The sequence below is a fragment of the Thalassococcus lentus genome (genome assembly GCF_028023555.1).
Classification (GTDB): Bacteria; Pseudomonadota; Alphaproteobacteria; order Rhodobacterales; family Rhodobacteraceae; genus Thalassococcus_A; species Thalassococcus_A lentus.
Window position 1 is genome coordinate 57,010 of sequence record NZ_JAQIOY010000006.1, and the last position, 56,042, is coordinate 113,051.

A 56,042-nucleotide genomic window follows, 5' to 3' on the forward strand; every position below is an offset into this window, starting at 1 on the left:
TTGACGCGGGGGTCGTTGAGTATGCTGAACCCGTTCAAAAGAAGGGTTTCCGTTGGCATGTGCCTATCGGACCTACTGCTGCCTCTGTGACGGGTCTGAGCGCCCGTTTTTATTCACACTTTAAAAAATTGTAGCCAGATTTCGAAAATTGAAAAGCTGCAATGCAATAAGGCAATACAATCCGTGGGTGTGGGTTACAAAACTGTAACGGGAAAACCGATGGCCCAATGGCGATGCGGCAAAAGGTATTTTGCCATTCTCCTGCCGAACCGTTAACGCTGACGCATCAGCGCGAAAGGAGCATACCATGGCCGCATTGCTTGAAACCATTGATCCCGATGGCATGGAAGAATTTTCGGTCGTCTTTACCGATCGTTCCCTGAACCACATGTCCGCAGCGTTCCAGCAGGTGATGCGGGACATTTCGGATATGCTCAAGGAAGTCTATGCGGCCGACGCCGTCGCGCTGGTGCCCGGTGGCGGAACCTATGGAATGGAAGCTGTTGCACGGCAGTTTGGCAGAGGCGCCGATGTTCTGGTGGTGCGCAACGGTTGGTTTTCTTACCGCTGGAGCCAGATTTTCGAGGCAGGCGGCTTCGCCGGATCAACTACAGTTCTGAAAGCGCGCCGCACCGGCAATGCAGCGCAGGCACCTTTCGCGCCAGCATCTATCGAAGAGGTTGAGGCGCAGATCGCTGAAACCAAACCCGATGTTGTCTTTGCCCCGCATGTGGAAACCAGTGCCGGGATCATTCTGCCGGACGACTACATTACGCGCATGGCTGCTGCGGCCCATCAGGTCGGCGCGATCATGGTGCTGGATTGTATCGCGTCTGGCTGTGCATGGGTCGATATGAAAGCGACAGGTGTCGACGTGTTGATTTCGGCCCCACAAAAGGGCTGGTCCGCGACACCCTGTGCTGGCTTGGTCATGCTGTCCGAACGTGCATTGGCGCGTATGGAAGAAACCACGTCGGACAGCTTTGCGGTTGATCTGAAGAAATGGCACGCGATCATGCAGGCCTATGAAAACGGCGGGCATGCCTATCATGCAACCATGCCAACAGACGGTCTGCGGGCGTTCCGCGATACAATGTTGGAAACACGCGAATTCGGTTTTGAAAAACTGAAGGAAGCGCAGTGGGAACTGGGCAATGGCGTGCGCGCCATGTTTGCCGAAAAGGGCATAACCTCGGTCGCGGCTGATGGGTTTGGTGCCCCGGGCGTTGTCGTCAGCTACACCTCGGATCCAGAGATCCAGTCCGGGCGGGCCTTTGCCGCGCAGGGGATGCAGATTGCTGCCGGTGTGCCATTGCAGTGCGATGAGCCACCGGAATTCGCGACTTTCCGCATCGGTTTGTTCGGTTTGGACAAGCTCTATGATGTGGCCGGTACGCTCGAGCGTTTGCGCCGGGTTGCTGATCAGGTTCTGTGAGAAACGGCTGTCAGCCGCGGGCGCCCAGACCCAGCTGCATCAGCGTCTTGCGCAGGGGTTTGACGCTGTAAAGGGCGTCCAACCCCTTGGCGCGTAGATCCCGCAGAGTGGGTGTGCTGACCATGGAGATGCGGTTCAGGGCAGTTATTCCGGCGACACGTGCGCGGATATCTGTGCGCCGGGCGCGGGCATACTGATCCAGCATGGATTGTGATCCCAGATCCTCGGGACGGGCCGTGGCCAGATCCAGAAGCGTCGAGATATCCTTGAGCGACATGTTCAAGCCCTGCGCGCCAATGGGCGGCACCACATGCGCGGCTTCTGCCACCAGCGCCAGACGTTGACCTGTCAGGTTTTCCGCTTCTTGCGAAATGATTGGCCAAAGTGTGCGGCGGGATGCCAGCGACAAAGGCCCGAACAGATGGCAAGACCGTTCTGACATTGCCGCTTCAAAGGCTTCCGGCTCCAGCGCCATGAGTGCATCGGCCTTTGGTCCTTCTTCCATCCAGACAATGGCAGAGGACGGACGGCCCTCAAAGTCGGGTAGGGGGACCAGAGTGAAGGGCCCGCCGGTACGGTGAATTTCGGTTGAAACATTGCCATGAGGAATTGGATGGGTCACGGCAAAGGCCATTGCCTTTTGTCCGAACCGCGTGGTGGCTACGTCGATGCCAGCGGCAGTGCGCATAGGCGAATTGCGCCCATCCGCGGCAATCACCAGTCGGGTTTTCACACGGGTTCCATCACTCAGACCGACGCGGGCCTCGGCCTCACGCGTGAACAGGCTGGTGGTGCCGGTGCCCGGTCGAAAGGTGACATTCGGCAAGGTGTCCAGGTGGGCCGACAGCTCGCGCCGCAGCAGCCAGTTTGGTAGGTTCCAGCCAAACGGCAGTTCCGAGATGTCGGAAGCATTGAAATCATGCGTGACACGGGGTTCAGGCTCGGCGCCGCCGGCATCCACGATCCGCATGACCTGCAACGGCATAGCGTGCTCTGCCAGACGAGCCCACAAACCGGTGTCTTCCAGAAACCTTTGAGCGGGCTGCAAGAAGGCAGTTGACCGAAGATCTGCATTTTGCGCGTCCCGGGACGTCACCGGGGGCGCGGGATCGAGGCAAAGCACGTCAAAGCCCGCATTGGCAAAGGCGGTCGCCGCAGTCAGCCCGGCAATGCCACCACCGGAAATTACAATGTCATGATCCATTGGTCTGCTTCCCAGCTCGTCGTTTCAAACGGTAACCTAGTGTGCACCTTGACGGCGGACCATGCCCGGTTCTGCGGCAAAAGGACATGCTTGGCCCCAGACCAATCAAGTGAGCCGCGAAAGAAAACCGCTCAGGTCATCGGTGTGATGATGGATGTGGCCGGCCGGTGCGGGTTCTGGCGCAACATGAACCGTCCGCATGCCCATGGCATGGGGGGCTGCCAGATTGCGCGCTTCGTCTTCGAACATCGCCGACTGCTGAGGGGCCAGCTGATCGCGGGCAAACACCCGTTCAAAGGCCCGTCTTTCGGGCTTGGGCACGAAATCCGCGTGTTCGACACCGTAAATCGCGTCAAAAGCGGCTTCGAGCCCGCGGGCCTTGAGCACTTGCGCCGCATAGGGTGCGCTGCCGTTGGTATAGACAATGCGACGTCCGGGCAGATCGCCGATCAGCGCCGCCAGATGTGGATCAGGCTCTAGCGCGCTGAAGTCGATGTCATGTACTTCGTCCAGAAACGCCTGCGCATCGATGTCATGGTTGTGCATCAACCCGGCCAGCGTCGTTCCGTATTCGGCCCAATAGTCGCTGCGCAATGTGCAGGCGCGATCCCGTGGCAGTCCGGTGACCCGCATGACGACATCTGTCATGCGCTGTTCGATTTGATCGAACAGGCGTACCCGGGGATGATAGAGCGTGTTGTCCAGGTCAAAGACCCATGTCCGCACATGAGAAAAAGCGTCGCGTGGCATAGCGAAGACTTAGGCCACAGGCGCAAAGAAGACAATTGGGCGCGCTTGCTATGACAGGGTAGGCGAGGCTAGTGTTGCGCAACGCAGCAAGGAAGAGCGCACAATGAACCAGTCAAGAGCGTCCCAGAAAGACGCCTATACACTGATCCTGGAGGCAATCGACACGGGCCTCTATAGACCCGGGGACCGACTGGTCGAAAGCGAGCTGGCAGACCGGTTCGGTGTCTCGCGCACACCGATCCGAGAAGCGCTGCAACGCCTTGAAACGCAATCGCTTTTGGCACGTGATGGGCGGTCTTTGATCGTCGCTTCGCTGGACCACAACCAGATGGCGGAACTCTATGCCGTCCGGACGGAACTGGAAGGTTTGGCCGCGCGTCTTGCGGCGCGTCATGCGACCGAAGAAGAGGTTCAGGTGTTGCGGGACATGGTCGAGGAAGACCGCGCGCTTCTGGATGATCCATCGGCGCTGTCACGGGCAAACCGCCGGTTTCACAAGATGATTCATCTCGCCTCTCACAATCGCTATCTCGTGCAGCAGCTGGATTTGGTTCACCGGTCCATGGCGCTGATGGCGACCACCTCGCTGGCCGCCGAAGGGCGCGGAGAGATTGCGCTGTCAGAGCATCAGGCCATCGTCGACGCGATCGCACGCCGAGACGAAGACGCCGCCTTTCAAGCGTTGAGAGACCACATTTCGGTTGCTTTCGTCACCCGTCTGAAGCTGGATTCCGCCCGGCAGTTGGAACTCTAGGTCTAGAGCGTTTTCACCACGGTCGGCCGCTGTTCGGATGTATGTCGGGACTGTCGGGCTGGGACGTTCCGTGTGTTGTCTTGTCCCAATAGAAAGCGCGATTGGTGAGCATCTCGAACAGTCCCTTGTAGATTGCGAAGGTGCCAAGAGGGAAATAGGCGAACAGGGTTGGCACCCATGGGATCAGCCGTTCGTGCGGGCTTCGGGAAACAGCGGCTATACCGATCAGGATTGCGACAGCCTCGGCCCCTAAAAACAACGCGGTCAGAACTGCGATTGACGTAGGGCCAAGGTAGGCGTCCAGCGGGTGCGGCAGGCCGAACAGGACCAACCAAAAAGACCACAAGAGCGGTGCCAAAGTGAACTGAACGATCGTTGTGACAAACAGCACCTGCATGCCCAGGAATTTCTTGGGGCCCAGATCACGCCAGAGCGCCAAGGGACGACGGCTATGCACCCACCATGTGATCGCATACCCCTTGAGCCAGCGGGATCGTTGCTTGATCCAGGGCCAGAACCGATTGTTCGCCTCTTCCCGTGTGACGGATGCGATCAGCTCCGTGCGGTATCCGCGCCGGGCCAGGAGTATCCCGAGATCCGCATCTTCGGTGACGTTGTGGGCATCCCAGCCGTGCAGATCGACCAGCGCTTGGCGACGAAAGAAAAGCGTCGTTCCGCCCAACGGGACCGCAAGCCCAAGCCGGGACAGGCCCGGCAGCACAACACGAAACCAACTGGCGTATTCGATGGCAAAACAACGCGATAGCCAATTGGCCATTGGGTTATAGAAGTCCAGAATACCCTGAAGACAGGCCACGTCGGGCGGCGCGCGGCTGAAATGATCCACCACCCGGCCAATCTGATCGGGTGCAGGCGCATCTTCGGCGTCATACACTCCGATGATGTCCCCTTTGGTGAAATGAAGCGCATAATTCAGCGCACGGGGTTTGGTCATGATCGGACCGTCCGGCACTTCGATGACGCGGAACCATGGCGGCAATGCCGTTTTAGCGATCACTTCCTTGGTTTGAGCATCGCCAGCCTCGAGCACCAAGACCACGTCCAGCAGACTGCGGGGGTAATCCAGCCGAGACAGTCTTTGCACGAGGGTGGACGCGATTTCCGATTCCCGAAACAGCGGAACCAAAACGGAAACGGTGGGCGGATGCTCTGGCAGCGCAGGTGGGCCGGAAAGTGGCGCTTGTTTGCGGGATGCCAAAAAGGCCACGACCTTGAGGCCCTGCGCAGCAACCAAAGAAATCAGGGCCAGCCCCAATGCCGCTGCGAATAAAACAGCGGGGTATAGCCAGAGCAGGGCAAACACCAAAAGCAGCGCACCAACACCCAAAGATTTGGTTCGCGTTGTGGACTGATTGATATCGCGGCAGCTGTCGCTTGGCGGCCGCCATGTTTCGGCCGCTCGCGCAAGGGCCGCTCCGTGGCTTTGTGAGATCGCGGCGTGAATATCCTCTTCGAGAGTCACGGCCATCATCACTGGCCCGAGTGTGTCGGGCGCTTGCTCCATGACATCATCAAAATCATCCGGGCGCGCAGTGGCCAAAACCAGCGTGTCGCCGATGCGCATCCACGGCAGAACCGCATGTTTGAGACAAAAGCTGGCAGGCAAAAGGGCTTGAACGGCAGGATCGGGTGGTCTCTCTTTGCACAGCACGGGCATTGCGCCGTGGCGTTCGGCCTGCGCAGCCAAGATATCGTGCCGTTGGGCGATCCCTTCGGCTGCGATGACATTGGCTACGGGCTGTTTGATACGCGCGGATTCGGCCAAGGCGCCCAGCATCACTCGCGGCGCAACGGTGCCGTGATCCAAAAGGATCTGGCTAACAGGTTTTCCCCGACCGGCGCCCTGTTGCGCCAACCGGTTTTCTGCGAGCCTCAGACGTTGCTTGCTCATGATCCATTTCCATCCCAGTACCGGAAGGAAAGTGAAGCAAGTCTGTTAAGGCTTGGTTAATTCTGAGTTTTTGGTTAACGCAGCGGGCTTTAGGCTGCGGCCATCGATGCGGCGAAGCGTTCGAACAGGTAAAAGCTGTCCTGCGGGCCGGGGCTGGCTTCGGGGTGGTGCTGCACCGAAAACACGGGCCGATCCGCCATGCGAATTCCGCAGTTCGATCCGTCAAACAGGCTGACGTGGGTTTCCAGAACGCCGTCCGGCAGGGTCTGGGCGTCTACTGCGAAACCATGGTTCATCGATGTGATCTCGACCTTGCCGGTTTCGACCTCTTTGACCGGATGGTTCGCACCATGGTGGCCGTGGTTCATCTTGATGGTGCGCGCTCCCAGAGCCAGCGCCAGCATCTGATGTCCCAGACAGATCCCGAAAACCGGGATGTCAGTATTGTCCAGAAGTGAGCGGATCATTGGCACGGCATATTCGCCGGTTGCTGCCGGATCGCCGGGGCCGTTGGACAGGAAAACACCGTCGGGCTGATGGGCCATGACCTCATCGTAGCTGGCTGAGGCTGGCAGAACCGTCACATCACATCCGGCGGAGGCGAGGCAGCGCAGGATGTTGCGTTTGGCGCCGTAGTCGACTGCGACCACTTTGTGCTTTGGATTGGTCTGAGGCTTGTAGCCCTCGGGCCATGCCCACCGCATCTCATCCCAGCGGTAGCTCTGCGAGCAGGTTACACCCTTGGCCAGATCCAGCCCTTCAAGGCCGGAGAACGCACGCGCCTTGGCGACCAAGGCTTCGACGTCGAACACCCCGTCAGGATTGTGCGCCATCGCAACATGCGGCGCGCCCTGTTGGCGAATGGCCCGGGTCAGACGCCGTGTGTCGATACCGCCAACAGCAATACGGCCGCGGGCCGCGAGCCAGTCAGACAACTCCTGAACGGCGCGCCAATTCGAACTCTGGGTTGGCATCCATTTGACCACCATACCCTCGGCCACCGGATCGGCGGTTTCATCGTCATCCGGATTGACCCCGACATTGCCGATATGCGGGAAAGTAAAGGTCACGATCTGCCCGGCATAGGACGGGTCGGTCATGATTTCCTGATAGCCGGACATGGCGGTGTTGAAGCAAAGCTCGGCTTCGGTTTCGCCAGTGGCGCCGAACCCTTGTCCGTAGAAAACGGTGCCATCAGCAAGTGCGAGGCAGGCGGTTGGTTTGGTCTGGGATGCGGTCATGACAGAAGCGACTCCGAATGCTGGGCAGGGGGCAGGGGCGCAAATTGCGCGGAACCTAATGCGCGGCGGGGGCCGGGTCAAGGGGCATGCTGATTTTGAAAATTGTTCAAAATCAATAACTTAATATGGCTCGCGCGCGGTTGCACCAGAATTGTCTTTTGGGTAGTGTCGCGTTTCGAGCATTGGACAGGGGATGAATGTTCATGGAACTGCGAGAACGAGTGAATACGGCTGTTAAACAGGCCATGAAAGACAAGGCAGCGGATCGTTTATCGACGCTGCGTCTGATCAATGCAGCGATCAAGGATCGTGACATTGCCCTGCGCGGCACGGGTGAAGAAGGCGGCGTGGACGACGGCCAAGTGCTTGCGATCCTTGACAAGATGGTCAAGCAGCGCCGCGAAAGCGCGAAAACCTACGAAGAGGGTGGTCGTCTGGATCTGGCTGAACGCGAGATTTCGGAAATCGGCGTGATCGAGGAATTCCTGCCCAAGGCTTTGTCCGAAGATGAGATTGCCAGCGCGGTCGATGCGGCCGTGACCGAAGTCGGCGCAGATTCGATCCGCGATATGGGCCGGGTCATGGGCGCGCTCAAGGCTCAGTACACCGGCCAGATGGATTTTGGCGCTGTGGGCCCGATGGTCAAAGAACGGCTCGCCGGCAACTGATCGGACCGATTTGGCGCATGCTCCCTGCGTTCAAGGCGCAGGGAATTGCGATGCGATGATATCCAGCGTCTTGGCGTCGGTGATTTTAAATCGCTGAACAAAGCGGGTCTTGAAACCGACCCGACCCCGGCGTGCGCCAAAATTCTCGCCATGGTTCAACACATAGAGCACCGAGGGCTGGGAAAGCGGCGTTAGCGGTTGTCCCGACAGGCGGGCCAGATACGGGAACATCCTGTGTTCGTGCTGGGTCATGGCGCGCAGGAATTCGGCGCTGAGTGGCTCAGCCGGATCGTGTCTGAGCGCAGCGCAGGAGCCGCAGAGTTTCCAGAACGGTTTTTGTAATGGTTGGACCAGAGTGCGACGATCGGCTCGCGCCACGTCGCCTGTTGCGTGGTCCATTACAAAACCGGACTCCACCAGATAGCCGCCGCGGGCTTGCCGCGTCAGCATTTCCGAAACGGTGCCCTGCCGCAGGATATCGTCGGCATCAAAGGTCATGACATATCCATGGGGCAGGGCCAGTGATGGCAGATGCGCGCAAAGCGCCGACAGCTTGCGCCATTTGTCATTGCCCGGCGTCGGATCGTCAAAGGGCAGATAGGAAAGCCGGTCATCCTTTGGCATCGGCGGGCGCTGTTGGCAGCACACCACAGCGCGCCAATTGGGGTTGTCCTGATCAATCAGGCTTTGCAGCGTTGCCTGTAGTCGCGCGGTGACGGCTTGCCAGTCGTCGACAGGCTCCGGCCCGACAAGCGGGATCAGAAAGGTTACGGCTTCCGCCTGCGTCGTCAGATCTGGTTTGCTGGCACGCAGGGCGAGTGCGGCGCGTTCGCTTGGCACCATTGTGTGCCCGGCGGCCCGTTCCGGCCCGAGCAGACGGGCCAATGCACGCATGCGCAGACGCCTTGTTTTTGGCGTAGCCGGTTCCTGTGCCATCTTGGTCTGCTCCGCTGCGCTGTCAGCTGCGCGAGATGTCACGCACCATGTCGCTGAGTTCATTGAACAAGGCCTTGCGTTCCTCTTCGCTCAGAAACGCGCCAATCTCAACCTCGCGGTTGTCTGATCCGTCCCCTTTGAGGGTGACGTAGTAGGGAACAGGCCCGCCTTTGTCGTGCATTGTGACCTTGACCCAATAGGTGTTGGACTCCCAATGCTGGACATCGCCTTTTGGATTTGTGCGGCTCAGATGTGTGCGCTCGGGTGAAAGGGTCAGCACCTCCAGGATCTGCCGGTCGCGGCCATTGCGGCGCAGGGCATAGTAAATGCCTGCAGTCGAGGCCAGCATGAAGGGCAGCAGGCCCCACATCAGTTTGGTGCCGAGCAAGCCGTAGAGAGGCAGGGAGGCGAATAGGAAGAAGCCTAGGATCAGCGCGGCGAAACCCTCAGCCGGCAGCGAGTTATGCGGCCACAGATGCAGCTCTTGCGGCTCTTGGCGTGGCGGGGTTGTCCAGGAATAAGGCATGCAACGGCTTCGGTCTTGTGGCTCTGTATGAGATGCAAGGTAACGCAGGTCACGAATGTGAAAAGGCCCCGCACAATGGCGGGGCCTTTTATTTTGTCTAGGGTCAGCCCCGGATCAGTGGGCGTGGCCCTTGTCCCAGTCTTCCTGCTTGGGCAGGATCTCGAACGTGTGCTCGGGCGGCGGGGATGGCAGTGTCCATTCCAGCGTGTCCGCATACTCGTTCCAAGGGTTGTTCTCGGTCACGCGGGCACCTTTCAGCACCGACCAGATCACTACGCCAAAGAAGAACACGAAGGACGCGAAGGACAGGAATGCACCCCAGCTGGAAACATAGTTCCACAGAGCGAACTGCTCGGGGTAGTCGATGTAGCGACGTGGCATGCCCTGACGGCCCAGGAAGTGCTGTGGGAAGAATGTCACGTTTGCGCCGATGAACATCGCCCAGAAGTGCAGCTTGCCTGCCCATTCAGGGTACATGCGACCGGTCATCTTGGGGAAGTAGAAGTATACCCCTGCAAAGATCGCAAACACGGCGCCCAGCGACATCACGTAGTGGAAGTGTGCAACCACATAGTAGGTGTCATGGTAGGCGCGGTCGACGCCTGCCTGGCTCAGCACGATGCCTGTTACACCACCAACGGTGAACAGGAACAGGAAGCCAAAGGCCCAGAGCATTGGTGTCTTGAACTCGATCGAACCGCCCCACATGGTGGCAATCCACGAGAACACCTTAACGCCGGTCGGCACCGCGATGACCATGGTCGCCAGCATGAAGTAGGACTGCTGGGTCAGCGACATGCCAACGGTGTACATGTGGTGCGCCCAGACGACAAAGCCCAGTGCACCAATCGCGATAATCGCCCAGACCATCGGCAGGTAGCCAAAGACAGGCTTGCGCGCGAAGGTCGCAATCACATGGCTGATGATACCAAAGCCGGGCAGGATGATGATGTACACTTCCGGATGGCCAAAGAACCACAGGATATGCTGGTACAGGATCGGGTCGCCACCGCCGGCAGGATCAAAGAAGGTCGTGCCGAAGTTACGGTCTGTCAGCAGCATGGTGATGGCGCCGGCCAGAACTGGCAGCGACAGCAGGATCAGCCAGGATGTGACAAAGATCGACCACGAGAACAGCGGAACCTTGAACAGGGTCATGCCCGGGGCACGCATGTTCAGGAAGGTGGTGATCATGTTGATCGCGCCGAGGATCGAGCTTGCGCCCGAAACGTGCACGGCAAAGATCGCCAAATCCATTGAGTAGCCGCCTTCGTTGGTGCTGAGCGGCGGGTAAAGAACCCAACCCACACCCGAACCAAGCTGGCCATTACCCCCCGGTGCCAGCACCGAGCAGACTGCCAGTGTGGTACCAGCCACATAGAGCCAGAACGAAAGGTTGTTCATGCGGGGGAACGCCATGTCCGGCGCGCCGATCTGCAAAGGCATGAAATAGTTGCCAAACCCACCGAACAACGCGGGGATCACGACAAAGAACATCATCAGGATGCCGTGCGCCGTGATCATCACGTTCCAAAGGTGGCCGTTCGGCGTACATTCGCTGGGCATCGAGGCCGCAAGCGAGCTGATAAAGCCCGAGAAGAAGCCTTTGTCCAGATGCTCCATACACATGTACTGAACACCGGGGTTCATGAGTTCCATGCGCATGTAAACGGTGAAGGCCACCGAGATGAAACCGACCAGCGCCGAAACGATCAGGTACAGAATACCGATGTCTTTGTGGTTGGTGGACATAAACCAACGGGTAAAGAACCCGCGGTTGTCTTCATGCTCGTGGCCGTGAATGGCGGCGTCTGCCATTGTATGCCTCCTGTTGGTTTTTAAACCGGTTCCCAAATCAATGGGCGCAAAAGGGAATCCTTCCGCGCCGTATCGATCAAGGTTTTAGAATGTGACACCCTGCCGGGCAATGGCGGGTTTTGACGCAGATCAAACAATATTGTCGCAGGCCCTTGTGTCCCTCGGTTGGCAATACCCGGCTCAGAGGCACGCACTGGACAACGCAGGGTCGTCTGCGCACACTGAGAACAACCGTATTGGCAACCGGAGTAACGCAATGACAAAAGCGATCGGGTACGTGTTTGCTGCCGCATTTGGCGCGCTGCTTTGGCCGTTTCGCTCTGTTGTACGTTGGTGGCGGTCAAACGACTGGCATGGGCGCTTTTGTGTTATGGCTGTCGGCTTTTTCCCGGTGTTTTCGATTGCGCTGTTCGTTGGATCGGTGCGCCAAGTCCAAGCGGATGGCTGTCCACTTGTGTTTGATCTGAGTGGGAACGGGTCTATCGACATTACGGGGCATGTCCGCACTCAGGACAAGCTTTACACCCTTTATTCGCTCAGGGATTACGTGGAATTTGAAATGTTCCCGGGCCGGGACCCGATCAAGATTGATTGGGTTGCCCCAAACACCGATGCCTTTTTGGTGGATTTCCGGCAGGGTGTTCCACAGACTATCAATGGCTCGCATCTGTTTGGAACCGTCGATTCACTTGGCGATGAAAGCTTTGAGAACGGTTTCCAGAAACTCGCAACTCTGGATGCGGACGGGAACGGCGTCGTATCCGGCGAGGAATTGACGGGACTGGCGCTATGGAAAGACAACGGCGATGCAAGGCTCGCCAGCGCGGAAATTGTGACACTGGAAGAGATCGGTATCGTGTCCATCCCTGTCTCGCCCAAGACTGACCTAAAGGCGCCATATCAACTCGAACGCCAATATACCCATGCCGCAATCGGAACCGAGGGCTCGATGTTGACCGAGGAGATATTTGTCGAAGACATCTGGTTCATGAGGATCAGCACCCCGCACCCTTCCGATCAGTGGGTCATGGAGAAAGTCAGGGGGCTTCTGGGTCTTTTCGGGTGAATCTGTTCTGAATTTTTGCACCCAACAAAGACAGAATGATCGTCATCACGAGGCCAAAGATGTTCTGCAGCAAGACAATTGGTGACGCACTGGGGCAGGCCACGTAACTGTCACTGCGCGCTCCGGGTACGGCGGTTGCAATGGAAAACAAAAGATAATCCCATGCAGAGTCGACCATGGCAAAGTCTTTTTCCAACATGACAAAGGGCACAGCCGCGGTTGGGTAGACTCGCTCGTTTTCGGGGCGGTCGGCGACACTCGGGTCAATCACGGTGTCGGTAATCGATCGTTCAATATCAACAATGACAACGCTGTCCTGCCGCCCTTCAACCGTCAGCGACACCACGCCGTGATCCTGGGGCGGGACGGGGATGAACAGGCCGGTGTCTTCTTGAATTCCGTAGGTGTGATAGACCAAGGCGAAACCAAATATCCCAGCGCAAAGGGTCAGAACGGTGGCCAAGGCGTTTTCAAGTTCGTGATCTGAAACGCAAAGCGCCCGGTACCCAAACACGCCAACCGCAAAACACAGGAGCGTCAGGGCGAACCAAGGCACCACTTCATAGAAAAGGTAGCCGTCGCCCGTTGCAGGAACGTGGCATCGTTCATTGATGCCGTTATTGCTGACGTAGATCCAGAAACACAGCGGGATCAAAGCAATCCCTATGATCAAGGGGCGCAACTGGGTTCTCGAAGCTGCGGTGTTTGGGTCAGACAATGAGTTTGCTCAAATCGGTGCAAGGGCAGTGCGCCAACTCTACCGGAATAGAGCCGGTTATCCAGCCGTTTCGCTTCAATAAGGTGGATTGCCTCAAAGGTCTGGGTTTCCTGACTTATGTATTCTTCGTTTTGGGGGCAGATATATGGGCATCTGCTGCTTTCGTCCGAGGAGGACACAATGGCCTTTTTTGACCCCGCTTTTACACCGTCTCGTCCCGGTCTGCGTTCGCGTTTGACGGCGCTTTTCGAAACACCCTTTGATCGTCGTTCCCGCCAGATCGCTGCCGAGGTTGCCGAATTGCGCCGCCGCAGCGATGAAGAGCTTGCCCAAATGGGTATTCGCCGCGACCAGATCCTGATGCACGTCTTTGGCGCGCGCCGCTAAGGTAAAAAGACACACCGCATGTCTCGGGTTACACGCCCAGCCGGTCATGTGCGGTCTGATCGTCCAGTTCGGTGATGTGGCCCGTCCATACATCTCTGCCGCGTTCAATAATCACGGCCCGATCTGAAACTTGTCGCAATTCCCGAAGCGATTTGTCTATCAGAAGGATCGCCATTCCGGTCTCTCGCTTCAACTGACTGATGGCGTCCCAGATTTCCTGCCGCACAATCGGGGCCAGCCCTTCGGTCGCTTCATCCAGAATCAACAGCCTTGGATTAGTCATCAATGCCCGGCCAATGGCGAGCATCTGCTGTTCACCGCCGGACAGGCTGGCGGCGCGCTGCTCGAGGCGTTCGGTCAGTCGCGGGAACAAAGTGCCGACCTTTTCAAGATCCCACTGTCCCGTACGCGCCGCTGCAATCAGGTTTTCCCGTACAGACAGATCAGCAAAGCAGCGCCGCCCTTCGGGCACCAGCCCGATACCCAGGCGGGCGGTTTTGTGCGAGGGCATCCGGCCAAGCTCTTGCCCATCGAATGTGATGGTTCCTTCGGATGTCAAAATCCGGCAAATGCATTTGACTGTGGTGCTCTTGCCCATGCCGTTGCGTCCCATCAGGGCAACCACTTCGCCGCTGTTCACGTGCAGCGAAACACCAAAGAGCGCTTGTGAAACGCCGTAGTGGGCCGTGACATTGCGCAGCTCCAGCAGGCTCATTCCGCGTCTCCCAGATAGGCTTCGCGCACGGCCTGATCCTTGCGGATTTCGTCCACGGTGCCGCTTGCTATGATCCGGCCGTAGACAAGCACGCTAATCCGGTCTGCCAGCGCAAACACTGCATCCATGTCGTGTTCGACCAGCAGGATCGGGGCTTCTCTGCGCAATTCGTCCAGAAACCGGGTCATGGTTGCGGACCCTTCGGTTCCCAATCCGGCCATCGGTTCATCCATCACAAAGGCACGGGGAGACAAGGATAGCGCGATCGCGACTTCCAGCTGGCGCCGCTGACCATGGGACAGCTCCGCGGTTCGCGTCGCCGCATGTTCGAGCAGGCCCACCCGCTCAAGCGCGCGTTCGGCAGCATCACGCAGGGCCGAATTACTGAGGGCAGGGCGAAAAAAACGCCATGGCTTGCCGCTGGCGCCGAGCGCGCCAAGGCAGGCATTTTGCAAAACGGTGTCTTCCATGGCCAGCTGGCTGATCTGAAATGTGCGCGCCAGTCCCAGACGGGCGCGGGCAGGGGGTGGCAGTGTCGTCACATCCTGTCCGTTCAGCAGAACCGAGCCGCTGTCAGGTGGCAGTGCGCCGCTGATCTGGCCAATCAGGGTGCTCTTCCCAGCGCCGTTGGGGCCGATGATGGCGTGAATTTCGCCCGGATTCAGCGTGATTGAAACGGCATCTGTCGCCTTGAGTGCGCCAAAACACTTGTTCAAAGAGCGGGTTTCCAGAACCAGATCAGTCATGGATCTTGCCTCGCCCGGCGAACATGCCGATCAAACCGCCGCGTCCAAACAACACGATAAGCAACAGCAGGGCGCCAAGGTAGATGTGCCAGTAGTCGCTCAGTCCACCCAACCAATGTTCCAAAGCCACGAACAAGGCCGCGCCGACCACGGGTCCGAACAAGCGGGCGACCCCTCCGATGATGATGAAAACGATCAACTCGCCCGAAAGCTGCCAGCTGAACATGGTGGGGCTGACAAACCGGTTTAGATCGGCAAAGAGCGCACCGGCCAGCCCGGTGATCGCGCCGGATATTACAAAGGCCACAAGACGCAGCCGAAACGGATCAAGCCCCACCGCCCGAACCCGTTCGGGCACTTGGCGGGCGGCGTTCAACGCCAATCCAAAAGGGGACCGCATGAGCGCCGCATATAGCGCCAGCGCTGCCAAAAGTATCGCAAGGCACAGCCCGTAGAACTGGATGGGAACCAGCGTGTTCAGCCCCGGAAAACTGTTGCGCACGTAGATCGAAAGCCCGTCTTCGCCGCCGTATTCCGACCAGGAGATCGCGAAATAAAAGAACATCTGACCAAAGGCCAAAGTGATCATGATGAAGTAGACACCGGATGTCCTGAGGCTGAGCAACCCGATCAGAAAAGCTGCGAAGGCCGAAACAACGGTCGCAACCAGCCAGATGATGGGCATGTTTTTGGTACCTTCGATCACAAAGGGCCATTCCATCACACTTGTGTAGGTCTGGGCATGATGGGCCAGAATACCCATGGCGTATCCGCCAATTCCGAAAAACACCGCGTGTCCGAGGCTGACCAATCCGCCGATGCCCAGAGCAATGTTCAATCCCACCGCGGCCAACGCCAGCACCACGGCTCTGGTCGCCAGAGTAATCGTAAAGGGCTCATCCGCCCACAGCGCCCAGAGCGGCAGGATCACGAGCCCAGCCAGAACAGCCAGATTCAACAGCCCTTCGCGCGTCAATCCCCGGGTCATGCGCGTGCTCCGAACAATCCGGTCGGGCGCCAGATGAGCACCAGAGCCATGAGGACGTAGATTGACATGGATGCCAAAGAAGCGCCGGTTTGATTGGCGGCTGCCGGGTCCATGAACAGGGCAAAGAGTTGCGGCAGGAAAATCTTGCCTAATGTATCGGTCAGCCCGACTAGGACCGCACCGATCAGCGCGCCTTTGACGGATCCGATGCCACCAATCACGATTACCACAAAGGCAAGGATCAAAACCGGTTCGCCCATCCCGACCTGAACCGACTGGATTGCGCCTACCAATGCGCCGGCCAAACCGGCCAGCGCCGCACCCAGCGCAAAGACGAATGTGTAAAGGCGGTCGATATCAACACCCAGTGCAGCGATCATTTCGCGGTCATTTTCACCGGCGCGGATCTGGATGCCGATGCGGGTTTTGCTGATCAGCAGGAACAATCCGGCTGCTACGATCAGGCCCGCCACGATCAGGGCCAGACGATAAGCGGGGTATTGGATGCCGCCGGGCAGGGCGACAGGGCCGGACAGGGCTGCGGGTATATCGAGAAACAGCGGAAAGGACCCAAAGATCCAGCGGGTGCCTTCGGAAAAGATCAGGATCAATGCGAAAGTGGCCAGAACCTGATCAAGGTGGTCTTTGTCATAAAGGCGTCGGATCACGATCAATTCGACGAGAACGCCAGCAATCGCCGCGCCTGCCAATGCCGCAACAAGACCCAGCGCAAAGGAGCCAGTCAGCCCTGCCGCTGCGGCTGCGCAAAACGCACCGATCATATAAAGCGAGCCATGCGCTAGGTTGATCAATCCCATGACGCCAAAGATCAGCGTAAGCCCAGCGGCCATCAAAAACAGCATTACGCCGAACTGCAGCCCGTTCAAAAGCTGCTCGATGATCAGAATCGTGCTCATGGGTGATTGTTTCTGCCGGGCGGGTTTCGCGGCACCGGTTCAAGGAGCCGCGAGACGTGTTCAGACGGTCGCCGGGCCGCGCATGTCGGGCCCGGCAATTGGTTTACATCTTGCAATCGCCGGCATAGGCGTCTGTGTGATCGGTTGCGGCAACGCCCAGCACCTTGTTGGTGACCACGTCACCTTCCTTGACCACTTCGCGCATGTAGATGTTCTGGATCGGGTGGTTGTTTGCACCGAATGCGAAATCGCCCCGGACAGATTGGAAGTCCGCTTCTTTCAATGCGGCGCGGAAGGAATCGGCGTCTGCGACATCAGCCTTGCCTGCGGCCGAGGCCAGCAACAATCCGGTGTCGAAACCCTGCGCGGCATAGAGCGACGGCAGGCGACCATATTTTTCCTGGAAAGACGCGACAAAATCAGCGTTGCCGGGTGCATCGAGATCCTTGGACCAATGCGAGGTGTTCTTGACGCCCAGAGCCGCTTCGCCGATCGCGCCCAGAATGCCCTGATCAAAGCTGAAGGCAGGCCCCATTACAGATTTTTCCGCGCCGGATCCGGCATATTGCTTCATGAAGGAGATCCCCATGCCGCCGGGTAGGAAGTAATAGACCAGATCGGCCTCAGATGCCTTGATCTGCGCAATTTCTGCGGCGTAGTCGGTCTGGCCCAGCTTTGTATAGACCTCTTCCGTCACATCGCCTTTGAAGAAGCGCTTGAAGCCGGCGATCATATCTTTGCCCGCAGGATAGTTCGGCGCCATCAGGAACACCTTGCCGATGCCGTTTTCCGACGCCCAGGTACCAGCGGCTTCGTTGAAAGCGTCATTCTGCCAGCTGACATTGAAGTAGTTGGGATGACAGCCTTTTCCGGCCAATGCCGACGGGCCCGCATTAGGTGACAGGTAAAATTTGCCCTGCGCAGTCACGGCAGGCACCACGGCCATGGCAAGGTTGGACCAGATAATCCCGGTCAGCACGTCCACCTTTTCGGACTGCACCATTTTGTCAGCAAGCTGAACCGCAATGTCGGGTTTGCGCTGGTCGTCTTCGATTACAACCTCGATATCGTCACGCCCGGATTGTTCGATGGCCAGCATAAAGCCGTCCCGTACGTCGATGCCGAGGCCTGCGCCGCCACCGGACAGTGTGGTGATCATGCCGATCTTCATTTCGGCCGCCGCGCCCGAAGCCAGCGCGCCCAGCGCGGCTGTCAGGGCCAGTGTCTTTGCAAATTTCATCCCGTTTCCTCCCTTGGATGTCTTCAGAACGCCCGAAACGTCAAAGTTGTCAGCGTGCGTTCGATCCCATCGATGGTGGCCAGCTTTTCGTTGATGTATTTGCCGACATCTTCATCGGTAGGAATGTAGAGTTTCACCAGCAGGTCATATTCACCGCTGGTGGAATAGAGCTCAGAGTGGATTTCGCGCAAAACAAGGGCCCCGGCGACATCGTAGGCCGTTCCGGGCTTGCAGCGAATCTGGACAAATACGCAGTGCATGAGATCCTCCCCAGTTTCTCAAAGCACAGCCTGTCCGAAATTGACGCGCAATTCCAGCCCCTTGTTGGAAAATCGGGGGTAGCAGACAGGACCATCGATTGCTGGTCATGCGGCAGGAGGGAAGAACGAACACACGGCCATGCCCCACATGAAGAATGCCGGGGCATTCCGAACGGACCCGCAGGGCCGTTTGACGACCTTGCAGGGCTATCAGGCCCAGTTCGGGATCAGCGCAGCCTCTGTTCGCTTTGCGCGTCGAAAACATAGACCTTGCCGGGGGCAATCGTCAGTCCGACACTGGCGCCCGACGCGCTGCGTTCGTCGCCGCGTTCTTCGACAATCATGGTCTCGCCGGTTTGCGAAATCAGGTGTGCGTAGGACACGCCCCCAAGACTTTCGGTCAACTCCACCTTGAGTGCATCGCCTGTGCCAAGGGTCAGATGTTCGGGGCGCAGACCCACAAGAACTGATTGGCCATCCACTGCAGAAGTCGGAGCAGGCAGTGTCTGCTGAATGGCAGGGACATTGATCTGACCGCCGGACACCGTGCCTTCGAGGAAGTTCATGGCGGGCGAGCCGATGAAGCCGCCGACGAATTTGTTGTCGGGGTCGCGATACAGGTCCATCGGCGCACCGACCTGAGCAATATGGCCGCCTTTCAGAACAACGATCTTGTCCGCGAGGGTCATGGCTTCGACCTGATCGTGCGTCACATAGATCATCGTCGCGCCGATTTCCTTGTGCAGGCGTGCGATTTCGACCCGCATTTCGACGCGCAATTCCGCATCGAGGTTCGACAGGGGTTCATCGAACAGGAAGACGTCGGGGCCACGCACAATGGCGCGTCCGATTGCGACCCGCTGACGCTGACCGCCCGACAGGGCCGCTGGCTTGCGGGCCAGATAATCGTCCAGCTTGAGGATGCGGCTCGCTTCGCCAACCTTCGATTCGATCTCGGCCTTGGGGTGGCCATTCATCTTGAGCCCGAAGCCCATGTTCTCTTTGACCGTCATGTGCGGATAGAGCGCGTAGGTTTGAAAAACCATCGCTACACCGCGTTCGGACGGATCCATACGCGTCACGTCGCGTGGTCCGATGTGGATCTGGCCGCCTGTTGTTTCTTCCAGACCAGCGACCATGCGCAACAAGGTTGACTTGCCACACCCCGAAGGACCCACGAATACGCAAAACTCTCCGTCTTCGATTTCAAGATCAATGCCATGGATGACCTGAACGTCACCGTATTTCTTGACCACTTTGTTCAGCGTAACGCCCGTCATGGGTTATGCTCCTTTGAATGCGCGAGTTTGCGTTTCTGGAAAGGCCCAGTCTTCGGCGTCGCGACCGATAGCCTGAGCAGTTTCGTTCAATGCAGGGGCCAGCTGTTCCATTTCGGCCAGACTGGTTCGTGATGTGGTGCTGGTAATGGACAGCGCGCCCAGCGGACGGCCTGACGATGTCAGGATCGGCAGAGCGATACAGATAATGCCGGGTTCATGTTCTTCGTCGTCAAAACTATGGCCGCGGGCCCGGATGCGCAGCAACTCGCCACGCAGGCTGGCCGGGTCGGTAAATGTCTTGTCTGTAAACCGGCGCCAGCTTTGCTGTTCCAGCGCGTCGGCCAATTGTTCTTCGGGCAAAAAGGCCAGCATGGCCTTGCCGACACCGGTGCAATAGGCTGGCCCGACCTTGCCCGCCTGACTGTACATTTGCACAGGCGTGCGCGCATTCCGTTTGTCGACATAGAGCACCTGGCCGTTGTCCAGCTGCGCCAAATGAACGGTTTCGCCCAGACGTTCCGACAGAGTATCGAGGTGCGGACGCGCTATGGGTGCAAGTGAGCTTTGTTGCCAGGCCGCGTGGGCAAGCCGGACAAGCCGCATGCCCGGCGCATAGGTTCCGCGATCGGGGTCATAAGACAGCATCCGCTGTCCGGTCAGAGTTTGCAGAAACCGGTAGAGAGTCGCCTTGGGGTAGGGGCTGTCATCCAGCAGTTCCGAGAACTTGACTGGCCTGCCGTAACCGGCAACCCGGTCCAACACTTCCAGCGCCTTTGCAACTGTTCCTTCACCGGCTGCGGCCATCGTTTCATCTCCTCCCGTGCCCGGCGCTCTTGTGTCGCGTGTTTGTCAGGGCTGTTGACAAGCATAGGCGAGTCGGGGTTAAGTTTTCAATATCCAAAACAAAGTTTCACATAATGAAACTAGAAGCACCAGACTCTAGGCCGTGAAATTTTGGGTGGGTCGTTACAGATGTTGAAGCGATAGGGAGGATACCATGCTTCGCAAATTCACCTCGGCAGCCGCTGCGCTGGCGATGACAACTGCACTTGCCGCGCCTGCTCATGCAGATCTCGAAGGCACGCTGCGTATCATGTCCGACATGTCGAACCCTGCGCCCCGCGCAATCATGGAAGGCCTCGCTGCGGATTTCGGTGCAATGCACCCTGATCTCACAGTGGAGCTGGAGATTGTCGATCGGGAAGCTTGGAAAAGCCAGATTCGCAACGCGCTGTCGGCCAACCCGCCCGACGTGGTGAACTGGTATGCTGCCAACCGCATGCTGCCCTACGTCGAATCCGGTCTGTTCATGGACATCTCGGATATGTACTCGGGCGGCGATCTGCCGGGTCTGGACGCTGTAAAGGGCGCCATGACCATCGATGGCAAACAGTGGGGCGTGCCTTATTCCTACTACCAGTGGGGCATCTACTACCGTGAGGACATCTTCAAGGAACTGGGTCTCGCAGAGCCAGCCACCTTCGAAGAAGAAATGGCCAACTGCCAGAAAATCCTCGACGCGGGCAAGAAGTGCTACTCGATCGGCTCCAAGTTCCTGTGGACTGCCGGCGGCTGGTTCGACTACCTGAACATGCGCACCAACGGCTTTGATTTCCACATGGAACTGGCGCAGGGCAAGGTCGCATGGACTGACGATCGCGTTCGCGAAACCTTCGCCAACTGGCGCAAGCTGATCGACATGGGCGCGTTCATCGACGATCACCAGACATACAGCTGGCAGGAAGCGCTGCCATTTGTTGTGAACGGTGAGGCGACAGCCTACCTGATCGGTAACTTTGCTGTTCCGCACCTGCGTGAAGCGGGTCTGACTGATGATCAGATCGACTTCTACCAGTTCCCGAAGATCGCAGATGTGCCGATGGGTGAAGACGCCCCGACCGACACGTTCCATATCGCATCGGGCGCAAGCAACGTAGACGCGGCAAAAGCCTTCCTTCAGTTCGTGACCTCGGCTGACGTTCAGTCCAAGATCAACGGTCCGGACGGTCTTGGCCAGCTGCCAATCAATGCGAACTCTTCGGTTGCGGATGATGAATTCATCCAGCAGGGCTTTGAAATGCTGAGCCAGAACGCAACCGGCGGCATCGCGCAGTTCTTCGATCGCGATTTCCCAGCTGAAATGGCGTCGATCGGCATGGAAGGTCTGCAGGAATTCATGGTTTTCCCTGATAACCTGGACGACATCCTGGGCCGTATGGAACAGGCGCGTCAGCGTATCTACAAGTAATACCGAACTCTGGGCGCGCGATGCTTGTCGCGCGCCCTTTTCATCCCCAAAATCCGGTTTTGGATAGGGACAGCATTCACAAGCCCTGACATTGGGTTTTTGCATGATGTGCCCGGACGCGATGGTCCGCAGGAGGAGCCCACATGACAGCCGCAACAGACCCGACCATTCCGCGCAGCTGGATGCAGCGCAATCGCATGACGATCACGCCTTTGCTCTTTCTTGCACCGGGTGTTTTGTTCTTTGCGGTCTACGTGATCATCCCGATTTTTCAGAGCTTCTACATCTCGACGTTCGAGTGGAATGGTCTGGGGGAGCTATCGGAGCAGGGCGAATACGTCGGTTTTCGGAACTATCAGGAATTGATGACCGACCGGGCCTTTGAGATTTCACTGTGGAACAACGTCAAATGGTTGGCGCTGTATTTGCTGGCCATTCCGGCGGGGTTGTTCATTGCGCTGTTCCTCAATCAGACCATCATGGGCATCCGTATCTACAAGTCCCTGTTTTTCTTTCCATTTGTGATCTCTCAGGTGGTCGTGGGGCTGGTGTTTTCGTGGTTCTACCTTCCACGCGAAGGATTGCTGAATCTTGTGCTCGGAGTCTTTGGGGCAGGGCCTGTGAACATCCTTGGCGATCCGACGCTGGCCACCTATGGCATCATCGCCGCGGGGCTTTGGCCGCAGACGGCTTATTGCATGATCCTTTACCTGACCGGTTTGAACGCCGTGGATCCCGAACAGGTCGAAGCGGCGCGTTTGGACGGCGCAAAAGGCTGGAAGATGTTGTGGTACGTCATCATCCCGCAACTCAAGCCTGCGACCTTTATCGCCTTTGTTGTCACTATTATCGGTGCGCTTCGCTCGTTTGATCTGATTTCGATCATGACCAATGGCGGACCCTTCGGATCAACCCGCGTGCTGTCGTTCTACATGTTCGAAAAGGCGCTGTCCGAATATGGATTCCGAATGGGGTACGGCTCGGCCATCGCGGTCGTTCTGTTCCTGATCATGCTGGTCTTCATCGGCTACTTCCTGTGGTCCATGTACCGCGATGAGAAGGGGGCACGTCGATGAACGGCCAACCCGATCTGCGCGACCGCGTAAACACCATCGCAGAAGGGCTGCCTGGTGCCGAGCTGACCCATCCGTTTGACCAGGCGCATGATGCTTGGAAGGTGGGCGGAAAGATGTTCACATGCATTGGCGCCGTCAATCCCGGCGTCAGCGTCAAGACGCCGGACACCGAGACCGCAGCGATGTTGATCGAGACCGGCGTGGCGCAGCGCGCACCCTATTTCCACCGATCATGGGTGCAACTGCCGCCAACTGTTCCAACCGACGAACTGCAGCACCGGATTTTCGTATCCTACGACACCGTGCGCGGTGGTCTGACGAAAAAGCTGCAAGCCAGCTTGCCGCTGCGCGTACAGGAGGTCTGAGATGTTCCCGACACCCATTCAGAAACGCCCGCGCGCGGCGCAGATCACCTATCAAACGCTTGTTCCATTGGCGCTGATCCTGTGGTTGCTGCCATTGCTGGCTGTCGGCCTGTTCTCGATCCGGCCTTTGTCGGACTTTACCAATGGCAACTACTGGGGCATGCCGTCGTCCTTCGAGTTCTTTACCAACTACGGCAAAGTCTTTTTCGAAAGCGATATGCCCCGATATCTGCTCAACTCGCTCTTGATCACTGTGCCGACGGTCATCGGCGCGGTGGCACTGTCCTGCATGACGGGGTTCGCGCTGGGCATCTATCGGTTTCGCGGCAACCTGTTGATATTCTTCATGTTTATCGCAGGTAACTTTGTGCCGTTTCAGATCCTGATGGTGCCTGTGCGCGATTTGACTGTGAATATGGGGCTGTACGACACCAAAATTGGTCTGGTGCTGTTCCATATCGCGTTCCAGACTGGGTTCTGCACGCTGTTCATGCGCAATTTTATCCGTGCGCTGCCTTACGAGCTGATCGAAGCTGCTCGTGTCGAAGGCATCGCGGAATGGCGCATCTTCTGGTACATCGTGCTGCCCCTGATGCGCCCGGCCATCGCTGCGCTGGCGGTACTGATCTTTACCTTCATCTGGAACGATTATTTCTGGGCCGTTGTGTTGACCCAAGGCCCGGATGCACAGCCGGTCACGGCTGGTATCACCTCGTTCAATTCGCAATTCGTGGCGCAGTATCACCTGATGAGCGCGGGCAGCATCGTGGCCGCCCTCCCACCGGTCATCATGTTCTTTGCCATGCAGAAACACTTCATCGCCGGGCTGACCCTCGGTGCCGTCAAATAGGGAATGACGATGACAAAGATCGCCTTTATCGGAGCGGGCTCCACGATCTTCATGAAAAACATCCTTGGCGATTGCCTGCACTTCGAAAGCCTTCGCAACGCAGACTTTGCCCTTATGGATATTGATGCGCAGCGCCTGGAAGAAAGCGCGACGCTGCTGCGCGCCATGATCGCCACCATGGGCACGGGTGCGACCGTGACAGCCACACAAGATCGCCGTGCGGCTTTGGATGGCGCCGATTTTGTAGTCACGGCCTTCCAGATCGGCGGGTACGAGCCCTGCACGGTGACGGATTTTGAAATCCCAAGCCGCTACGGCCTGCGCCAGACCATCGGGGACACACTGGGCATTGGCGGTATCATGCGCGGTCTGCGCACGGTTCCGCATCTCTGGGCCGTTGCAGAGGATATGGCAGCACTGTGCCCGGATGCTTTGCTGCTGCAGTATGTAAACCCGATGGCAATCAACACATGGGCGCTGGCGGAACGCTATCCGCACATCAAACAGGTGGGTTTGTGCCATTCGGTGCAAAACACGGTTGAAGAAATCGCGCATGATCTGGAATTGCCGAAACACGAATTCACCTATCGTGTTGCGGGTGTGAACCACGTCGCCTTTTTCCTCGATTTCAAACATCAGGGCCGGGACATCTATCCGGACCTGCGCCGTGGCTACGCCGAAGGCCGCTTGCCCAAGCCGCCGTTGTTGATGCCGCGTTGCGCCAATACGGTGCGTTACGAAGTGATGGATCACCTTGGGTATTTCTGTACGGAGTCGTCCGAACATCTGGCCGAATATGTGCCTTGGTTCATCAAGGATGGCCGCGAAGACCTGATTGAAACCTTCAACATCCCGCTGGATGAATATCCCAAACGGTGCATTGAACAGCGTGCAGAATGGGCCGAACAGGCCGAAGCGCTTAAAGGAGCCGCGCAGGTCGCGCATGAAAAGAGCCATGAATTTGGCGCAGAGATCATGAACGCCATGATCACCAACACGCCCTACACCATCTATGGCAACTTGCCGAACCGGGGACAGATGCCGCAGCTGCCAACAGGCGCGGCTGTCGAAACGCCTTGTCTCGTGGATGCCAATGGCATTCAGCCATCGGTCGTCGATGATGTGCCACCGCAGCTGACCGCGCTTATGCGCAGCCAGATCAACGTGCAGGAATTGACAGTTCGGGCCTTGGTGGATGAAGCGCCCGAGCACCTCTATCACGCCGCCATGATGGATCCTCACACCGCCGCCGAGCTTGACTTGCGGCAGATCCGAAGCCTTGTGAGCGATCTGCTCGCAGCGCATGGTGACTGGGTTCCGGCCTGGGCACGTTCAAACAAGAAAGCAGCATAATGCACAGTACGTTCCACGACCTCAAAGAGGCCTCGGCCTTTGTCACCGGAGGCGGCTCTGGCATTGGCGCCGCTTTGACAGACGGATTTTTGCAGCAAGGTGCGAAAGTGGCTTTTGTTCAGCGGTCCGACGCCAGCGCATTTTGCGATGAAATGGAAGCAAAGCATGGCAGCCGTCCGCTGTTCATCCCTTGTGACATCACCGACGTAGCGGCGCTGAAGGCGGCTGTTGGACAGGCGGCAGAGGCCCACGGGCCTGTGACGGTTCTGGTCAACAACGCTGCCAATGATCAGCGTCATGCGACGCTCGAAGTGGACGAAAGCTTCTGGGACTGGTCTCAGGCGATCAACCTCAAGGCCTACTTCTTTGCCTGTCAATCCGTTCTGGAAGGCATGAAGCAGGCAGGCGGCGGTGCGATCGTGAACTTCAGCTCGATCTCTTACATGATGGGCAACGCCGGTTACGCATCTTACACCGCTGCGAATGGCGCTATCACTGCCATGACGCGCAGCCTTGCACGGGAATTTGGCTCTGACGGCGTTCGTGTAAACGCGCTTGCACCCGGCTGGGTGCTCACGCAAAAGCAAAAAGACAAATGGGCGACGCCCGAGGCACTGGCCGGGCATCTGGAACGCCAATGCCTTAAGGAGCATTTGGTCGAACAGGACATCGTTGAGGCAACCTTGTTCCTTGCGTCCAAGGCCAGCCGGATGATGACCGGGCAATGCATCGCCGTCGACGGCGGCGTTGTCACGGTGGCAGGATAGGGGGGCGCCATGGCGTCGGAAGACTGGATCGCGGTAGACTGGGGCACATCGCACATGCGGCTGTGGCACCTGCGCGGCAGCGATGTATTGGCCAAGGTTCACAGCGCCGATGGCATGGGTGGTCTGACCCGGGATGGGTTTGAACCCGCGCTGAAAAAGCTGATCGCCGAGCTGCCACAAGAGCCCCAGGGCGATGTTCTGCGCGTTTTTGCATGTGGAATGGCTGGCAGCCGGCAGGGCTGGGCCGAAGCGCCTTATGCGACAGCACCCTGCACACCGCCCTCAGCCGCCGAGGCCGTGCGCGCCCCGGTGCGCGATGGAAAACTGCTGGTGCATATCCTTCCGGGGGTAAAACAGACCAGCCCGGCGGATGTGATGCGCGGCGAGGAAACTCAGGTTGCTGGGTTTCTGGCGCTGAACAAGGATTTTGACGGCATTATCTGTCTGCCGGGCACGCATACGAAGTGGGTACAAGTCAGCGCAGGCGAGATTGTCAGCTTCCGTACTTATTTGACCGGTGAGATGTTTGCGCTTTTGTCTGAACAATCCGTGCTTCGTCACTCAGTCAACGAAGACGGTTGGGAAAACGACGCCTTCCTTGCCGCCGTCAGCCACGCCATGGGCCGTCCGGCGGGTGTTGCGTCAGATCTATTTGCCCTGCGGGCCGAATCCCTGCTGGACAATCTCGATCCCGCCGTCGCGCGGTCTCGGTTGTCGGGTCTGCTGATTGGTATGGAGTTGGCCGCTGCGCGACCCTACTGGCTGGGTCAGAACATTGCCGTTCTGGGTGCACGTGGCATTGCGAATGCCTATTGTGGCGCTCTGCAGGCGCAGGGTGTGCCGGTGACGCTGGCAGACGCCGAGCGCATGACCCTTGAAGGTCTCAAGGCGGCGCGCGCCTCCTTGCAGGAAATCGTCACATGAGCCGCGAGATCATCGCGATCCTGCGCGGCATCACCCCACAAGAAGCTCCCGCCATGGCCGAAGGGTTGCTGGAGGCTGGCTTTGACAAGATCGAAGTGCCGCTGAACTCACCGGATCCCTTCGATTCCATCGCGGCGATGCTGGCCGTGGCCAATGGGTCCGGGATGATTGGAGCCGGAACGGTGCTTTCGCCGGACGACGTTCTGCGGCTGGGGCAAATTGGGGCTCAGATGGTGGTCAGCCCGGATATGAACCCGCGCGTGATCGTTGCGACCAAGCAGGCGGGTATGGCCAGCTACCCCGGCGTCATGACCCCGACCGAAGCCTTTGCCGCGCTGCGCAATGGCGCAGACGGACTCAAGTTCTTTCCGGCCGGATTGGTCGGAACCAGCGGGATCAAGGCCATGCGTGCCGTGTTGCCTCCGGAAACCAAAACCTACGCCGTTGGCGGTGTAGGGCCTGAAAATTTCGCCCAATGGTTTGAGGCCGGAGTGACAGGTTTTGGCATTGGCACAGGGCTTTACGTACCGGGCCGGTCGCGCGAAGACGTTCTGGCCCGCGCCCGTGATATGGTTGCAGCCTACGACGCAGCGGTCGCATGACGGCCTTTGTTGTCTCGGATACGCGCTGCCAACTGGGTGAGGGCGCTTTGTGGCATCCGGAACGCCAAAGCCTGTTCTGGTTCGATATTCTAGGGAAAACCCTGTTTGAAAATGCCCCGTCCGGCCAACGCCAGTGGGCTTTTGATCGCTGCGTTTCGGCGGCTGGATGGTTGGACAAAAACCGGCTTTTGATCGCGACAGCGCGGGACCTGATCACATTCGATCTGGAAAGTGGCGCTGAAACGCACTTGCTGCCGCTTGAGGCCGATGATCCGGTGACCCGCTCCAATGACGGGCGGGCAGACCCTTATGGTGGGTTCTGGATTGGCACCATGGGTTACAACCTCGAACCCGGCGCAGGCGCAATCTACCGCTACTATCGTGGCACTTTGCGCAAACTCTATGCCGCGATCACCGTATCGAACGCGATTTGCTTTTCCCCGGACGGTCGCCATGCCTATTTCACGGATACGCCAACGCGCGTCATCAAACGGGTGGCATTGGACAACGAGGGATGGCCAACCGGCGATCCGGAGAACTGGCTGGATCTGAATGCCGACGGCCTCAATCCGGACGGGGCCGTCGTGGACGCTGATGGCAACTTCTGGAATGCACAGTGGGGTGCCGAGCGTGTGGCGCGGTATAATGCTGAAGGTCAGTTTGCGCAGGCCTACGCCTTTCCCGCCAGCCAGATCAGTTGCCCTTGTTTTGGTGGGACGCATCTGAGCACGCTTTTTGCGACCAGTGCAGCGGTTGGCGCGCCTGATTGTGAACAGCAGGCCGGGCAGACCTTTGGCTATGAAACCACCTTTCGCGGGCAGGCCGAACATCGGGTTATTCTGTAGCCACAGACCCAGCTGAGCCGGTCACACAAATCAATGGGCCTGAACGCCGCCGTCAGGCTATTCTCATTCCAAGATCAAAGGATGCGACAATGGAACGGACTCTGGGCTGCTGCTACTACCCCGAGCATTGGGATGAAACGATCTGGTCCAGCGATGCGCAGCGCATGGCGCAGCTTGGCCTGACATGGGTGCGTATCGGTGAATTTGCCTGGTCCCGGATCGAACCAGAGCCCGGTGCCTTTGATTGGGACTGGCTGGATCGCGCGATCGACATTCTGGGGCAGGCGGGCCTTAAAGTCGTGCTGGGCACTCCAACCGCAACGCCGCCGCGCTGGGTCGTGGACAAGCACCCGGACATGCTGGCAGTGGATGCACAGGGGCAAACGCGCGGATTTGGATCGCGCCGCCACTACTGTTTCTCTCACAGCGGCTATCTGCAGGAATCGCGCCGCATCGTGCGCATGCTGGCCGAACGCTACGGCCAAAACCCTTGTGTTGCTGCTTGGCAGACGGACAATGAATACGGTTGCCACGACACCGTCATTTCCTATTCGCAAGCCGCACGCGAAGCGTTTCGAGACTGGCTGCGTGTGCAGTTTCCGGCGCAAGAGGGAAACGCGGGTGACATCGAGGCTCTGAACACCGCTTGGGGCAATGTGTTCTGGTCGATGGAATATCGGGATTTTGACGATATCGATTTGCCAAACCTGACAGTGACCGAGCCAAACCCCGCACATGCGCTGGCTTTTCGGCGGTTCAGCTCCGAGCAGGTGGTCCGGTTCAACCGGGCGCAGGTCGAAATCATCCGGGAATACACCACGGCCCCAATTGCCCACAACTACATGGGCCGCGTGACGGACTTTGATCACTTTGCGGTTGGCGCTGATCTCGAAATCTCGAGCTGGGACAGCTATCCGCTGGGCTTTCTGGAAGATCGGGTCGGGGCGAGTGAACAGGCACAGCGGGCCTATGCGCGGCAGGGCGATCCGGATTTTCAGGCGTTCCACCATGATCTCTATCGCGCGGTTGGCCGCGCCGGATCAAACGGTGCAAAGCCACGTCTTTGGGTCATGGAACAACAGCCAGGCCCGGTGAACTGGGCGCCCTACAATCCAGCGCCCTTGCCCGGCATGGTGCGGCTTTGGACATGGGAGGCCTTTGCACATGGCGCTGAGGCGGTCCTGTATTTCCGCTGGCGTCAGGCGCCGTTTGCGCAGGAACAGTTGCACGCAGGCTTGTTGCGGCCGGATAGTGAAAACGCTCCGGGTGCCGATGAAGCAGCGCAGGTCGCCATAGAGCTGAAAAATGCTAAAAATGTTGAAATAGTGCAATCAAATGTCGGTTTGATCTTCGATTATGCGGCTGAATGGTCGTGGAATGTACAGCCGCAAGGGCAGGGTCTGAGCTATTTTGGTCTTGTTTTCGATCATTATTGTGCGTTGCGGCGGGCTGGCTTATCCGTGGATATTCTGCCGCCAGATGCCACGGGACTTGAGGGATATGATTTGATCCTTGCACCGGGCATGATGCACATGCCCGACCCGCTGAAAGAGGCCTTGAACAACAGTGGGGCACAGATCCTGATCGGGCCGCGCAGCGCGGCACGCGATGCGCATTTCTCGATCCCGACGCCGCTGCCGCCCGGATGGAATGGGTTGGACACACTGGTGGCGCGACTTGAAACATTGCGACCGGATCTGCCGCGCCCACTGGAAGGGGGCGGATCCGTGCAGAATTGGCTGGAAACGCTGGAAGGCACCGCGCAACCGGTGCTGTCTTTGCAAGATGGGACAACCGTTGCGGTGCGCGCAGGGTCGGTCACTTATAATGGCGCATGGCTGGACGAAGCCGGGTTGGACCGCCTCGTGGCAGACCTTTGCGCGCAAGCCGGTCTGGAAGTCACGGTGATGCCAGAGGGACTGAGGCGACGCGACACAGGGGCCGAGCGGTTTTGGTTCAACTATTCGGGCCAGTCTATTGACTGCGAGGCGGGCACGGTTCCGGCGGCTGGCGTGTTGCGCGAAACGCTGGGTTGAGCATCTGAGCTGCGCAATGCTTTCCCTGTGTTCGAAACCAGCATAGCCTGAGGCAGGTTGCGAAAGGAAACAGATGTCGCAGGAAGATGCGCTGAGACCGGGCGAACAAAGGCTGGCCATTGCGCCTGATGATGACGCTGCGCTCCGGTTCATAGGACACATCGAAACGCCCTTTCCGGAGCGCGCCGATTGCCCACGACAGGGCAGTGAAGAGGGGCCGGAGTGCACGCTGGTTCTGAAGTCAGACTACGCGCCCGCTTTGCTTGGGCTGGAGGGGTTTGACCGGATTGAAGTGCTCTATTGGCTGCACCGGGCACGTCGGGATCTGTTAACACAGAACCCCGGACAGGACGGGGTTTTCAGAGGCACCTTTTCACTGCGCTCTCCGCTCAGGCCGAACCCGATTGGCACCTCTGTTGTTCGATTGATCCGGGCTGAAGGCTGCCGTGTTACGGTTCGTGGGTTGGACTGTTTGGACCAAACGCCTTTGCTGGACATCAAACCTTACCGATGTGATTACGCACCATTGGCCAAAGGAAAAAACATTAAAGTTAAATAAAAACATTAATTTGAGGAATTTACTTAATCTAAAACATTAAGCCTTTCTTGTTCAAATTTCTTGACCCGTCGTGCAGAACAGCTTTCACTGGGTTAGGTATTTTCCAAAGGGATTTCCGTCATGCGCCCGTTGATCGGACTGGCTTTGTTGGCCGCACCTTCTGCCGCAATTGCGGCCTGTCCAACCGCGAATGATCTTTCCACCGGTATCCGGTTCGAGGTCAGTGGTGGTGATGCAGAGGTCTTTACGACCTTCGGAGAGAGCAGTCTTCAATCCATCTATTTCATCGGGGATGACCCGGTCACGCGGGTCCTGTTGGCGCGGGGCCTGTATCTTTTGGAAGTCGTAGACATAGATGAAAGCGGCGCGCTCGACTTGGCCACGCGGTCCACCTATGCCTATGCGATGCCACCCGGTGAACTGCCGTTGCCCAAAGCTGGCTCGACCTACTCGGCCGAGTATGTCCTGACCGAAAATGGTCAGCCGAGCAGTGAGACAGAACTCTACAGTTTCGGGCAGGAAACGGGGGTCAGTTTCGGCGCGTGCGAGTACGCTGCCATCCCAATTGACGTCCGGTACGGGAATGGCGACATTGATGAATTGATGTGGTTGCCCGAGCTTGGGTTGTCCTACCTGACCCGCTCGATCTACGACGGAGGGGACGATCGTTATTATTACCTGTCGATTTCCATCGAAGCGCCCTAACACGTTTCACGAGGCAGGATTACCTGACTTGTCGTATGTACCAATCATTTCGCCGTTGAACTTCGACGCGCAACTTGCGATTTCATCACTATGAGCGATCACAACTGCCCCAATTGCGGTGACCGCGTGCCAGATCAGATCAGGCACATCACCATGCTGACCTGTCCGTCTTGCGGAACCACGCTCTATGTGGACGGGGCACAGTTGCATGATGCGGGCAATGCCGGACAGATGCATGATGGTCCGGCGCTTTTCGGTGTCGGTGACGCCGTGCGTCTGGGAAAGGCGCTGATTCAGATCACCGGTCACGCGCGGTTTTCCTACGGTCGCGGCTGGTGGGATGAATACTGGGGCTTCGACGAAGACCAGCGCGGCTGCTGGGTTTCCGTCGATGAGGGAGACGTTGTTCTTCAATATCCGATCGCCAAGGATTTCTGGCCGCGCGTTGCACGCACCGCCCGGGTCGGAACACCCTTTCGCTATCGCGACGACGACTGGCAGGTGACCGAAGCAGATACAGCCGAATGCGTGGCTTTGCGTGGCTCATTCGGTGAGCAACTGGAAGTCGGCGAAACCTACACGTTTCTCAATGCGTCCGGGCCGGGCGGTGAGCTATTGTCCGGTGAGTTCTGGGAGGGCGGTCAAAGCTGGTATGTTGGATACTGGTTTGATCCCTTCGATGTGGTGGTGAGGGTCGATACATGAGCCGTGCACCCACATTAGGCGCGATTGATTGCACCGCCTGCGGGGCGGGGTTGGATATTCTGGGCGGTGGCCGAGTGACCACGCACATCTGTCCCTATTGCGGCACCGAACTTGACGCGCTTGATGGTTACAAGGCGCTTCGCAAGTTTTCCAATGTCGAACGTCCCGACACGCCCTTTGCCCTAGGCAGCCACGGAACGCTGCACGATGTGCAGTGGACGGTCGTTGGAATTCTGGCACATCGCGAAACCTGGGCCGGCAAAAGCTGGGAATGGGTGGATCACCAACTTTATTCGGCGACCCATGGATATGCTTGGCTGACGCTGGAAGACGGGCACCTGACCTTTGCGCGCCGTGTGCGCGGTGTGCGCAGCAATCTTTGGATCGGAACCCGCTGGGTGGAAACGGCCGAAACGCCGCCAAAGGTCTCTATGAACGGCGAGTCGTTCAAATACCTCCAGACCTCGACCAGCTCTGTGATCTTTGCGGAAGGTGAATTCACCTGGTCTCCGAGCAAGGGGGAGCAAACCACCTCGGTTTCGGCCATTTCCGATGGCGCCATGCTGGATTTTGCACAGACCGGACAGGAACGGGAAATTCACAGGATTACCTATCTTGATGGGCCCGAGACGCTGGCGGCTTTCGGGCTCGATCCGGAGGCGCTCAGCCCCCGCGGCGTTCATGCTGTGCAGCCCTACAAAGGCTGGAGCGAAACCCGGTTTCTGACGCGTGCCAGTCTGACGTTTGCGGCGGTTGCATTGGTGCTGGCTGTGCTGTTGTCGTTTTGGCCCGGCCGGACGGTCCTTGACCCAGTAACGGTCGGCTTTAGCCAACTGCCACGCGACGTGTCTATTGAGATCACCGATCCAAAGCGCAGGCTGGCCGGGATCTACCTGTCGTCCAATGTGTCGAACAGTTGGGCCTACGTGGATCTGGAACTCTATGATCCCAATGACGAATTGCTGTTCGAGGCGGGGCGAACCATGGAGTATTACTTCGGGACTGATGCGGATGGCAGTTGGACCGAAGGCAATCGCAGCGCATCACTGTACTTTCTGCCCACCGTTCCCGGCACTTACACCCTGACGCTCAGCGCAGTGGAGCAGGGGACATGGGGATCAGGCGGGCGCGATGCGTCGCGTGTCGAGGTCAGTGCACGAACGGGCATGGCATCCGGCTGGTATCTCTATCTGCTGGCGATTGGATTTGCCTTGTTTGCCGCTTTGTTCGGTGCGGGCCGTTTCATTCACAACCGTCGCCGTTGGGCGCACAGCGACTGGAGCGATGATTGACATGAGCTTCGTTCGCATAGTTTTCATCGTCTTCGCCACAACGGCCATCGCAGCGACAGCCTATGTCGGCTATCACGGTGCCGGTGGAGAGAGCTTTGATCTGGATCGTTCCGTGCGCGCCGGATCGGGCGGCACATTCGTCGGCGGAGGCCGCATCAAGTAACGCCAAAAAGGGGGCAACATGGACGCCTATATCACCATTCAATTCGCCGAAATCGTCAGCACCGTGTTTTACACGCTCTTGGGCGTTGTACTCATGGGACTGTGCTGGTGGCTCATCAACCGCATGGCGCATTTTTCGGTCGTCAAGGAGATCGAAGAAGATCAGAACGTTGCTCTCGCAGTGCTGATCGGATCGGTCTTTATCTCGCTTGCCCTGATCATCGGAGCCGTGATCACATCGTGACGGAAACGGACACGGCGCAGCAAAACGGCGCCGGGCACGCCCGTATGCGCGAGATCTGGTTGCTGGCCGCAACGTTTATCATTGCGGTTGCAGGCCTGATCTACGAACTGATCGCGGCCACGGTCTCCAGCTATTTGCTGGGCGATAGCGTGCGACAGTTCAGTCTTGTGATCGGGGTATTCCTGTCTGCCATGGGGCTGGGCGCATGGGCATCGCGTTTCATCCAGCGGGCTATGCCGGGTTTCATATGGGCCCAACTGGCACTGGGTGTGCTGGGCGGTTTCATGGCACCGGTTCTGTTTTTTACTTACGCATGGACAGGTGACGTGGCCTTGGCGCTCTATGGCATGCTGATTGCTGTCGGAGTGTTGTCGGGAATGGAAATCCCGCTGATCGCGCGGGTGCTCAAGGAAATCGGAGCGCCGGAATTCCGTTTCGAAAATGTTCTCAGCGTGGACTACGTCGGCGCTTTGGTGGCGTCACTGGCCTTTCCTCTGCTGGTGATCCCTCACCTTGGTCTGATGTCCGCCAGTCTGTTCTTTGGCTGCCTGAACCTCGCGGTTGCAGGGCTGTCGCTTTGGTTGTTCCGGGAACAGGCCTCTCGAATGCAATGGGGGCTATGGGGCGCGGCGCTTGCCGTATCCGCGCTCGCGCTGGTTCAATCAGAACGACTGGTGTCCATCGCCGAGGTCCAGCTGTTCGAAGACGATGTGATCTTCTCCGAAGCAACGCCTTATCAACAAATTACCGTCACGCGCTTTCAGGGTCGGGTGCGCCTGTTTCTGGACCACTCCATTCAATTCGACAGCCGCGATGAGCATCGCTATCACGAAGCGCTGGTGCATCCGGCCATGGCCCGCGCGCCGCGTCGCAACAATATCCTCATCCTCGGTGGCGGCGATGGGATGGCCGCGCGCGAAGTTCTTCGGTACAGCGACGTCGAAACGGTCACGCTGGTCGACCTTGACCCGCGTGTAACCGCGCTTTTCCGCGACCATCCAGAACTGTCGCTCTTGAATGATCGCGCGCTCTCTGATCCGCGTGTCTCGATCACGAACATGGATGCATGGCGATACATCGAAACAGCGCAAGACAGCTATGACGTGATCATTCTGGACCTGCCGGATCCTAAAAATCTCGCTCTGTCCAAACTCTACAGCCGCAGCTTTTACCATCTTCTGGTCGAACGGCTGTCATCCACAGGATTGCTGGTCACGCAGTCGGGCTCGCCACTTTTTGCCCGTCAGGCCTATTGGTCAATCGTGAACACGCTGGAGACAACTCGCAACCCGGTCTCGCCGGGCGCTGGCCTGTCGGTTCTGCCATACCACGTGTATTTGCCCAGCTTTGGCGACTGGGGCTTTTCCATGGCCAGTTTTTCCCCACTCGCAGAGCGTCAGTTGGCTCTGCCCGATGGCTTGCGTTTCCTGACACCGGATGTCTGGCAAATGGCGCAGGTCTTCGATGGGGATACCAGCCGCGTTGAGGCTGAGATCAATACAATCCAGACCCATGCCCTACTCGAATACTATCTCGAAGGCTGGGACACATGGTTCCGCTAAGACCGGGGCTTCTTTGTGCCTGAAATATCCCGGGGGGTCTGGGGGGCTGGCCCCCCAGTCGGTCGGCTTGCCGCAGGCAAGGCGAAACCAGTCTCAGGTCACAACATCGGGTGCCGCGCGTCCGGTTCTGGCAGAAATGCCTGCCAGAGCGTCGGCAGCGGCAATAATATCCGCCAAGGCCGCCTGAGGGTCATCTTCGAGTGCAGATGGCTCGGATTCCAGACGCTCCAGATAGACCCTGAGGGTGGCGCCTTCGGTCCCTGTACCGGACAGGCGCAGCACGATGCGGCCTCCGCCTTCCAAACCGATCCGCAATCCCTGACCTTCGCTGCGCGAGCCGTCCACCGGATCATCATAGGCAAACTCGTCTGCGCTGATGACCGTCAGGCCCGCGGCTGTTGAGCCGGGCAGGGCGCTCAATCGGGACCGCAGGTCATCCATAAGCGCGTGGGCCGCCGCGCTGTCGACGGCTTCATAGTCATGCCGGGAATAGTAGTTCCGGCCAAACCGGCCCCAGTGATCGCGCAGGACTTCCTGAACCGAAGCTCCGCGTTCGGCCAGCACGTTCAGCCAGAAGAGCACGGCCCAAAGCCCGTCTTTTTCGCGTACGTGATCGCTGCCGGTTCCCGCGCTTTCTTCTCCGCACAGGGTGGCGCGTCCGGCATCCAGCAGGTTGCCGAAAAACTTCCAACCTGTTGGTGTTTCGAAACAATCCACACCCAGATGTTCAGCCACCCGGTCGACCGCTCCCGAGGTTGGCATTGAGCGGGCAACCCCGTTCAAACCGCCCGCATAGGCGGGAACCATCGTGGCATTGGCGGCCAGCACGGCCAGACTGTCAGACGGGGTGACATAGGCATTCTTGCCGACGATCATGTTGCGATCGCCGTCGCCATCCGAGGCCGCGCCAAAGTCGGGCGCATCGTCTGAGAACATGGTTTGCATCAGGTCTTTGGCCCAGATCGGGTTGGGATCCGGATGGCCGCCGCCAAAGTCCTCTGAGGGGATCGCATTCACCACCGAACCGGGCGCGGCCCCGAGCGTGTCTTCGATAATGGCTTTGGCATAGGGGCCGGTGATCGCATGCATGGCATCAAACCGCATGCGAAATCCCGATGCGAACAAGGCGCGGATCGCGTCAAAGTCGAACAGGCTCTGCATCAGATCCTGATAGTCGCTGACCGGATCGACCACTTCGATCTGCATATCGCCAAGCGCGCTCTGTCCGATCTTGGACAGGTCCACATCCGGCGCATCGAGGATCAGGTAGCTTTCCAGTGTCTCGGTTGCCTCGAAAATGGCCTGCGTCATGCCTTCTGGCGCCGGGCCGCCATTGGATGCGTTGTATTTTACACCGAAATCTTCGGTTGGGCCGCCGGGGTTGTGGCTGGCCGACAGGATGATCCCGCCATCAGCTTTGCGCTTGCGGATCAGGTTGGACGCGGCCGGGGTGGAAAGCAGGGCATTCTGTCCAACGATCACCTTGGCGGCGCCACTGGCAGCGGCCATGCGCAGGATGGTCTGCGCCGCTTGTGTGTTGAAATAGCGTCCGTCACCGCCAAGCACATAGGTCTTACCAGCTGCGCCGCCCGTGCCGTTCCAAATCGCCTGCACGAAGTTTTCCAGATAATTGGTCTGCATGAAAACCGGGGTTTTCTTGCGCAGGCCCGAGGTTCCGGGTTTTTGGCCTTCAATGGGCTGTGTCTGAACGGTTTTGATGCTCATGGTTCCCTCAATTCTTGGCGGCGCGCAGCGTTTGGTCGTTCGGTGCGCCGGTATTCTGGCACGAAACGCCCGTTTTGGCACCGGGGGTCCTAAAATGTTGATACGGCAATTTCATGTCGGGAAAGCGCAGCGAATAAGCCTGGGCCGATGTCAAAATGGTGGATGTCTCAGTTGTTGAGCGCAATGTCCTTGGGGCGCAAGGCCAGCCAGATCAACGCCGCGCCGGCAAGTGCCAGAAACGGGATCATGGCAAGGTTTACAGCGGTCCAGCCCGCCTGCGGTGTGCCGCCCGAGCAATTCATCAATCCGCCAGACGCAAGCGATGCAATGGTTACGCCGCCAAATACCAGCAGGTCGTTCAAGCCCTGCATGCGTCCGCGTTCATGTGGCGCATGGGCGCTGGCGAGCATCGCAGTCGCGCCAATAAAGCCAAAGTTCCAACCAAACCCAAGCAGGATCAGCGCCACAAAGAAGTTTTCCAGCGCAACGCCGGACAAGGCCACCGCTCCGGATGCGGCAAGGATAACCAGCCCGGCGCCAACAATCCGTTCGACGCCAAAGCGCGCGATCAAATGACCGGTAAAGAATGATGGTGCAAACATCGCGAGCACATGCGCCGTCACGACATCGGCGGCATCACCTTTTTCGAAGCCGCATCCCACCACGGCCAGTGGGGTCGAGGTCATCACGAGGTTCATGAGCGCATAGGATACCATGGCGCAGATCACGGCGACGGCGATCCTTGGCGTTGTAATCAACTCCCACCGGGTGCGACCTGCAGGGGCATCCTCGGAAGGCACGGGTGGCTTGGGGATGCGCAGGAACACGAACAGGGACGATCCGACGACGTTCAGAACCACAACCATCATGTAGGCGCCCGCGAAACCCGACACCAATGCGCTGGGGTGATCTATGGCTCCTTGGCTCAGTTTGACCAGTTGCGGCCCGATGATCGCAGAGGCCAGCCCGCCCGCCATGACGTAGGAAATGGCCTTGGGGCGAAATTCATCGGATGCGGTGTCTGCCGCAGCGAACCGGTAAAAACCCTGTGCCGACATATAGATACCGGTACAAAGCGAGCCCAGCAGAAAGACCGGGAAAGACGCGATATAAAGCGCATAGGCACAGATGGCCCCGCCAAGAGCACCACCCAGTGCGCCGACCGCAAACCCTGCGGAGCGGCCCGCCCGCTGCATGAACCATGACAACGGCGTCGCGGTCAGCATAGATCCGATTACGATCAACGAAATCGGCAAAGTTGCAAAGCAAAGGTTCGTCGTCAGGGCCTGACCGGCCAGCCCGCTGATGGTAAAGACCAGTGGCATCTGGGCGCCCAGAATTGCCTGCGCGGCAACGAGGATGGCGACATTGCGCTTGGATTGCGCAGGCTGGACGGACGGGGCGGTTTGATCAGTCATGCGCAAGGCGTATTCCTGTCGAACCGGCACTGCAAGAGGCCAGAGCATCGCAGGCTTATGCTTTGGGCCTAAAGCACTGTGGCATAGCGCGGCCCGCCATCGTAAGCAGGGGCATGAATTGTCCGGTTATCATTGGCGGCGCAGCCGAAGCGCATGCGCTGGCGCAGCGCTTGCCGCAGGCGATTGTTCGCCTGCCCGAAGCCGAGCGCGTGCAGCGTGTCTGGCCGGGAGCTGTCAGCCACGGCCCGGTTTGCCCGGACTGGCTGCGGGCGCAGGGGGCCACTGCGGTGATTGAGGCGGCTCATCCGTGCGATTTGCGTGTTGCGCGTGCCGCGCTGCGTGCCGCGGGTCAGGCAGGCTTGCCCTATCTACAGCTGGTGCGCCCGGAATGGCGTGCAAATCGCCGCGATCGCTGGGTTGCACTGCAAAGCGCCGCGCAGGCCAGACATGTTGTGCCCGATGGTGCCCGCGTCCTTGTAACTATGGGGCGCGCTGCTCTGAAAGAGCTGCACGGCTTGCGGGCACATTTATTGATCCGCAGGATCGCCAGTGGTGGGCCTCAGACTTTGCCGCCGGTGCGGTGCGGGCAATACTGCACGGGGCAGGGCCCATTCTCCGTTGCGCAGGAAATTGCCTTTTTGCGCAAGAAGCGGATTGACTGGTTGCTGCTGCGCAATGCAGGCGGAACCGGGGGCTGGCCCAAGCTGGCGGCCGCCCGGCAATTGGGTTTGCCGGTTGCGATGGTAGAGCGGCCCAGACGCCCGGTAGGGCCGCGGGTCGAAACAGTCGAAGAGGCTTTGGAATGGCTGAGCAGGCAGTAGGTCGGATCATCAAATCAGATGCCTGCGTCTCCGAAGGCGTAGACTGGCTGTCCAAGACACACCCGCGTTTTGCCGCTGCGCTTGAGGCCACAGGCCCATTGCCATTGCGGTTGCGGCCGGACGGGTTTGCCCAGCTTTTGCAGGCCATCGTCAGCCAGCAGGTCAGCGTGGCTTCGGCGCGGGCGATCTGGACCAAACTGGAAGATGCCCGGATGACCGAGGCACAGCCGATTTTGCAGACATCCGAAGAAGACTTGCGGGCGCTGGGCCTGAGCCGGCAAAAGGCAGCCTATGCCCGGGCGTTGGCCGAGGCGGCAATCGATTTTGATGCACTGCGCGCTGCGCCCACCGAACAGGTCATTGCGACGCTGACCGCTGTAAAGGGCATCGGGGTCTGGACCGCCGAAATCTACGCGATGTTCAGTCTTGGCCGGGCAGACGTTTTTGCGCCCGGTGATCTGGCCTTGCAGGAAGGCGCGCGTATTCTGTTTGAGATGCCTGAACGACCAAAGGAAAAGGCTCTACGGCGCATGGCGCAGGACTGGAGCCCATGGAGATCGGTTGCGGCGCGTACGCTCTGGGCCTACTACCATGTCATAAAACAGCGAGAGGGCACCTTATGACGCGCGTTTTGAATACTGGCCGGAAGGCCGCTGCTTCGGGTGAAACCCGATCCTGCGTGGTTTTTCTGCATGGCTATGGTGCCAATGGCGCAGATCTACTCGGTCTTGCTGACCCGCTCTCAGAGCATCTGCCCGATACGCTCTTTGTGGCGCCGGATGCGCCCGAGGCCTGTGCTGGCGCACCTATGGGCTTTCAATGGTTTCCGATCCCTTGGATCGACGGCTCGTCCGAAGAAGAAAGCATGGCCGGCATGGCGCGCGCGGTCGATGACCTGAATGCCTTTCTCGATGCTCTCATGGTGGACGAGGACCTGCTGCCCGAGCAGGTGGCACTGGTCGGCTTTTCGCAAGGCACCATGATGAGCCTGCATGTGGCCCCGCGCCGCGAAGACGAAATTGCGGGCATTGTTGCCTTTTCGGGCCGCCTGCTCGCGCCGGAACTGCTTGAAGACGAAGTGGTCAGCCGTCCACCAATCCTGCTGGTTCACGGCGATCAGGATGACGTGGTTCCCCCACAATCCTTGCCTGAAGCGGCCGAAGCCCTGCAAAAAGCGGGTTGGAAAGAAGTCTATGCCCACGTCATGAAAGGCACCGGCCACGGCATAGCGCCAGACGGTCTGGGCGTAGCGCTGGCCTTTTTGCGCGACAAGTGCGGTTTCTGAGGACCGGCTGCGGCACCGCAACTTCGTTGTGAGCTACCGGTAAAGATCGGCTCTGCGATCACGCAAGTGCGATAGGGCGCTGCGTACATTCGACAGGTGCGTCTTTGACAGATCGGCAAAGATCATCTCTTGGCCCGTCCCCGCGCGGGCGACGTCCTGCCCGTCAGGTCCTGCGACGCAGGACAGCCCGCAATAGTCAAATGCGCCTTCGCTGCCGACACGATTGGCATAAGCCATATAGATTTCATTTTCTTCGGCGCGCGTCGGAACCATGCGGGTCGCGACCCCGATATAGGGGGCCATATTTGCGGTCGGAACCAAGATGGCCTCGGCACCCTGCAACGCGTATGTCCGCACAAGTTCCGGGAATTCTATGTCATAGCAAATGGCGAGCCCCAAAGACCAACCTTTGAATTGAACCAGCGGGCAAAGACACTCAGCAGCGCTGAACGCTGCGCGGTCAACATCGCCAAACAGATGTGTCTTGCGGCAAATCGAAAGCACCTCGCCGGAGCAATCCACCAAGGCAGCGGCGTTATAAACCCTGTCGCCATGTCTTTCGGGAAAGCCGCAGAGCACGGCCAGATCATGCCGCCGGGCCATTTCAATCAGGCTTTGTACCATCGGCCCGTCCGCTGGCTCGGCCAGTTGGTGGATGCGATCACGGCCAATGTTGTAGCCGGACAGCGCCATTTCCGGAAAGACGATCAGATCTGCCCCGCCGGCCTTGGCTTGGGCGCAGGCCTGATCACAAAGAGCGACTGTATCGGGAACACTCCGATCGACCGAATTCATCTGAAAAAGGGCCAGCCTCATGGCAGGTCAGGCGGTGCTGTGCGGTAGGGGCCTGTCGCCTCGAATGCGCAGGCCAGTTCCAATAGCGCAACATCCGAATAGGCGCGTCCGGCAAAGGTCAACCCGACGGGCATGCCAATGTCATCCATGGTGCCCATCGGCACAGTCACGGTTGGAACGCCCAAGTGGCGGATTGCGAGGTTGCCGTTTGCAACCCAGACTCCGTTGCGCCACGCCAGATCCGCAGAGACTGGGTTCGTATCGGCGTCCGCAGGGCCGACGTCTGCAACAGCGGGGAAAACGACAGCATCGAGGCCCAGTTCGTCCATCCAGTCCTCCAGATCGATGCGGCGCGTTTTTTCAAGACCGCGCAGACCGCCTTCCAATGTTGGGATATCGGCGAAATCATCGCGTGGATGGGCGCGGGCGTGGGCTGGATAGTCGGCAATGTCGTCTTCGAAGCCCGTGTAGCGGTCCGGCAGGCTGCCGGGGGGCGCTGGGAAAATCCGGCTGCCGTCAATGTCAGCCAATCGGGCAAAGTTCGGATCCGCGTTGGCCTTTAGAAAGTCGTCCCAAGCCCAGACTGAGAGATCAGTGATTTCATGGTGCAAAAATCCTTCGGGCAGAAGGCCGCGCGTGCTGATCTTTGGCGCGCCGGGTCGATCAACCTCGTAGTTCGTGACCATCGGAAAATCGACCACAACAACGCTCGCCCCGGCCTGTTCAAGCGCCGATTTTGCAGCATGCCAAAGCGCGATGACCGATGCCCTGGTGTTGATCCGCTGGCCCGTAGGCCCGCCGATACCAGGGTTGTCACTGGTGCCCGCCTCTGCATCGGCGTTGATATACATGGCCGGAACGCCAAAGCGTTTGCCGCTCAACGATCCGGCCGCCAGCGCGGGGTAAGAGGCAGGGCGTAGGTCCGAGGCCTTTGGCAGCGACACCCAGGGTTGGGCACGCCAGAAATCGCCGCGTGTTTTGGAATCATCTACAACCAGCACGTCGAGCACTTCGAGCATATCGGCCATGCTGCGTGTGTGCGGCACCACAACATCCATCGTTGGAACCAAGGGCCAGTTGCCACGAACCGAGATCACCCCTCGGCTGGGTGTGTATGCGCACAGCGCATTGTTCGAGGCTGGCGCCCGACCGCTGGACCATGTTTCTTCACCCAGTCCGAACGCGGCAAAGCTGGCGGCTGTTGCACTCCCGGATCCGTTTGATGACCCAGAGGCGAAGGCCGCCGTTAGGTAATCGGGGTTGTAGGGGGATTCCGCGCGCCCATAGACCCCGCGTTGCATACCACCATTGGCCATCGGTGGCATGTTGGTTAGCCCCAAAAGGATCGCGCCGGCCCTGCGTAATTGTGCGATGGCAAAGGCATCGTCCGTGGCGACCAGATCCGCAAAGGCCGGAGACCCCGCCGCAACTGTCAGACCCCTGACCTTGTAACTGTTCTTGGCAGTGTAGGGGATGCCGTCCAAAGGGCTGCGTATGCGCCCCTCGGCCCGGCGCTGGTCTGACGCCGCGGCTTCGGCCAGAGCATCGGGGTTTAAGACCGGGACCGCGTTCAACCGTGGTCCGTTTCTGTCATATTTTTCGATCCGGTCGAGATAGGCCGTCACAAGCCCGACGCTGGTGATCTCGCCGCGTTCCAAGGCAAGGCGCAGGTCAGATATTGTCGCTTCTACGATAGTCACGGCGGGCCCTCGAACCCTTGCAGCACATTCACGGCGTTCACACCGATTTCTGCGATGTCATAGCCGCCCTCCATGACAAACAGTGTTGGCAGGTTCAGCGCCGCGATATCCGCGCCATAGGTGGTGAAATCCTCGGATTTGAGTTTGAAAAAGCTGATCGGGTCCGTCTCAAAGGTGTCCACGCCCAGCGAGACAATCAACTGGTCTGGCGCATAACTCCGGATCTGGTGCAAGGCTTTGGATAGCGCTGCGCGCCAGGTGGTGAAATCTGTGTTCGGCGGCAAGGGATAGTTGAAATTGTATCCTTCACCGGCACCATGGCCTGTTTCATCGGCGTGGCCCAGAAAATGCGGGAAGGCATCCATTGGATCGCCATGGATCGAAATGAAAAGCACATCGTCGCGGGCGTCAAAGATGTCCTGTGTTCCATTGCCGTGGTGAAAGTCCACATCAAGGATGGCAACGCGGCTACTGCCATGATCCAGAAAGCTCTGAGCGGCAACGGCAGCGTTGTTCACAAAGCAATAGCCGCCGTACATGTCGATCGCCGCGTGGTGGCCCGGTGGACGGCAGAGCGAAAAGGCAGCATTTGCGCCGTCCAAGATCCGTTTGGCTCCGGTCAGCGCGACTTGCGCCGATGCGTAGGCTGCCTCCCATGTGCCTTCTGAAATCGAGGTTTCACAGGCCAGTGCATAATATCCAAGGCGTCCTTCGATATGGTTGGGGATATGCGCCGACATGCGCCTTGCAGGCCAGACAGTGGGCATCGCTTCGCCTTGAAAACCGGCGGCCTGCCAGTCTGTCCAGGCAACTTTTAGAAAATCGATAAAGGTTTGGTCATGGACCGCAAGGATAGGGTCCAGTCCGAAATCCTCTGGTTCTGTAACCGGCCCAAGACCCACTTCGCGGACCCGGTTGATGATGTATTCGGCCCGGGACGGGCGTTCAAACGGCTCTACAAGCTGTCCGCCATACAATTCGGTTTTGGCGTTCCGTAGCGCGTGGCGCTCGGTAAAGATCGTTTCCATCAGCCGTCCTTCCAATCACAGACGGCGGCCCCGTGATGGGACCGCCGCTGGTTTTGTGCCTGCAGATCAGTTCTTGAGGTTGGTCCAGATCTGATCGTAGACCGCCTGAGTTGCCTGATCGCAAACGGCGATGAACGCCCCGGCGCCTGCCGTTTCCGGTGGATTTGCCTCAGGCAGGGTCGCAAGATCGGGATCGAGGAACTCTTCGGCCCCTGTCACACCCAATCCGTAGCGCGCATAATTTGAAACCGCGGCGATGTTTTCCGGCTCAAGCAGGAAATCCATGAACTTGATCGCACTGTCGCGGTTGGGGGCGTCCTTCAAAAGCACGACGTTGTCCATCCAGACCACATAGCCCTGCGTCGGGAAGGCATAGGTGATCGAGGCACGTTCTTCGCGCGCCTTGGCGCTGAAGCCGTCATAAATCATGCCGACAGACACGTCACCGGACAACAGAACTTCTTTCGCGGTGTCCGAGTTGAACGACGCCCAGTGGGTCTTGGCGTTCTGAAGCATGTCATTCAAAGCGCTCAGGCGGTCGCGGTCCGTGTCACACTGCGGAAAGCCCATGTGCAACGCGGCAAGCGCCATGACTTCACCCTGACTGTCGAGCATGTTGATTTTGCCCGAAAGTTCCTCGGGCGGGTTGAACAACAGGTCGGTGGTGTTGATCTCGCCGTCATAGTCTTCGGTGTTTACCGAGAAAGAGGTGGAACCCCACTGATAGGGGATCGAATGCTTGCGGCCCGGATCGAACGAAGGATCGGCCCATGCGGACGCGATATTGCCCTTGTTGGTCAATTCGCCATCTGCAATCGTGTCGAGCAGGCCTTCGCCAGCCATGATCTGAACCATATAATCGCCGGGCACGGCAACGTCATACGTGCCCATGCCGCCCGCCTTCAAAGAGGCCAGCATCGCTTCGTTGGAATCGTAGGTGTCCATCGTCACCTTGATCCCGGTTTCCGCCTCGAACTTTTCCAGCAGTTCCGCGGGCATGTATTCAAACCAGTGATAGATAACGAGCTCGCCTTCGGCGGCGGCTGAATTGGCAAGAAGCGCCAAGGCCATTGCGGATGATGTTAACAGTTTCATTTTTAACTCCCTGTTTCTATTGTGTATTGTTTCGCTTGGATACGAAGTACGACAGCGTCACCATCACGATCGAGAAGCCCAGAAGCATCGTTGAGATCGCCATGATGTTGGGCTTTAGCCCTTGTTTCACCGAACCAAAGATCGCTGTGGGAAGGGTTTCTACACCGGCCCCTTTCACGAAATTGGTGATGATGAAATCGTCGAGGCTGACAATGAAGGCCAGCAGGAAACCAGAGATGATACCGGGCATCATCAATGGCAAAAGAATGCGCCGAAAGGCCTGTGCCCGCGTTGCGTAAAGATCCATCGCTGCATGTTCGTAGGTGTCTTCAATGCCTTGCATGCGGGCTTGGATCGGCAGGTAGGCAAAGGGAATGCAAAACGCGATATGGGCCACAAGGATCGTCATGTAGCCACGGGTGAACCCGATCGAATTGAAAAAGATCAAAGTCGCCACGGCGAGTACGATCTCTGGCACCATGATTGGCAGGGTTATCAGCCCCAGCGATGGGGTCCGAAGTCGGAATTTTCCGCCTCGGACAATCGCGGTGGCGGCCGCGGTGGCAATCGCCGTGGCCAATGTCGCCGCGATCAGCGCGATCGAAAAGGAGTTCAGAGCGGCCTGCTTGAACTTGGCGCTTTCGGGGCCGACGAAAACTTCGGCGTACCAGCGCAGGGACAGACCCTCCCAGACGGTCAGTGATCGCGAGGCGTTGAAGGAATAGACCGTCACAACGATCAAGGGCGCATAGAGCACGACCAGACACAGAATGGTCATGAACCGAAAGCCGGTATAGGTCCTCACATCCGTCTTGGCGCTCATGCTGAAGCCTCCGCCCGGCGCTGTTGATGGGCAAAGATCATCAACAGGATCAGAACCATGCTCAGCAGGATCATCGAGGCCGCCGCACCAAAGGGCCAGTTGCCCGCGTTGCCTTTGAATTGCTCTTCGATCAACGAGCCAATCATGAAGTTCTTGGCACCGCCCAGAAGGTCAGGCGCAAGAAAGGCGCCAAGACTGGGTACAAAGACAAGGATGCAACCGGCGATGACCCCGGGCCGCACCGCAGGCAGCACGATGCGGCGCAGGGTCGTCCATTTGGTGGCGTAGAGATCAGCGGCGGCTTCGGACATGGAAAAGTTGTAGCGTTCAACCGCCGCATAGATCGGCAAAACCATGAATGGCAGATAGCTGTAGAACAGCCCCAGCTGCACGGCGAGGTTTGTATTGATGATCTGCAGCGGCTCGGCGATCAGGCCGATGTTCAGCAAAAAGTCGTTCAGCGGACCTTCGTCGCGGAGCAGGAATTTCATGGAAACCGTGCGGATCAGCAAGTTCACCCAATAGGGGATTGTGATCAGGAACACCCAAAGTGCTCGGGTTTTGGCCGGGCGCGTTGCGATATAGTAGGCCGTGGGAAAGCCGATCAGCAATGACAGGATCGTTGCCAGCCCTGCCTGCCAGATTGAGCGCCAGAATATGGTGATATAAGTCCATTGCAGTTTCGGTTCGCTATCGCCGAAAAGCCCGCGATCGAAAAAGAACTGGTCATAAGCGGCCAGTGTCGGATCCCAGATCACCCCGCCGCGAAATTCCTTGGTCAGGAACGAATAGATCACCATGACGCAGACCGGAGCGAGCACAAAGACACCCAAAACCGCCCAGGATGGCATCAAGAGCCAATGGCGCGCGCGGGCGTAGGTATCTGACGCGGTCGAGCCGCCCGGGGCCGCGCCGCCTGCCATCAGTCAACCAACAGGCGCGCCGCACCTGTTTCCATATTGACGTAGGCCCGACTGCCGGGTTCGAAAATTCGTTTATTTCCTCGTTCTGTATTGGAAGTGCGCACTGTGATTTTAGGCCCGCCATCCACATCCATGATCGTGGTGATGTCTGTACCGATATAGATATTCTCGGCGACTGTGCCTTTCAGGCTGCTGCCTTCGATCCCCTGATCGGACAAAAGCAGCCTTTCGGGTCGAATGGACAAGTGCACCCTTGCGCCCACATCAACACCGTCCACGGCATCACAGCTCAGCGCGTGATCGCCGCTGATGCGGCACTCGGCCCGCCCGTTTGTCACCTTGTCGACAGATACTTCGAGCAGGTTGGTGTCGCCGATGAAGTCAGCCACAAACATGTTGCGCGGCTTTTCATAGATTGCGCGTGCATCGCCCAACTGCTGCAGCTCGCCTGCTGACATCACAGCGATGCGGTCGGACATTGTCAGCGCTTCTTCCTGGTCGTGGGTGACGAAAATGAAGGTGATCCCGGTTTCGCGCTGAATGTGCTTGAGTTCGATCTGCATCGCCTTGCGCAGCTTCAGATCGAGCGCTGACAGCGGCTCGTCCAGCAGCAGAACCTTGGGGGAGGGTGCCAGCGCACGGGCCAGCGCCACGCGCTGTTGCTGTCCGCCTGAAAGCTGTGCGGGTTTGCGGCCCGCAAATTGTGACAACTGCACCAACTCCAGCATTTCGCCAGCACGTTTTGCCGCTTCCTTGCGGCTGCTGCCTTTCATTTCCAGCCCAAATCCGACGTTTTCGAGCACAGACATATGGGGAAACAGCGCGTAGTTCTGAAACACCGTGTTCACCGGGCGCTTGTGCGGTGGCAGGTTTTCGATCTCGTCTCCGAACAGAAATATCCCGCCTTCTGTCACATCCTCAAAACCGGCGATCATCCTAAGGAGCGTGGTTTTCCCGCAGCCAGACGGGCCCAGAAGGGTAAAAAACTCATTGTCGCGGATTCCCAAAGAGATCTGCTGCAGGGCTGTGAAATCTCCGTAGCGCTTGACGGCATTGCGCACATCCACCGCGAGTTCCGCACTGCTGTTCATTTCCGTTCCCCGTTGGTTGACAGAAGCGTAGCGTCAATCTTCAGATTTTGTCACCTCGCAAATAGCGAAGGCTGGCTTAGGCGAAAGCTTATTTTTGAGTAGAAATATTAGCCACGTCCTAATCAGGGCTAATGCAGACTGTTCTTTTCGCTGGTGACACAAACAGCAATCTTGAGCGCAACCGCTCGGGAGGATTGACAGATGCCAGTGGAAAAAATTGACACGCTCGTTGTCGGCGCTGGGCAGGCGGGTATCGCGCTTTCTGAACATCTGGCCGCGCTTGGCGTGCCTTTCTTGGTGCTGGAGAAGAACCGCATCGCCGAAGCATGGCGCACGTCACGCTGGGATGCGCTGGTTACCAATGGCCCGGTTTGGCATGACCGTTTCCCAAACCTTGAATTTACCGGTAACGCGCCGGATGAATTCGTAAACAAAGATCGCGTCGCCGCTTACATCGAAGAATACGCCGAAATGGTTCAAGCGCCGGTCCGAACCGGCGTTACTGTGCACAGCGCAGAGCGGATCAAGGGCCGCGGCGGGTTCCGCGTTGAAACCTCGCAAGGTGCTATCGAAGCGACACGCATCGTTTCCGCGACAGGGGCCTTTCAGATACCGGTCATTCCCCCCGTCGTTCCGCAAGACACCAAGGTCGCGCAGATCCATTCGGCCGCATACCGAAATCCCGAACAGCTTGCCGACGATGCCATCATGGTCGTCGGGGCCGGGTCCTCGGGTGCGCAGATCGCCGACGAACTGAACAGGGCCGGTCGCAAGGTGTTTTTGTCCGTTGGCCCCCACGAGAGACCACCGCGCCGCTATCGCGGGCGGGATTTCGTCTGGTGGTTGGGGGTTCTGGGCCTTTGGGACATGGCCGCGCAAGAGCCGGGAACAGAGCACGTCACGATCTCGGTCAGTGGTGCCTATGGCGGGCAGACCATGGACTTTCGCAGGTTGGGCGGCGAAGGCGTCACCTTGGTGGGGCGCACCGAAGGGTTCGCGGATGGCGCGCTGCACTTTGCCGATGACGTCCGCAAGAACATTGACGCTGGCGACGACAACCACGCAAAATTGCTGGATGCCGCTGACGCCTATGCCGAGACAATGGGCCTTGATTTGCCGCCCGATCCCGATGCGCGCAAGAAGTGGCCTGATCCCGACAGCCTGATCTCTCCGCTTACTTCGCTCAATCTTGAGGCCGAAGGCATCAGCACGATCATCTGGGCGACCGGGTACAAACAGGACTTCGGGTGGCTCAAGGTTGATGCCTTTGACGAAAACGGGGCGCCGGTTCACCAGCGTGGCGTTTCCAAGGAACCGGGCGTGTACTTTCTCGGGCTGCCTTGGCAGTCGCGCCGGGGCTCCACCTTTCTGTGGGGTGTTTGGCATGATGCCAAATTCGTCGCGGATCAGATTGCCATTCAAAGGGCATATGCCGACTATGACGGTGAAGCGGCGGTTGTCACCGCTGCGGCCGAATAGCCCAGCAAGGAAACGGAAGACCTATGGCGCATACTCGCATTCGAAAATTCAACACGCGCGAAACCTATCCTGAACAGAACCTGGACAACGATCTGTGTCAGGCGGTTGTCACGCAGGGCGGCAAGACCGTCTGGCTGCGCGGGCAATGCCCGCAAAATCTCGATGATGCGCAAAACATCGACAGCCATGATCCGGTGGTCCAGACCCACAAGGTCATGCAGAACATTCGCCAATTGATAGAAGAGGCAGGCGGTTCCATGGAACACCTCGTCAAAGTCGTTGTCTACATCACGGACGTTCGCCATCGCGAAGCGGTGTACCGAACGATGGGTGAATACATCAAAGGTGTTCATCCTGTTTCTACTGGATTGGTCGTGCAGGCACTGGCGCGGCCCGAATGGCTGGTGGAAATCGACGGCACCGCGGTGATCCCGGAATGACGTTCTCATTGGTCGCGCGCTGCGCGGAAACAGGCATGTTCGGATTGGCGATTGCTTCGTCCTCACCCGCTGTTGCGGCACGCTGCGCCTATGCACGCGCCGGTGTCGGGGCCGTTGCCTCGCAAAATGTCACGGATCCGACGCTTGGTCCTTTTGCGCTGGACCTGATGCAGGGTGGGATGAGCGCCGCCGAAGCCATTTCCGGTGTTCGCGATCAGGGCAGGTTCATCGAATACCGGCAGGTTCTGGCCGTGGACAAACATGGCAACACAGCGATCCATTCCGGGCCGAATTCGCTGGGTATCTGGACGCAGGCGCAGGGGCCGGACGTGGCATCGGGTGGCAACCTTCTGGCCAACGAGACCATTCCGCAGGCAGTGGTGGACGGCTTTCTGAGCAGCACCGGACATATCGGGGATCGGCTGATCGCCGCGATGCGCGCCGGACTGTCCGCTGGCGGAGAGGCAGGGCCTGTCCACTCGGCCGGGATGTTGATTGTCGACAAGGTTGCCTGGCCGGTGGCTGATCTGCGCTGCGACTGGACCGAAGATTGTCCGATCGAAAACATCGCGGCGGCATGGGACATCTACAAGCCGCAACTCGAAGCTTATGTTCAACGGGCTTTGGACCCGCGCGAGGCGCCATCCTATGGCGTTCCCGGCGACGAATAAGACGGCGACGAATAAGACAAGGAGGTCATGAAGATGGACTATACCAGAGCCGATTGGGCCAAGCGCGCGTCCGGGCTGACGTTTCGAAGTCAGGCTTTTATCGGCGGCAAGTTCGTCGACGCGATTTCGGGGGAAACCTTTCAATCGATCAATCCGGCGACAGACGCCGTTTTGGCCGATGTCGCCTCTTGCGGTGCAGCCGATGTGGACCGGGCTGTGACTGCGGCCCGGTCTGCGTTTGAGGCCGGTGTTTGGTCGCGGGTCGACCCCGGTCACCGCAAAGCAGTCTTGTTGAAGCTGGCCGATCTCATCCGTGAAAATCTCGAAGAATTTGCGCTGCTCGACAGTCTGGATATGGGAAAACTTGTGACCGATGCAGCGACAATTGACGCGCCCGGTTCGGCCCAATTCTTCCAGTGGTATGCGGAAGCCATCGACAAGGTCTATGACGAAGTGGCGCCGACCGGGCCCGGTGATCTTGCGTTGGTGTCTCGGGTGCCTCTGGGTGTTGTCGGGGCTGTGACCCCGTGGAACTTCCCGCTGGATATGGCGACGTGGAAAGCCGCGGCAGCCCTGGCCGCGGGCAATTCTGTGGTGCTGAAACCTGCCGAGCAATCGCCGCTTTCGGCCCTGCGTCTTGCGGAACTGGCCGTCGAAGCGGGGGTGCCTGATGGTGTGTTCAATGTCGTGCCCGGCTATGGCCACACAGCCGGTCAGGCGTTGGGAATGCACAACGATGTGGATTGCCTCGCCTTTACCGGCTCGACGGCGATCGGCAAGAAATTCATGGAATACTCCGGCCAGTCGAACATGAAACAGGTCTGGCCGGAAACCGGTGGCAAGAGCCCCAATCTTGTGTTTGCAGATTGCGAAAATCTGGATGCGGCTGCGGATATGGCGGCATTTGGCATCTTCTTTAACCAAGGCGAAGTCTGCTCGGCCAATTCGCGGCTCTATGTTGAACGTTCGATCAAGGACGCCTTTGTCGACAAGCTCATTGAGCGAGCGCAGGGCATGCAGCCGGGCGATCCTTTGGATCCTGCCTCGAAAATGGGGGCTATGGTGGACCGCACCCAGACCGAGGGTGTCATGCGCTTTATCGAGGCCGGAAAGCAAACGGCCAGATTGGCGACAGGCGGCGAACAGGTGCAGGTTGACGGCAAAGGCTGCTTTGTGCAGCCGACAATCTTTGATGACGTGGCGCATGAAGACCCATTGGCGCGGGATGAAATATTCGGACCCGTGCTCTCGGTCATTCCTTTTGACAGCGAGGACGATGCCATACGCATGGCCAATGACAGCATCTATGGCCTTGCGGCATCTGTCTGGACAGACAACCTTGGGCGCGCCTTACGGGTGTCCGATCGGTTGATGGCAGGAACCGTTTCGGTGAACACTGTTGATGCGCTCAGCGCTATGACGCCATTTGGCGGGATGAAACAATCGGGTTTCGGGCGGGATCTGTCGCTGCACAGCTTTGACAAATACACCGCGCTAAAAACGACTTGGATCAAATACGCGACCTAGCCATAGTCTTCCCATGGCATTGCGTTTCACTCTTCGACAGCTCGAATACTTCGTCACCGTTGGCGAACAAGGATCGATTGCGCAGGCCAGCGCGATGGTGAACGTATCTTCGCCCTCAATTTCCGCTGCGATTTCCCAACTGGAAGAAGAGTTTGGCCTGCCGCTGTTCGTGCGCAAGCACGCCCATGGTCTGAGCCTGACACAGGCGGGACGACAATTCATGGAGCAGGCCCGCAAGGTTCTGGCTGAGGCCGACAGTCTGAATGGTCTCGCGCTTGCCATTTCCGGGAAGGTGCAGGGCCCGCTCAACGTCGGATGTCTGCTGACCTTCGCGCAGGTTTTGCTTCCGGCCATTCGGCGCGGGTTTCAAAACAAATATGTCGACGTGCAGGTGACGCAGATCGAATGCGATCAGCAAACCCTGATCGAGAAGTTGAGGCGCGCAGAGATCGATGTCGCACTGACCTATGATCTGGAAGTTCCGCCCGATCTTGATTTTGTCCCACTCAGATCACTGCCGCTCTATGCCGTGGTCTCTGCTGATCATCCACTGGCCAGCCGCAAAACCGTGTCGGCCAAGTCTCTGGTCGAATATCCCATGGTGCTGCTGGATCTGCCGATCAGCCGAAACTACTTTATGAGCGCTTTTGAACAGGCGGGGGTCACGCCGACCATTGCGGAACGGACGCGGGATATGGCCGTAATGCGGTCTTTGGTCGCCAATGGATTTGGATTCTCAGTGGCCAACATCCGCCCACATTCGGATTTGTCGCCGGACGGGCGGGCGCTACGGTTCATCCCGCTCGAAGGGGGGCTGCGTCCGCTGAATCTGGGTTTCATTCTGCCGGACGGTGCTCGAAATATTCTGTCGGTTGATGCCTTCGTCGATCATGCCTCACAGACGATCGCCGGCTGGGGCTACCCGGGGCTGTCCCTTGTCAGCGAAGGTTAAGCCCTTCCTAACTCACGCTTCCGTATCCATGACTTTAGCCTAATCCCCAAATCTGTCACCACTAGGCCAGAGCCCATCCCTTGAAGGAGTAGTTTCCCGTGCGTGATCCCCGCTACGACATTCTTTTCGAGCCGATGCAGATCGGGCCCGTCACGGCCAAGAACCGTTTCTATCAGGTCCCCCACTGCAACGGCGGCGGCTATCGCGATCCGTCTGCGGCGGCTGCGATGCGCGGGACCAAGGCCGAAGGCGGATGGGGGGTCATTTTCACCGAACAATGCGAGATGCATCATTCGTCCGAGATTGCCCCCTTTATCGAACTGCGTCTGTGGGAAGACAAAGACATCCCGATGCTGCGCAAGATGTCGGAAAAAATGAAGGAATACGGCGCCTTGGCGGGCATTCAGCTGGCCTATTCGGGGGTGAACGGGCCGAACCTATACAGCAAGGAAGTGCCGCTGGCGGTGTCGGCCCAGCCCATTCGCACCTTTACCAATGATCCGGTTCAGGCACGGGCTTTGGACAAGAGCGATATCCGCGATTTGCGGCGCTGGTTCGTGAATGCAGCCAAGCGTTCAAAGAATGCGGGATTTGATCTGATTTGTCTCTACGGAGCCCATGGTTTCGGGATCTTTCAACACTTCCTGAGCCGCGCAACAAATCACAGGACCGATGAATACGGTGGGAGCCTCGAAAATCGCGCACGTTTCGTGAACGAAGTGGTCGCAGACATTCGGGATGCAGTGGGTGATACCATGGGGCTTACTCTGCGGGTGTCTTTGGACGAAACCATCGGTGAGCTGGGCTTTTCCAATGCCGAAGTGCGCGAATTCGTTGAGATGAATCGCAATCTTCCTGACTTGTGGGATCTTGCTCAGGGCACTTGGGAAGACTGCTCAGGTCCGTCGCGGTTCAAAGAAGAAGCCGCGCAGCATGCGCTGGTCAAAGGCATTCACGAACTGACCGACAAACCGATTGTCGGGGTGGGCCGTTTCACCAGCCCGGATGTTATGGCCAAGATGGTTAAAACGGGGACACTGGATTTCATTGGCTGTGCCCGCCCATCGATTGCGGATCCCTTCCTGCCCAAGAAGATAGAAGAAGGGCGGGTCGAGGACATTCGCGAATGTATCGGATGCAACATTTGCATCACCGGAGACATGACTATGTCGATCAGTCGGTGCACGCAAAACCCGACATTCATGGAGGAATGGCGCAAGGGCTGGCACCCGGAGCGCATGAATACCAAAGGCGACAGCTCGAACGTACTGGTTGTCGGCTCTGGTCCGGCCGGTCTCGAAGCGGCCCGGGCCTTGGCGGAACGCGGCTATGATGTTGCGCTGGCCGAAGCAACGCGGCAACTGGGTGGGCGGGTTGCCCGGGAACGCCAGCTTCCGGGCCTGAGTGCTTGGGGCAGGGTTGCAGACTACCGCGAATACCAACTCAGCCAGAAAGCCAATGTTGAGACTTATTTCGACAGTGAACTGGATGCGTCCAGTATTCTGGAATTCGGGTTTGAAAACGTCTGTATTGCAACGGGCGCAAAGTGGCGGCGCGATGGTGTCGCCCGCCAGCACGTGGTCCCGTTTCCAACCAGCGAAGCGATGCCGATTTTTACACCCGATGACCTGATGGATGGCGCTGCGCCCTCGGGCCATGTCGTGATTTATGATGACGATCACTATTACATGGGCGGCGTCATGGCAGAGTTGCTGATCCAGAAAGGATGCCGCGTGACGCTTGTAACGCCCGCTGCCTATGTCAGCGAGTGGACGCTCAACACCTTGGAGCAGCACGAAATCCATCGTCGCTTGGCACAAATGGGTGTTGTGATCGAATTGAATCGCGGGGTGACCGCGATCGCCGCGGATCACGCCGTGACAAACTGCATGTTCACCGAACAGCTGCGCGAGATCGAGTGCGATGCCGTGTTGTTGGTCAGTGCAAAGCTCGAAAACAACGCGGTTTTCAACGACCTGAAATCACGCGAAGCGGAATGGGCTGATGCCGGTATCAAGTCGGTCAAGCTGATTGGGGATGCCAATGCCCCCGGGCCGATCGCCTGGGCCACCTATGCCGGGCATCGCTATGCCCGCGAACTCGACACAGCCGATATTGGTGATGCCTTGCCGTTCCGCCGCGAAATCGCGGAACTGGCGATTGATTGATGGCGGTCTTTTCATTTCCCGAAAGCGAAGTAGACCGCATACTGAGCTGGACACAGGATCGCATTCTTAACGGTCCTGACCCGACGCACGGCGCGCAAAGCCACGCGGAACTCGAACCTGTTCTGGGCGGTTCCATCACCGAAGAGGGCATGGGCGCGGATGCGGCCTTTGCGTTGTTCACCGAAACCATCGTGCCATCGACACGGCCATTTGGGCATCCGACTTCGCTCAGCTTTGTTGCATCG

58 protein-coding genes (2 of these 58 only partly in view) are annotated in these 56,042 nt (G+C 58.5%); 32 read left to right on the forward strand and 26 right to left on the reverse strand.

Annotated elements, in window-relative coordinates; translation table 11 throughout:
• A protein-coding gene (locus PFY00_RS14350; RefSeq protein ID WP_271433269.1) for a Hint domain-containing protein crosses the window boundary here: on the reverse strand, positions 1–59 show its beginning. It extends 1,042 nt beyond the left edge of the window; only the first 59 of its 1,101 coding nucleotides appear in the window; it begins with the start codon at positions 57–59; its stop codon lies beyond the left edge, outside the window.
• Positions 60–307: 248 nt separating this feature from the next.
• Here PFY00_RS14350 and PFY00_RS14355 point away from each other — a divergent pair, with 248 nt between their 5' ends.
• The gene (locus tag PFY00_RS14355; protein WP_271433270.1) at positions 308–1,435 is read left to right on the forward strand and encodes an aminotransferase class V-fold PLP-dependent enzyme; all 1,128 of its coding nucleotides are present in this window, start codon (positions 308–310) and stop codon (positions 1,433–1,435) included.
• Positions 1,436–1,445: 10 nt separating this feature from the next.
• On the opposite strand, the gene PFY00_RS14360 is transcribed toward PFY00_RS14355, so the two are convergent.
• Together PFY00_RS14360 and PFY00_RS14365 are read right to left on the reverse strand one after the other, a co-directional pair.
• Complete coding sequence (locus PFY00_RS14360) at positions 1,446–2,639, reverse strand: UbiH/UbiF family hydroxylase (RefSeq protein ID WP_271433271.1); 1,194 nt, start codon at positions 2,637–2,639, stop codon at positions 1,446–1,448.
• Between the two features lie 105 nt (positions 2,640–2,744).
• Positions 2,745–3,389: a pyrimidine 5'-nucleotidase gene (locus PFY00_RS14365; protein ID WP_271433272.1), complete on the reverse strand. Its 645-nt coding sequence runs from the start codon at positions 3,387–3,389 to the stop codon at positions 2,745–2,747.
• A 103-nt stretch (positions 3,390–3,492) separates the two neighbouring features.
• Here PFY00_RS14365 and PFY00_RS14370 point away from each other — a divergent pair, with 103 nt between their 5' ends.
• Entirely contained in the window at positions 3,493–4,143 is a 651-nt protein-coding gene (locus PFY00_RS14370; RefSeq protein ID WP_271433273.1) for a GntR family transcriptional regulator, read from the forward strand.
• A 13-nt stretch (positions 4,144–4,156) separates the two neighbouring features.
• Here the strand turns inward: PFY00_RS14370 and PFY00_RS14375 are convergent, their stop codons facing one another.
• Positions 4,157–6,055: a glycosyltransferase family 2 protein gene (locus tag PFY00_RS14375; protein WP_271433274.1), complete on the reverse strand. Its 1,899-nt coding sequence runs from the start codon at positions 6,053–6,055 to the stop codon at positions 4,157–4,159.
• An 89-nt stretch (positions 6,056–6,144) separates the two neighbouring features.
• A complete protein-coding gene (gene carA / locus PFY00_RS14380; protein WP_271433275.1) occupies positions 6,145–7,296 on the reverse strand; it encodes a glutamine-hydrolyzing carbamoyl-phosphate synthase small subunit in 1,152 nt (383 codons plus the stop codon).
• 203 nt (positions 7,297–7,499) lie between these two features.
• On the opposite strand from carA, the gene PFY00_RS14385 reads away from it, so the two are divergent.
• Positions 7,500–7,964 (forward strand): GatB/YqeY domain-containing protein, encoded by a 465-nt coding sequence (locus PFY00_RS14385; RefSeq protein WP_271433276.1) that lies wholly within the window; start codon positions 7,500–7,502, stop codon positions 7,962–7,964.
• A gap of 30 nt (positions 7,965–7,994) precedes the next feature.
• On the opposite strand, the gene PFY00_RS14390 is transcribed toward PFY00_RS14385, so the two are convergent.
• The 3 genes from PFY00_RS14390 to ctaD all read right to left on the reverse strand — a co-directional run bounded on the left by PFY00_RS14390 (position 7,995) and on the right by ctaD (position 11,244).
• Positions 7,995–8,900, reverse strand: a complete 906-nt coding sequence (locus PFY00_RS14390) for a hypothetical protein (protein ID WP_271433277.1) — start codon at positions 8,898–8,900, stop codon at positions 7,995–7,997.
• Between the two features lie 22 nt (positions 8,901–8,922).
• Positions 8,923–9,426: a DUF2244 domain-containing protein gene (locus PFY00_RS14395; RefSeq protein WP_271433278.1), complete on the reverse strand. Its 504-nt coding sequence runs from the start codon at positions 9,424–9,426 to the stop codon at positions 8,923–8,925.
• Positions 9,427–9,540: 114 nt separating this feature from the next.
• Complete coding sequence (ctaD, locus tag PFY00_RS14400; RefSeq protein ID WP_271433279.1) at positions 9,541–11,244, reverse strand: cytochrome c oxidase subunit I; 1,704 nt, start codon at positions 11,242–11,244, stop codon at positions 9,541–9,543.
• Between the two features lie 256 nt (positions 11,245–11,500).
• Here ctaD and PFY00_RS14405 point away from each other — a divergent pair, with 256 nt between their 5' ends.
• Positions 11,501–12,310 carry a hypothetical protein gene (locus PFY00_RS14405; RefSeq protein WP_271433280.1) on the forward strand — a complete coding sequence of 270 codons (810 nt, stop codon included), beginning with the start codon at positions 11,501–11,503 and terminating at the stop codon, positions 12,308–12,310.
• On the opposite strand, the gene PFY00_RS14410 is transcribed toward PFY00_RS14405, so the two are convergent.
• Positions 12,282–13,028, reverse strand: coding sequence for a hypothetical protein (locus tag PFY00_RS14410; protein WP_271433281.1), 747 nt, complete (start codon positions 13,026–13,028; stop codon positions 12,282–12,284). The genes PFY00_RS14405 and PFY00_RS14410 overlap by 29 nt on opposite strands.
• Before the next feature lie 180 nt (positions 13,029–13,208).
• Between PFY00_RS14410 and PFY00_RS14415 the strand changes: the two genes are divergently transcribed.
• Entirely contained in the window at positions 13,209–13,415 is a 207-nt protein-coding gene (locus PFY00_RS14415; RefSeq protein ID WP_271433282.1) for a hypothetical protein, read from the forward strand.
• A 28-nt stretch (positions 13,416–13,443) separates the two neighbouring features.
• On the opposite strand, the gene PFY00_RS14420 is transcribed toward PFY00_RS14415, so the two are convergent.
• From PFY00_RS14420 to PFY00_RS14455, 8 genes are all read right to left on the reverse strand, one after another.
• Positions 13,444–14,130, reverse strand: coding sequence for an ABC transporter ATP-binding protein (locus PFY00_RS14420; protein ID WP_271433283.1), 687 nt, complete (start codon positions 14,128–14,130; stop codon positions 13,444–13,446).
• Entirely contained in the window at positions 14,127–14,876 is a 750-nt protein-coding gene (locus PFY00_RS14425) for an ABC transporter ATP-binding protein (protein ID WP_271433284.1), read from the reverse strand. Before PFY00_RS14425 ends, PFY00_RS14420 begins: the two co-directional genes overlap by 4 nt.
• Positions 14,869–15,852: a branched-chain amino acid ABC transporter permease gene (locus tag PFY00_RS14430; RefSeq protein WP_271433398.1), complete on the reverse strand. Its 984-nt coding sequence runs from the start codon at positions 15,850–15,852 to the stop codon at positions 14,869–14,871. Before PFY00_RS14430 ends, PFY00_RS14425 begins: the two co-directional genes overlap by 8 nt.
• Before the next feature lie 8 nt (positions 15,853–15,860).
• The gene (locus PFY00_RS14435; protein ID WP_271433285.1) at positions 15,861–16,781 is read right to left on the reverse strand and encodes a branched-chain amino acid ABC transporter permease; all 921 of its coding nucleotides are present in this window, start codon (positions 16,779–16,781) and stop codon (positions 15,861–15,863) included.
• 103 nt (positions 16,782–16,884) lie between these two features.
• Positions 16,885–18,021 carry an ABC transporter substrate-binding protein gene (locus PFY00_RS14440; protein ID WP_271433286.1) on the reverse strand — a complete coding sequence of 379 codons (1,137 nt, stop codon included), beginning with the start codon at positions 18,019–18,021 and terminating at the stop codon, positions 16,885–16,887.
• 23 nt (positions 18,022–18,044) lie between these two features.
• Entirely contained in the window at positions 18,045–18,281 is a 237-nt protein-coding gene (locus tag PFY00_RS14445) for an Lrp/AsnC ligand binding domain-containing protein (protein ID WP_271433287.1), read from the reverse strand.
• Positions 18,282–18,508: 227 nt separating this feature from the next.
• Positions 18,509–19,561: an ABC transporter ATP-binding protein gene (locus PFY00_RS14450; RefSeq protein ID WP_271433288.1), complete on the reverse strand. Its 1,053-nt coding sequence runs from the start codon at positions 19,559–19,561 to the stop codon at positions 18,509–18,511.
• Between the two features lie 3 nt (positions 19,562–19,564).
• On the reverse strand, positions 19,565–20,365 hold the full coding sequence (locus tag PFY00_RS14455; protein WP_271433289.1) for an IclR family transcriptional regulator: 801 nt from the start codon (positions 20,363–20,365) through the stop codon (positions 19,565–19,567).
• 193 nt (positions 20,366–20,558) lie between these two features.
• Between PFY00_RS14455 and PFY00_RS14460 the strand changes: the two genes are divergently transcribed.
• From PFY00_RS14460 to PFY00_RS14540, 17 genes are all read left to right on the forward strand, one after another.
• On the forward strand, positions 20,559–21,809 hold the full coding sequence (locus tag PFY00_RS14460; protein ID WP_271433290.1) for an ABC transporter substrate-binding protein: 1,251 nt from the start codon (positions 20,559–20,561) through the stop codon (positions 21,807–21,809).
• Positions 21,810–21,952: 143 nt separating this feature from the next.
• Positions 21,953–22,885: a carbohydrate ABC transporter permease gene (locus PFY00_RS14465; protein ID WP_271433291.1), complete on the forward strand. Its 933-nt coding sequence runs from the start codon at positions 21,953–21,955 to the stop codon at positions 22,883–22,885.
• Entirely contained in the window at positions 22,882–23,250 is a 369-nt protein-coding gene (locus PFY00_RS14470; RefSeq protein WP_271433292.1) for an MmcQ/YjbR family DNA-binding protein, read from the forward strand. The genes PFY00_RS14465 and PFY00_RS14470 overlap by 4 nt, the downstream gene beginning before the upstream one ends.
• A gap of 1 nt (position 23,251) precedes the next feature.
• Entirely contained in the window at positions 23,252–24,100 is an 849-nt protein-coding gene (locus PFY00_RS14475) for a carbohydrate ABC transporter permease (RefSeq protein ID WP_271433293.1), read from the forward strand.
• Between the two features lie 9 nt (positions 24,101–24,109).
• Positions 24,110–25,453 carry an alpha-glucosidase/alpha-galactosidase gene (melA, locus tag PFY00_RS14480; protein WP_271433294.1) on the forward strand — a complete coding sequence of 448 codons (1,344 nt, stop codon included), beginning with the start codon at positions 24,110–24,112 and terminating at the stop codon, positions 25,451–25,453.
• On the forward strand, positions 25,453–26,220 hold the full coding sequence (locus tag PFY00_RS14485; RefSeq protein WP_271433295.1) for an SDR family NAD(P)-dependent oxidoreductase: 768 nt from the start codon (positions 25,453–25,455) through the stop codon (positions 26,218–26,220). Before melA ends, PFY00_RS14485 begins: the two co-directional genes overlap by 1 nt.
• A 9-nt stretch (positions 26,221–26,229) precedes the next feature.
• Entirely contained in the window at positions 26,230–27,144 is a 915-nt protein-coding gene (locus tag PFY00_RS14490) for a 2-dehydro-3-deoxygalactonokinase (RefSeq protein ID WP_271433296.1), read from the forward strand.
• Positions 27,141–27,746 (forward strand): 2-dehydro-3-deoxy-6-phosphogalactonate aldolase, encoded by a 606-nt coding sequence (locus PFY00_RS14495; protein WP_271433297.1) that lies wholly within the window; start codon positions 27,141–27,143, stop codon positions 27,744–27,746. The genes PFY00_RS14490 and PFY00_RS14495 overlap by 4 nt, the downstream gene beginning before the upstream one ends.
• A complete protein-coding gene (locus PFY00_RS14500) occupies positions 27,743–28,591 on the forward strand; it encodes an SMP-30/gluconolactonase/LRE family protein (protein ID WP_271433298.1) in 849 nt (282 codons plus the stop codon). The genes PFY00_RS14495 and PFY00_RS14500 overlap by 4 nt, the downstream gene beginning before the upstream one ends.
• Before the next feature lie 89 nt (positions 28,592–28,680).
• Positions 28,681–30,627 (forward strand): beta-galactosidase, encoded by a 1,947-nt coding sequence (locus PFY00_RS14505; protein ID WP_271433299.1) that lies wholly within the window; start codon positions 28,681–28,683, stop codon positions 30,625–30,627.
• Positions 30,628–30,700: 73 nt separating this feature from the next.
• Positions 30,701–31,186: a tRNA (N6-threonylcarbamoyladenosine(37)-N6)-methyltransferase TrmO gene (gene tsaA, locus PFY00_RS14510; RefSeq protein ID WP_271433300.1), complete on the forward strand. Its 486-nt coding sequence runs from the start codon at positions 30,701–30,703 to the stop codon at positions 31,184–31,186.
• 120 nt (positions 31,187–31,306) lie between these two features.
• A complete protein-coding gene (locus PFY00_RS14515) occupies positions 31,307–31,891 on the forward strand; it encodes a hypothetical protein (RefSeq protein WP_271433301.1) in 585 nt (194 codons plus the stop codon).
• A gap of 90 nt (positions 31,892–31,981) precedes the next feature.
• The gene (locus tag PFY00_RS14520; protein WP_271433302.1) at positions 31,982–32,596 is read left to right on the forward strand and encodes a DUF4178 domain-containing protein; all 615 of its coding nucleotides are present in this window, start codon (positions 31,982–31,984) and stop codon (positions 32,594–32,596) included.
• Positions 32,593–33,888, forward strand: a complete 1,296-nt coding sequence (locus PFY00_RS14525) for a DUF4178 domain-containing protein (RefSeq protein ID WP_271433303.1) — start codon at positions 32,593–32,595, stop codon at positions 33,886–33,888. Before PFY00_RS14520 ends, PFY00_RS14525 begins: the two co-directional genes overlap by 4 nt.
• A gap of 1 nt (position 33,889) precedes the next feature.
• On the forward strand, positions 33,890–34,051 hold the full coding sequence (locus tag PFY00_RS14530) for a hypothetical protein (protein WP_271433304.1): 162 nt from the start codon (positions 33,890–33,892) through the stop codon (positions 34,049–34,051).
• An 18-nt stretch (positions 34,052–34,069) separates the two neighbouring features.
• Entirely contained in the window at positions 34,070–34,294 is a 225-nt protein-coding gene (locus tag PFY00_RS14535) for a DUF350 domain-containing protein (RefSeq protein ID WP_271433305.1), read from the forward strand.
• Positions 34,291–35,856: a polyamine aminopropyltransferase gene (locus PFY00_RS14540; RefSeq protein ID WP_271433306.1), complete on the forward strand. Its 1,566-nt coding sequence runs from the start codon at positions 34,291–34,293 to the stop codon at positions 35,854–35,856. Before PFY00_RS14535 ends, PFY00_RS14540 begins: the two co-directional genes overlap by 4 nt.
• Before the next feature lie 93 nt (positions 35,857–35,949).
• Here PFY00_RS14540 and PFY00_RS14545 read toward each other — a convergent pair whose 3' ends face one another.
• Positions 35,950–37,581, reverse strand: coding sequence for an alpha-D-glucose phosphate-specific phosphoglucomutase (locus tag PFY00_RS14545; RefSeq protein ID WP_271433307.1), 1,632 nt, complete (start codon positions 37,579–37,581; stop codon positions 35,950–35,952).
• Positions 37,582–37,748: 167 nt separating this feature from the next.
• Positions 37,749–38,999: an MFS transporter gene (locus PFY00_RS14550; RefSeq protein WP_271433308.1), complete on the reverse strand. Its 1,251-nt coding sequence runs from the start codon at positions 38,997–38,999 to the stop codon at positions 37,749–37,751.
• 113 nt (positions 39,000–39,112) lie between these two features.
• Between PFY00_RS14550 and PFY00_RS14555 the strand changes: the two genes are divergently transcribed.
• The 3 genes from PFY00_RS14555 to PFY00_RS14565 are packed head-to-tail and all read left to right on the forward strand — an operon-like array spanning position 39,113 to position 41,105.
• Positions 39,113–39,820: a precorrin-6A/cobalt-precorrin-6A reductase gene (locus PFY00_RS14555; RefSeq protein WP_271433309.1), complete on the forward strand. Its 708-nt coding sequence runs from the start codon at positions 39,113–39,115 to the stop codon at positions 39,818–39,820.
• A complete protein-coding gene (locus PFY00_RS14560; protein ID WP_271433310.1) occupies positions 39,802–40,443 on the forward strand; it encodes a DNA-3-methyladenine glycosylase family protein in 642 nt (213 codons plus the stop codon). Before PFY00_RS14555 ends, PFY00_RS14560 begins: the two co-directional genes overlap by 19 nt.
• Positions 40,440–41,105, forward strand: a complete 666-nt coding sequence (locus PFY00_RS14565) for an alpha/beta hydrolase (protein WP_271433311.1) — start codon at positions 40,440–40,442, stop codon at positions 41,103–41,105. The genes PFY00_RS14560 and PFY00_RS14565 overlap by 4 nt, the downstream gene beginning before the upstream one ends.
• A gap of 33 nt (positions 41,106–41,138) precedes the next feature.
• On the opposite strand, the gene PFY00_RS14570 is transcribed toward PFY00_RS14565, so the two are convergent.
• The 7 genes from PFY00_RS14570 to PFY00_RS14600 form a co-directional block, all read right to left on the reverse strand.
• Positions 41,139–41,921: a carbon-nitrogen hydrolase family protein gene (locus PFY00_RS14570; RefSeq protein ID WP_271433312.1), complete on the reverse strand. Its 783-nt coding sequence runs from the start codon at positions 41,919–41,921 to the stop codon at positions 41,139–41,141.
• Entirely contained in the window at positions 41,918–43,600 is a 1,683-nt protein-coding gene (locus PFY00_RS14575; protein WP_271433313.1) for an amidase, read from the reverse strand. Before PFY00_RS14575 ends, PFY00_RS14570 begins: the two co-directional genes overlap by 4 nt.
• Entirely contained in the window at positions 43,597–44,628 is a 1,032-nt protein-coding gene (locus PFY00_RS14580) for a histone deacetylase family protein (RefSeq protein ID WP_271433314.1), read from the reverse strand. The genes PFY00_RS14575 and PFY00_RS14580 overlap by 4 nt, the downstream gene beginning before the upstream one ends.
• A gap of 66 nt (positions 44,629–44,694) precedes the next feature.
• Entirely contained in the window at positions 44,695–45,723 is a 1,029-nt protein-coding gene (locus PFY00_RS14585; protein ID WP_271433315.1) for an extracellular solute-binding protein, read from the reverse strand.
• Between the two features lie 16 nt (positions 45,724–45,739).
• Entirely contained in the window at positions 45,740–46,546 is an 807-nt protein-coding gene (locus PFY00_RS14590) for an ABC transporter permease (RefSeq protein ID WP_271433316.1), read from the reverse strand.
• Entirely contained in the window at positions 46,543–47,469 is a 927-nt protein-coding gene (locus PFY00_RS14595; protein WP_271433317.1) for an ABC transporter permease, read from the reverse strand. Before PFY00_RS14595 ends, PFY00_RS14590 begins: the two co-directional genes overlap by 4 nt.
• On the reverse strand, positions 47,469–48,560 hold the full coding sequence (locus PFY00_RS14600) for an ABC transporter ATP-binding protein (protein ID WP_271433318.1): 1,092 nt from the start codon (positions 48,558–48,560) through the stop codon (positions 47,469–47,471). Before PFY00_RS14600 ends, PFY00_RS14595 begins: the two co-directional genes overlap by 1 nt.
• Positions 48,561–48,761: 201 nt before the next feature.
• On the opposite strand from PFY00_RS14600, the gene PFY00_RS14605 reads away from it, so the two are divergent.
• The 7 genes from PFY00_RS14605 to PFY00_RS14635 all read left to right on the forward strand — a co-directional run.
• Positions 48,762–50,039: a flavin-containing monooxygenase gene (locus PFY00_RS14605; RefSeq protein WP_271433319.1), complete on the forward strand. Its 1,278-nt coding sequence runs from the start codon at positions 48,762–48,764 to the stop codon at positions 50,037–50,039.
• A 23-nt stretch (positions 50,040–50,062) separates the two neighbouring features.
• Positions 50,063–50,479, forward strand: a complete 417-nt coding sequence (locus PFY00_RS14610) for a RidA family protein (protein ID WP_271433320.1) — start codon at positions 50,063–50,065, stop codon at positions 50,477–50,479.
• Entirely contained in the window at positions 50,476–51,150 is a 675-nt protein-coding gene (locus PFY00_RS14615; protein WP_271433321.1) for a DUF1028 domain-containing protein, read from the forward strand. The genes PFY00_RS14610 and PFY00_RS14615 overlap by 4 nt, the downstream gene beginning before the upstream one ends.
• A 33-nt stretch (positions 51,151–51,183) precedes the next feature.
• Positions 51,184–52,677 (forward strand): aldehyde dehydrogenase, encoded by a 1,494-nt coding sequence (locus PFY00_RS14620; protein ID WP_271433322.1) that lies wholly within the window; start codon positions 51,184–51,186, stop codon positions 52,675–52,677.
• 13 nt (positions 52,678–52,690) lie between these two features.
• Positions 52,691–53,629 carry a LysR family transcriptional regulator gene (locus PFY00_RS14625; protein ID WP_271433323.1) on the forward strand — a complete coding sequence of 313 codons (939 nt, stop codon included), beginning with the start codon at positions 52,691–52,693 and terminating at the stop codon, positions 53,627–53,629.
• A 98-nt stretch (positions 53,630–53,727) separates the two neighbouring features.
• Positions 53,728–55,797, forward strand: a complete 2,070-nt coding sequence (locus PFY00_RS14630) for an oxidoreductase (protein ID WP_271433324.1) — start codon at positions 53,728–53,730, stop codon at positions 55,795–55,797.
• Positions 55,797–56,042, forward strand: the 5' portion of a protein-coding gene (locus PFY00_RS14635) for a pyridoxal phosphate-dependent decarboxylase family protein (RefSeq protein ID WP_271433325.1). The gene runs 1,089 nt beyond the window's last position; the window shows 246 of its 1,335 coding nt (coding positions 1–246); its start codon is at positions 55,797–55,799; its stop codon lies beyond the right edge, outside the window. Before PFY00_RS14630 ends, PFY00_RS14635 begins: the two co-directional genes overlap by 1 nt.

What these genes read in the sequence shown, in the direction of transcription:
- PFY00_RS14355 (WP_271433270.1), top strand. Translation starts at nt 308, where the DNA reads ATGGCCGCATTGCTTGAAACCATTGATCCCGATGGCATGGAAGAATTT.
- PFY00_RS14360 (WP_271433271.1), bottom strand. Translation starts at nt 2,639, where the DNA reads ATGGATCATGACATTGTAATTTCCGGTGGTGGCATTGCCGGGCTGACT.
- PFY00_RS14365 (WP_271433272.1), bottom strand. Translation starts at nt 3,389, where the DNA reads ATGCCACGCGACGCTTTTTCTCATGTGCGGACATGGGTCTTTGACCTG.
- PFY00_RS14370 (WP_271433273.1), top strand. Translation starts at nt 3,493, where the DNA reads ATGAACCAGTCAAGAGCGTCCCAGAAAGACGCCTATACACTGATCCTG.
- PFY00_RS14375 (WP_271433274.1), bottom strand. Translation starts at nt 6,055, where the DNA reads ATGAGCAAGCAACGTCTGAGGCTCGCAGAAAACCGGTTGGCGCAACAG.
- carA (WP_271433275.1), bottom strand. Translation starts at nt 7,296, where the DNA reads ATGACCGCATCCCAGACCAAACCAACCGCCTGCCTCGCACTTGCTGAT.
- PFY00_RS14385 (WP_271433276.1), top strand. Translation starts at nt 7,500, where the DNA reads ATGGAACTGCGAGAACGAGTGAATACGGCTGTTAAACAGGCCATGAAA.
- PFY00_RS14390 (WP_271433277.1), bottom strand. Translation starts at nt 8,900, where the DNA reads ATGGCACAGGAACCGGCTACGCCAAAAACAAGGCGTCTGCGCATGCGT.
- PFY00_RS14395 (WP_271433278.1), bottom strand. Translation starts at nt 9,426, where the DNA reads ATGCCTTATTCCTGGACAACCCCGCCACGCCAAGAGCCGCAAGAGCTG.
- ctaD (WP_271433279.1), bottom strand. Translation starts at nt 11,244, where the DNA reads ATGGCAGACGCCGCCATTCACGGCCACGAGCATGAAGACAACCGCGGG.
- PFY00_RS14405 (WP_271433280.1), top strand. Translation starts at nt 11,501, where the DNA reads ATGACAAAAGCGATCGGGTACGTGTTTGCTGCCGCATTTGGCGCGCTG.
- PFY00_RS14415 (WP_271433282.1), top strand. Translation starts at nt 13,209, where the DNA reads ATGGCCTTTTTTGACCCCGCTTTTACACCGTCTCGTCCCGGTCTGCGT.
- PFY00_RS14420 (WP_271433283.1), bottom strand. Translation starts at nt 14,130, where the DNA reads ATGAGCCTGCTGGAGCTGCGCAATGTCACGGCCCACTACGGCGTTTCA.
- PFY00_RS14425 (WP_271433284.1), bottom strand. Translation starts at nt 14,876, where the DNA reads ATGACTGATCTGGTTCTGGAAACCCGCTCTTTGAACAAGTGTTTTGGC.
- PFY00_RS14435 (WP_271433285.1), bottom strand. Translation starts at nt 16,781, where the DNA reads ATGAGCACGATTCTGATCATCGAGCAGCTTTTGAACGGGCTGCAGTTC.
- PFY00_RS14440 (WP_271433286.1), bottom strand. Translation starts at nt 18,021, where the DNA reads ATGAAATTTGCAAAGACACTGGCCCTGACAGCCGCGCTGGGCGCGCTG.
- PFY00_RS14445 (WP_271433287.1), bottom strand. Translation starts at nt 18,281, where the DNA reads ATGCACTGCGTATTTGTCCAGATTCGCTGCAAGCCCGGAACGGCCTAC.
- PFY00_RS14450 (WP_271433288.1), bottom strand. Translation starts at nt 19,561, where the DNA reads ATGACGGGCGTTACGCTGAACAAAGTGGTCAAGAAATACGGTGACGTT.
- PFY00_RS14455 (WP_271433289.1), bottom strand. Translation starts at nt 20,365, where the DNA reads ATGGCCGCAGCCGGTGAAGGAACAGTTGCAAAGGCGCTGGAAGTGTTG.
- PFY00_RS14460 (WP_271433290.1), top strand. Translation starts at nt 20,559, where the DNA reads ATGCTTCGCAAATTCACCTCGGCAGCCGCTGCGCTGGCGATGACAACT.
- PFY00_RS14465 (WP_271433291.1), top strand. Translation starts at nt 21,953, where the DNA reads ATGACAGCCGCAACAGACCCGACCATTCCGCGCAGCTGGATGCAGCGC.
- PFY00_RS14470 (WP_271433292.1), top strand. Translation starts at nt 22,882, where the DNA reads ATGAACGGCCAACCCGATCTGCGCGACCGCGTAAACACCATCGCAGAA.
- PFY00_RS14475 (WP_271433293.1), top strand. Translation starts at nt 23,252, where the DNA reads ATGTTCCCGACACCCATTCAGAAACGCCCGCGCGCGGCGCAGATCACC.
- melA (WP_271433294.1), top strand. Translation starts at nt 24,110, where the DNA reads ATGACAAAGATCGCCTTTATCGGAGCGGGCTCCACGATCTTCATGAAA.
- PFY00_RS14485 (WP_271433295.1), top strand. Translation starts at nt 25,453, where the DNA reads ATGCACAGTACGTTCCACGACCTCAAAGAGGCCTCGGCCTTTGTCACC.
- PFY00_RS14490 (WP_271433296.1), top strand. Translation starts at nt 26,230, where the DNA reads ATGGCGTCGGAAGACTGGATCGCGGTAGACTGGGGCACATCGCACATG.
- PFY00_RS14495 (WP_271433297.1), top strand. Translation starts at nt 27,141, where the DNA reads ATGAGCCGCGAGATCATCGCGATCCTGCGCGGCATCACCCCACAAGAA.
- PFY00_RS14500 (WP_271433298.1), top strand. Translation starts at nt 27,743, where the DNA reads ATGACGGCCTTTGTTGTCTCGGATACGCGCTGCCAACTGGGTGAGGGC.
- PFY00_RS14505 (WP_271433299.1), top strand. Translation starts at nt 28,681, where the DNA reads ATGGAACGGACTCTGGGCTGCTGCTACTACCCCGAGCATTGGGATGAA.
- tsaA (WP_271433300.1), top strand. Translation starts at nt 30,701, where the DNA reads ATGTCGCAGGAAGATGCGCTGAGACCGGGCGAACAAAGGCTGGCCATT.
- PFY00_RS14515 (WP_271433301.1), top strand. Translation starts at nt 31,307, where the DNA reads ATGCGCCCGTTGATCGGACTGGCTTTGTTGGCCGCACCTTCTGCCGCA.
- PFY00_RS14520 (WP_271433302.1), top strand. Translation starts at nt 31,982, where the DNA reads ATGAGCGATCACAACTGCCCCAATTGCGGTGACCGCGTGCCAGATCAG.
- PFY00_RS14525 (WP_271433303.1), top strand. Translation starts at nt 32,593, where the DNA reads ATGAGCCGTGCACCCACATTAGGCGCGATTGATTGCACCGCCTGCGGG.
- PFY00_RS14530 (WP_271433304.1), top strand. Translation starts at nt 33,890, where the DNA reads ATGAGCTTCGTTCGCATAGTTTTCATCGTCTTCGCCACAACGGCCATC.
- PFY00_RS14535 (WP_271433305.1), top strand. Translation starts at nt 34,070, where the DNA reads ATGGACGCCTATATCACCATTCAATTCGCCGAAATCGTCAGCACCGTG.
- PFY00_RS14545 (WP_271433307.1), bottom strand. Translation starts at nt 37,581, where the DNA reads ATGAGCATCAAAACCGTTCAGACACAGCCCATTGAAGGCCAAAAACCC.
- PFY00_RS14550 (WP_271433308.1), bottom strand. Translation starts at nt 38,999, where the DNA reads ATGACTGATCAAACCGCCCCGTCCGTCCAGCCTGCGCAATCCAAGCGC.
- PFY00_RS14555 (WP_271433309.1), top strand. Translation starts at nt 39,113, where the DNA reads ATGAATTGTCCGGTTATCATTGGCGGCGCAGCCGAAGCGCATGCGCTG.
- PFY00_RS14560 (WP_271433310.1), top strand. Translation starts at nt 39,802, where the DNA reads ATGGCTGAGCAGGCAGTAGGTCGGATCATCAAATCAGATGCCTGCGTC.
- PFY00_RS14565 (WP_271433311.1), top strand. Translation starts at nt 40,440, where the DNA reads ATGACGCGCGTTTTGAATACTGGCCGGAAGGCCGCTGCTTCGGGTGAA.
- PFY00_RS14570 (WP_271433312.1), bottom strand. Translation starts at nt 41,921, where the DNA reads ATGAGGCTGGCCCTTTTTCAGATGAATTCGGTCGATCGGAGTGTTCCC.
- PFY00_RS14580 (WP_271433314.1), bottom strand. Translation starts at nt 44,628, where the DNA reads ATGGAAACGATCTTTACCGAGCGCCACGCGCTACGGAACGCCAAAACC.
- PFY00_RS14585 (WP_271433315.1), bottom strand. Translation starts at nt 45,723, where the DNA reads ATGAAACTGTTAACATCATCCGCAATGGCCTTGGCGCTTCTTGCCAAT.
- PFY00_RS14590 (WP_271433316.1), bottom strand. Translation starts at nt 46,546, where the DNA reads ATGAGCGCCAAGACGGATGTGAGGACCTATACCGGCTTTCGGTTCATG.
- PFY00_RS14595 (WP_271433317.1), bottom strand. Translation starts at nt 47,469, where the DNA reads ATGGCAGGCGGCGCGGCCCCGGGCGGCTCGACCGCGTCAGATACCTAC.
- PFY00_RS14600 (WP_271433318.1), bottom strand. Translation starts at nt 48,560, where the DNA reads ATGAACAGCAGTGCGGAACTCGCGGTGGATGTGCGCAATGCCGTCAAG.
- PFY00_RS14605 (WP_271433319.1), top strand. Translation starts at nt 48,762, where the DNA reads ATGCCAGTGGAAAAAATTGACACGCTCGTTGTCGGCGCTGGGCAGGCG.
- PFY00_RS14610 (WP_271433320.1), top strand. Translation starts at nt 50,063, where the DNA reads ATGGCGCATACTCGCATTCGAAAATTCAACACGCGCGAAACCTATCCT.
- PFY00_RS14615 (WP_271433321.1), top strand. Translation starts at nt 50,476, where the DNA reads ATGACGTTCTCATTGGTCGCGCGCTGCGCGGAAACAGGCATGTTCGGA.
- PFY00_RS14620 (WP_271433322.1), top strand. Translation starts at nt 51,184, where the DNA reads ATGGACTATACCAGAGCCGATTGGGCCAAGCGCGCGTCCGGGCTGACG.
- PFY00_RS14625 (WP_271433323.1), top strand. Translation starts at nt 52,691, where the DNA reads ATGGCATTGCGTTTCACTCTTCGACAGCTCGAATACTTCGTCACCGTT.